Below are 47988 nucleotides of genomic sequence, written 5' to 3'. Positions count from 1 at the left end.
AGATGTGTATAAGAGACAGCCCCTGCCCCGAGGCGCCGGGACGGACGGCTGCACGGACGACGGACGACGTCGCAGGTGGCCTCCAGGACGACGGCCCCGTCGCGGGCGCCCTCAGCGGACCTCCAGGCCCGCCTCCCGCATCTCCTGCTTGACCTGCGGAATGGTCAGCGTGCCGAAGTGGAAGACGCTGGCCGCCAGGACGGCGTCCGCACCCGCCTCGGCCGCCGTGACGAAGTCCTCGGGCCTGCCCGCGCCGCCCGAGGCGATCAGGGGCACCGTGACGCGTGCGCGCACGTCCGCGAGCATCTCCAGGTCGAAGCCGTTCGCCGTCCCGTCCGCGTCCATCGAGTTCAGCAGGATCTCCCCCGCTCCCAGGGCCGCGGCCTTCTCGGCCCACTCGACCGCGTCGATGCCGGTGCCCGTCCGCCCGCCGTGGGTCGTGACCTCGTACCCGGACGGCGTCGTCGTCCCGCCCGACACCCGGCGCGCGTCCACGCTCAGCACGAGCACCTGGGAGCCGAACCGCTGGGCGATCTCGGCGATCAGCTCCGGCCGGGCGATCGCCGCCGTGTTCACCCCGACCTTGTCCGCGCCGGCCCGCAGGAGGCGGTCGACATCGTCGGCGGAGCGCACCCCTCCGCCCACAGTGAGAGGCACGAACACCTGCTCCGCGGTGCGCCGCACGACCTCCACGGTGGTGTCGCGGCCCGCCGAGGAGGCCGAGACGTCGAGGAACGTCAGCTCGTCCGCGCCCTCGGCGTCGTACCGGGCGGCAAGCTCCACCGGGTCGCCCGCGTCGCGCAGGTTCTGGAAGTTGACCCCCTTGACGACGCGCCCGGCGTCGACGTCGAGGCAAGGGATCACACGGATCGCGACAGACATCTCAGTCCTTCTTCTTCTCGTTGTCCTGGACCGGCTTGTGCGCGTCCAGGATGTCGATCACGTACACCAGCGTCTCCCCGGCGAGCGGACTTTTGGTACCGGCGTACGCCATGCCGGGTGGCACCACCAGCATGACCTGAGAACCGACCGGCTGCTGCACCAGTCCGGCATCCCACCCCTCGATCAGCGCCCCGATCCCGACCTGGGCGGAACGCGGCGGGACGCCATCCTCCCAGGTGGACTCCACGACCTCACCCTCCCTGAGCCCGCCGTCGCCCCACGCGACGGCCTGCAGCTCGACCGTGATGACCTCGCCTTTCGCCACCTGCGGCCCCCTGCCCCGGACCAGCGGCACGACCTCGAGCGTCCCGGGCGGCTTCGCACCACGCGGGATCCGCACCGTCGGCGCGCCGAGCTCGTCCCGGCTGACCTGCGGCAGCTCGGCGGGCGGATCCGGGAGCTCGGTGCCGGACGCGCGGGTCGGCAGGACATCGACCACGAGAACCACCGGGACGCTCTCGCCCTCGCTCTCGCTCTCGCTCTCGCTCTCGTCAGGCTCTGCGCCGGCAGGCCCGCTCTCGCCGGGCTCCTGCTCGGCAGAACCACTCTCGCCGGGCTCCTCCCCGCCGGCCCCGTCCTGGGCGTCACCGCCCTCGGCGGGCTCACCGGTACCCGGCTCACCACCGGCAGGCCCGCCGTCGGCCGTATCCGCCTCCACGAGCATCACGCGCGCGCCCGCCCGCTTGCCGCTCAGCGCCGCGAACAGGTGGTTGCCCAGGGAAGCCTCGGACATCGTGTACGACGCCGGCGAGGTGCGGAACGTGTTCTGCAGCTCACCGCCGTCACGGCCGTCCTCCGCGTAGAGGTTGAGGAGGACCGGCCCGTCCCGTTCGAGCAGGTCACCCGTGCCCGGCCAGATCGTCCGGGATCCGGGACGCACCACCTCGAACGGCTTGTCGTACGTCAGCTGGGGCACCTGACCGGGCTCACCGTCCACGTCGAGCGGCGCCTGCGACGCCGTGGCCGTCGTCGCCGGGCCGATCTCAAGCGGGAGCGAGGCCGGGGCGCAGGCCGTGGCCGTGGCCAGCACCCCGGCGGAGATCAGGACGGCGAGCAGGCGGCGGATCACCCGCAGATCCTGTCACATGGACTCAATGAGACGCTCGACCCTCTCGTCGACGTTCCGGAACGGGTCCTTGCACAGCACCGTCCGCTGCGCCTGGTCGTTGAGCTTCAGATGCACCCAGTCGACCGTGTAGTCCCGGCGCGCGTCCTGGGCCGCGCGCACGAAGTCGCCGCGCAGCTTCGCCCGCGTGGTCTGCGGCGGGATCGCCGTCGACTCGAAGATCTCCAGGTCCGTGGTCACGCGCTCCACCATCCCACGCGCCGCGAGGAGGTTGTACAGGCCCTCGGTCCGGGAGATGTCGTGGTAGGCGAGGTCGAGGCGGGCGATCCGCGGGTCGTCCAGCGAGAGGTTGTGCTTGGCCTGGTAACGCTGGATGAGCCGAAGCTTGATCACCCAGTCCAGCTCACGGTCCACCAGCGTCAGGTCGCCGCTGTCCAGCGCCCGCAGGCCACGCTCCCACAGGTCGAGCACCTGCTTGACCACCGGCGTCGGGTCGGCCTGCCCCTCCACGAAGTCCCGCGCCCGCTCGTAGTACTCGGTCTGGATCTCCACCGCGGTCATGGACCGCCCGTTGGCGAGCGTGACGGGGTGCTTGCCCGAACGGTCGTGGCTGATCTCCCGGATCGCCCGGATGGGGTTCTCCAGGCTGAGGTCCCGCATCGGCATCCCGGCCTCCACGAGCCGCAGCACCAGGTCCGTGGCGCCGATCTTGAGCATCGTGGTGGGCTCGGCCATGGACGAGTCACCGACGATGACGTGCAGGCGACGGTAGTGCTCGGCGTCGGCGTGCGGCTCGTCGCGCGTGTTGATGATGGGCCGCGAGCGCGTGGTGGCCGAGGAGACGGCCTCCCAGATGTGGTCTGCTCGCTGCGACAGGCAGTACACGGCGCCCCGGGGCGTGGCCAGCACCTTGCCGGCCCCCACGAGGACCTGCCGGGTGATGAGGAACGGCACCAGCACGTCGCTCAGCCGCGCGAAGTCCCCGCCCCGGCGCACCAGGTAGTTCTCGTGGCAGCCGTAGGAGTTGCCCGCCGAGTCCGTGTTGTTCTTGAACAGGTGGATGCGGCCGGGCAGGTCCTCGTGCTCGAGCCGTTGCTGCGCGTCCTCGACGAGGCCCTCCAGGATGCGTTCGCCACCGCGGTCGTACGCGACCAGCTGCCGCACGTCGTCGCACTCCGCGGTGGCGTACTCGGGATGGGACCCGACGTCGAGGTAGAGCCGCGAGCCGTTGCGCAGGAACACGTTGGAGCTGCGTCCCCACGCCACGACCTTGCGGAACAGATAGCGGGCGACCTCGTCGGCCGAGAGTCCGCGCCCGTCCTCAGCGGCGCAGGTGACGCCGTACTCGGTCTCCAGTCCGAAGATCCTGCGATCCATGGCGGTCCCTCCCTTATCTGTGCGTGCGGTGGTCAGAGGTGGTTCTCGTCGGTGATGGTCTCGTCGGCGACGGTCGACGCCGCCCGTGTGCTGCGACGGCGGCGCTCCCCGACGGCGTCCGGTTCTACGGCGCCCCCTCCTTCGGACCGGCCGGCGGCTCCGCGTCCGGGCCCCCGTTCTCACCAGTCTCCGGCGATCCGGTGGACCCCGCCTGCTCGGCCGGCCCCGGCGCTGCCTGAGGCGCCGCCGTCCCGCCCGAGCTCTCGCCGTCGCCCGTCCCGGAGTCCTCCTCGGGCTCCTGGGCCAGCAGTTCGGTCAGCGCCTGCTTGGGCAGCCGACGGAACGCGCGCCGCGACCGTGCGCGCTCCAGCACCGCCACCTCGAGCTGGCCCGGCTCGATCGTGCGCGGTGTCCCGCCGTCGGACGACCCGAGCGCGCTCACCGCCAGCCGCAGCACCTCGCCGAGCGACATGTTCGGGCGCCAGCCGTCCCCGACCTTGCGGCCGAGCTGCTCGGCCTGTCCGCCCATGACCACGTGGCCGTGCTCGTCCGCGACCGTGCCGTCGTAGGTGAGCCGGTAGATCTGGTCGTCCTCCGCCGTGGCACCGACCTCCGCCACGACGAGCTCCACCTCCAGCGGCTTGGACTCGGTGATGAACACGGTGCCGAGGATCTGCGCGTACGCGTTGGCCAGGCCGCGGACGGTGACGTCCGAGCGGTCGTAGGTGTAGCCGCGCAGGTCCGCGTACCGCACGCCGGCGACGCGCAGGTTCTCGAACTCGTTGTACTTGCCCACGGCCGCGAACCCGATGCGGTCGTAGATCTCGGAGATCTTGTGCAGCGCACGCGACGGGTTCTCCGTGGCGAACGCGATGCCGCCGTCGTAGGCGAGGACCACCACGGACCGGCCGCGGGCGATGCCCTTGCGAGCGAAGTCCGCCCGGTCCTTCATCAGCTGCTCGGGCGAGACGTAGAAGGGCATGTTCATGCGATCGACCCCCGTTCCCGCCGCTCGGCGACGATCTGCTCGGCGACGGCGGCGACGTCGTCGTCGGGCATCCGGGAGTAGCCGTCGGCGGTGACCGTGGACACGACGGGGAAGATCCGCCGCACCGTGTCGGGACCGCCGGTGGCGGAGTCGTCGTCGGCGGCGTCGTACAGCGCCTCGACGGCGACCGCGACGGCGCCCGCCGCGTCCTGGCCGGGGCGCCACAGCTTCTTCATCGCACCGCGCGCGAACAGCGAGCCCGAGCCCACGCCGTGGTGCTCGTACTCCTCGTAGCAGCCCCCGGTCGCGTCGTAGGAGAAGATCCGGCCGACGCCGCGGTCCAGGTCGTAACCCGCGAACAGCGGCACCACCGCGAGGCCCTGCATCGCCATCGGAAGGTTGCCACGCAGCATCGTGGCCAGGCGGTTCGCCTTGCCCTCCAGGGAGAGCAGGGAACCCTCGATCTTCTCGTAGTGTTCGAGCTCGAGCTGGTAGAGCTTGATCAGCTCGATGCCGATCCCGGCCGCACCGGCCATCCCGACAGCCGAGTAGTCGTCGGCGGGAAAGACCTTCTCGATGGACCGGCTGGCGATCATCGGGCCCGACGTGGCGCGCCGGTCACCCGCCATGACGACGCCGCCCGTCCCGGCCGTCCCGTCGCCGCCGAACGTCACCGCGACGATCGTGGTGGCGTGCGGCGTCAGGTCGTTGCGGTATCCGCCGTGGCCGGCCGCGACGCCGGGAGCACCCGGCAGCGCGCCCTGCCCCGCACCGTTCGCGCCGGGCAGGCGGTCGGGCGCGTACTCGGCGAGGAACTCGACGAACGACGACGATCCCGGGCGCAGGAACGCGTCCGGGAGCCGGGTGTGACCGCGGCCGGCCTGGCCGCCTCCGAAGCCGTCCAACTACTGGCCGCCCTTCTGCACGAAGCCACGGACGAACGACTCGGCGTTCGACTCCAGGACGTCGTCGATCTCGTCCAGCAGCTCGTCGACGTCGTCGTCACGCTGCTGCGCCTGCCCTGCGGGGGCCGGGGCGTCCGCGGCGTCGTCGTCGGGCGTGCGGTCCTCGTGTGACGGGTTGATACGTTCCTGACCGGCCATGGTCGCCTCCTGGTATTGCTCGCGGCTGCCGCTGGTCACGCCAGCCTAGAACCTTAACTGCGCTTTGCGAATCACCTGTCGCCAGAAAGTCTTCGCAAAAGGGTGATGGCATCGGGGCTTGCATCGAGCAACGGCCCGACGATCGCCTCGGTTCCCCGCGCCGGGTCGAGCATCGGGACGCGCTGCAAGGTCTGGCGCCCGCCGACGTCGAAGATCACCGAGTCCCAGCTCGCCGCCGAGACCTGGTCGCCGTACCGGGCCATCACCTCACCGCGGAAGAACGCCCGCGTGTCGGCCGGCGGGTGGCCCACGGCACGCGCCACCGACGCCTCGTCGACGATCCGTTCGACGGCGCCCTTGGCCAGCAGCCGGTGGTAGATCCCGCGCTCGGGCCGCACGTCCGACCACTGCAGGTCCATGGCGTGCAGGCGCGGATGCTCCCATCCCAGGCCGTCACGCCGGCGCAGACCCTCCAGCAGCCGCAGCTTGGCCAGCCACTCCACCTCGCGGGCACAGGACGCCGGGTCCACCGCCAGGCGCTCCAGCAGTGACGTCCAGCGCTCCAGCACCGCGTCCGAGTCCGGGTCGCTGCCCAGCGCCTTGAGCGAGCGGGTGACGACGTCGGCGCAGACGCCCTGGATCTCGAGCGCCGTCATCGTCCGGCCGTCCGCGAGGTCCAGCGGCACGGACAGGTCCAGGTCCCGCGAGACGTGCTGGACCGCGGCCACCGGGTCGGCGAGCTTCACGGCCCCGAGCTCCTTGCGGGCGTCCACGCCCGCGTCGGCGAGCTCGGTCAGATGCTCCAGGACCCACAGGAACAGCGACGTGGTGCCCGTCTTGAGGTAGGTGGGCACCTCCATGCAGTTCGCGTCCCCGAGGATGAGGTGCAGGCGCCGCCAGCGCTGCCGGTCCGCGTGCGGCTCGTCGCGCGTGTTCACGATGGGGCGGCGCAGCGTGGTCTCCAGGCCGATCTCGGCCTCGATGTAGTCGGCGCGCTGCGAGAGCTGGTAGCCGGCCTGCCCGCCCGCGGCACCGAGGCCCACCCGACCCGAGCCCGTGAACACCTGCCGCGTCACCAGGAACGGGGTGATGAGCTCGGCGAGCGTCGCGAACGAGAGCGACCGGTCCACCAGGTAGTTCTCGTGCGTACCGTAGCTGGCACCCTTGCCGTCCACGTTGTTCTTGTACAGGACCGTCTCGCTGCCCGGAACGGCCGCCAGGGCACGCACGGCCGCGAGCATGACCCGCTCGCCCGCGACGTCCCAGCGAACCAGGTCGACCGGGTTGGTGACCTCGGGCGACGAGTACTCCGGGTGGGCGTGGTCGACGTACAGGCGCGCCCCGTTGGTCAGGATGACGTTGGCGGCGCTCGGGTCGTCGTACTCCTCGGTGGCCGGGCGCTCCACGTCCTGCGGCGGGGAACCCTGCCCGCCGCGCACGACGGGGATCTGGCCCGTTCCGGGCCGGGCCCCGACCATGGGCACCTGCCCCGTCGAGGGACCCGACGGCGCGGGACGCGCCGGATCGTTCGTGATCATCGACGGGTGGGCCGACGCCTGCTCCAGGCGAAAACCACGCGCGTCCTGCAGCGGGTCCTCGTCGTCGTAGTCCCACCGCGCCTTGCTCCTGGCGGAGGCGTCGCGTTCCGCGATGGCGCGGTACGTCGTCACCACCTGGCTCGACAGCAGCATCGGGTTCGCCAGCGGGCGCCCCGGTTGCAGCACGCCGTACTCGGTCTCGATTCCCATCACGCGACGCACGCTCACATCACCAACCCTATGACAGTGACTCCGGATACCCGGGGTCGCCCGGCCCGGCGCCGCGCACGATCGCGCCTCGCGGCCTCGGGTTTCACCATGCTTGGGCCGTCACCACGGTTCGGCGTTCGCAACAGCGGCTCGGGCTGCCGGGGGCCGGCCGGGCCGATGAACGGCCCGGCCGGCCCCCGGAGAACTGATCAGAGGTACTGGCCCGTGTTCTGCACGGTGTCGATGGTCCGCGGCGCGGAGCCCTCGCCCTTCTTCTGGACGATGGTGCGGATGAAGACGATGCGCTCACCCTTCTTGCCGCTGATCCGCGCCCAGTCGTCGGGGTTCGTGGTGTTGGGCAGGTCCTCGTTCTCCTGGAACTCGTCGACACAGGCCGACAACAGGTGATCGACGCGGATGCCCTTCTGACCGGTGGCGAGGAAGTCCTTGATCGCGTTCTTCTTCGCCCGGTCCACGACGTTCTCGATCATGGCGCCGGAGTTGAAGTCCTTGAAGAACAGGGTCTCCTTGTCCCCCGACGCGTACGTGACCTCCAGGAACTGGTTCTCCTCGTCCTCGGAGTACATGCGCTCCACGACCGAGGTGATCATCCCCTCCAGCGCCGCGGTGGTGTTGCCGCCGTACTCGGCGACGTCCTCGGCGTGGATGGGCAGATCCTCCGTGAGGTACTTCGCGAAGATCTCCTTGGCCCCCTCGGCGTCCGGACGCTCGATCTTGATCTTCACGTCGAGGCGGCCCGGCCGCAGGATGGCCGGGTCGATCATGTCCTCACGGTTGGAGGCACCGATGACGATCACGTTGTCGAGCCGCTCCACGCCGTCGATCTCCGCCAGGAGCTGCGGCACGATCGTGGTCTCGACGTCGGAGGACAGACCCGTGCCGCGGGTGCGGAACAACGACTCCATCTCGTCGAAGAACACGACCACGGGCATGCCCTGGGAGGCCTTCTCCCGCGCGCGGGCGAAGATCAGGCGGATGTGCCGCTCCGTCTCGCCCACGTACTTGTTGAGCAGCTCCGGGCCCTTGACGTTGAGGAAGTAGCTCTTGGCCGCCGGGTCACCACCGCTGGCCTTGGCGACCATCCCCGCCAGGGAGTGGGCCACCGCCTTGGCGATGAGCGTCTTGCCGCAGCCGGGAGGGCCGTACAGCAGAACGCCCTTGGGCGGGCGCAGGCCGTGCTCGCGGAAGAGGTCCGGGTGCGCGAAAGGCAGCTCGACGGCGTCACGGATCGCCTCGATCTGCGGGCCCAGGCCGCCGATGTCCGCGTAGTCGATCTCCGGGACCTCCTCGAGGACGAGCTCCTCGACCTCGGACTTGGGCACCACCTCGAAGACGAACCCGCTGCGGGTGTCCACGGTGAGCGAGTCACCGACCCGCAGCACCTCCTCGGCCACCGAGCCGGCGAGCCGCACCACCCGCTCCTCGTCCGCACGGCCGACGACCAGGACCCGGTCGCTGCCGATCAGTTCCTTGACGGTCACCAGCTCGCCGGTTCGCTCGTAGTCCCCGGCGGCCACCACCGTCATGGCCTCGTTGAGCTTGACCTCCTGACCCGGGCTCAGCCGGGACACGTCGAGATTCGGGCTGGCCGCCACGTGCATCTTGCGGCCCGTGGAAGAGATGTCCACCGAACCGTCGGGGTGCGCCCCGAGGAAGGTGGCGTAGGTGCCCGGCGGCTTGGCCAGGTCGTCCAGCTGCTTCTTCAGCTCGACGATCTGGTCGCGAGCGGCACGGAGCGCCTCGGCAAGACGCTCGTTCTTTGCTGAGAGGAGGGCGATCTGACGCTCGTAGTCGCGGTTAGGCATTGATCCGTTATCGGGAAGGTTGTATCCACCTGTGTTGTCGGTCATGGCTTCCCCTCTCCTAGGGCCCGGAAGGCGACCCTACGACGCGAACCGCCTCCGAGAACAGCACTGTAGGCGCAGTGTCTGACAGTCCGGGAGGTAGAACGCCCGTCCGAGACAGCGCGGGTACCCGATCGTTACGCGCCGTTCACGTACGACGTGCGCGCACGCGCGTGTTCGCTCTTGGCGGATCCCGCGCCGTCTCAGCTCGTGGGAATCCTCGCCTCCGGAGGATCCCGCACCCCGGGCGCTACTTGTCCGAGATCGCCATGCCGGACATGAACGGCTTCTGCAGCGCGAGGAAGACGAGCAGCGGCGGGACGCTCGCGAGCAGCGCGCCCAGCATCAGCGGGCCGTAGCTGATCGCCTGGTCGGTGGCCCGCAGCGCGGACAGCGACTGCTGCACCACCTGCCCGGACGCGTCCTTGATCACCAGCACGGGCCACAGGTACATGTTCCACGCGTAGGTGAACGACACGACGGCGAGCGCCCCGATCGTGTTCCAGCTCAGCGGCAGCAGGATGCGGAAGCAGAACTGGAAGGGACCCGCGCCGTCGAGCTGCGCCGCCTCCGGGAGCTCGGCAGGCAGGGACATGAAGTGCTGCCGGAACAGGAACACGCTCGTGGCCGACGCCGCGAACGGCACCACGAGGGCCCACAGCGAGTCCGTCATCCCGAGGTCGGAGGTGACCCGGAACAGCGCGAGGATCATCACCTCGGTCGGCATCATGAGCGTGACCAGCACGCCCAGGAAGACCAGCGACCTCCCGCGGAACCGGAAGTACACGAACGCCAGCCCGGCGGCCATGGACAGCACCGTCTTGGCTACCGTCACCAGCGTGGACATCACCAGGGAGTTCCACATCGCCCGGCCGATGCCGCGCTCGACCCACACCTTGTGGAAGTGTTCGCCGAACGACGATCCGGGCGTCAGCCGGAACGCGAACACCTCCGCGTTGGTCTGCGTGGCCACGAGTGCCGCGTACAGCAGCGGGAACCCGATGAGCAGCACGCACACGACCGACAGCACGTGCAGGTGCCAGGTGCGCCCGGTGAACGGCCCGCGCCTGCCCACCGAGATCGTCAGGTTGTCCGTCATGCGCCGCCTCCATAGGTGATCCGCCCCTCGGAGCGACGGAACTGCCACACCGTGAGCCCGATGACGGCGATGAACAGGATCACCGACTGCGCGGCGCCCCGGCCGAGGTCACCGGTGCCGACACCGACGCGGATGATCTCGTAGATCGCCACGGTCGTGCGGCCGCTGGGCCCGCCGCGGGTGAGGTAGTCGATGGTCCCGTACACGTCGAAGAACGCGTAGGTCAGGTTGGTGACCAGCAGGAAGAAGGTCACGGGCGCGATCGTCGGCACGACGATCCGCACGAACCGGCGCCAGGCCCCGGCGCCGTCGATGGCAGCCGCCTCGACGATCTCGCGCGGCACGGTCTGCAGGGCCGCCACGTAGAACAGGATGTTGTGGCCCACCCATTTCCAGGATGCCGCCAGCACGATCGCCGCCTGTGCCAGCACGCCGTCGGTCCGGTAGGACGGGAAGTCCAGCCCGACGACGCCGGCCAGGTGGGCCATGACGCCCGCCGTCGGGTCGAACATCATGAAGAAGAGGATGCCCGCCACGGGCGGCGAGACCGCGTACGGCCAGATGAGGAGCGTGCGGTACACCGAGGCGCCGCGGAAACGGCGTGCGACCAGATAGGCCAGCCCCAGCCCGGCGGTCATGCTCAGGGCCACGATGCCGAACGAGATGCCCAGGGTCGCCACGTAGACCCCGCGATAGCCCGTGCGGCCCGGGGCGAAGACGAAGTAGAGCGCGACGACCGTGGCGATCGGTCCCAGTGGCGACAGCGCGGCGGCAGCCGTGTGCGACGCCGTCCCCGGCGTCGTCCGCGAGCGCCACAGCGCCAGGCCTGCCACGACGGCCACGGCTGCCGGCGGCAGCCCGGCGACCAGGTACGGGGAGGGGACGAGGAGCTCGGCGAAGTTGCCCAGGCAGACGTCGGCGGAGCGTGGCGCGCCCATCCGTGCGAGCTTCGTGGACAGTGCGAACGTCTGGAACGAGGGGTAGTACAGGAAGACTGCGAGGATCGCGAGGGTGGGTGCGAGCAGCAGCCAGGGCAACCAGGCGCCGGTGCGGAACCTGCCGGACCGAAGTTCGGTCAGCATGGCCTCGCCCGCGGGGCCGCCGCCCGCGCGGAGGGCGGCAACGGTCCGCGCGACGCCTGCCGCGACGGTGACGACGGCCGCGACGGCCAGCACCCGCTGGACGCCGGTGTTGTCGCCGGTGACGTCCCCGCCGAGCGCACAGCCGGCGAAGGTCCAGGTGGTGGCCGACGCGGCGGCGAGGCCGACGGCACCCCCGGCGAGGGGGTGCAGCCGGCCCCGTGACGCGACCACGGCGGCGAGGGCCGCGGCCAGCACGGTGAGGATCAGCAGCATGTGCGGGCTGTCACTCGCCGGAGTAGAGCAGCTCGTAGTCGTCGAGGAGCTGCTGGGCCTCGTCGTCGGCGGCGTGCAGGCGCTCCTCGACGTCGTCCCCCTGGACCAGGATGTCCTCGGCGGCTGCCGTGATGACGTCGCGGATCGCGACGAAGTTGCCCATGAGGACACCGGTCGAGGCGGGGGTGTCGGCGGCGAGGGCGAGCTGGTCGGAGGCGACCTTGAAGTTCGGGTTCTCGTCGAACCAGCCCTCTTCGGTCAGGAGGTCGACGGCGGAGTTGGTGATCGGGACGTAGCCGCTGACCTTGTGCCACTCGGCCGCGTTCTCGGGGTTGTTGAAGAAGTTGAGGAACGCGAGGGAGGCGTCGGTGGTGTCCTCGTCGAGACCGCTGCGGAGCCAGAGCGTCGCTCCGCCGATGAGGTTGCCGCCGTAGGGGGTGTCGGCGTCGTACGGCATACGGCCTGCGACGACGTCGTACCCGCCGTCGGCGCTCTCCTCGTCGATGCCCGCCGCGTCGCCGGAGCTGGACATGAGGAAGGCGACCTGCTGGGCGGAGAAGGCGGCGCGGGTGCCGTCCCAGTCGCGCTGGACCCCCGTGTACAGGTAGTCGCCGTTCTTCTCCAGGTTCTGCCACCAGGTCAGGTAGTCGACCATGGCGTCGCTGTCGAGATCGATCTCGGTGGCGCGGCCGGAGCGCCCGTTGTCGTTGTTGCCGAGGTTCGTGTCGGCCTGGCCCATGGCCTGCTCCATCCACCAGGAGTGGTTGGGCCAGGTGATGCAGGCCTCGGGGCCGTCGGCGAGCTTCGCGATCTTGTCGCAGGCCGCCTCGAGGTCCTGCCAGGTCTCGGGCATCGCGTCGATGCCGGCCTCGTCCATCATGGTCTGGTTGCCGTACATGATGGTGGACGACGTGTTCCACGGCATGGAGTAGAACTCTCCGTCGACGGAGTAGTAGTTCTTCGCCGGGGCGACGACGTCGTCCAGCACGACGGGCTCGCCGAGGATCTCGTCGCGGTCGCCCGTGGCCGCGGACACGGACTGGAAGACGGGCTCGCCGTCGGGTCCGACGGCGTCGAGGGCCTCGCGGGTGGCGGCCTCGAAGTAGTGGACGATCTCGGGGGCGTCGCCGCCGTCGAGGGCGAGCTGCATCTGCTGGAAAAGGGTCTCGTAGTTGTCGAAGCCCTGGACCTTGACGGTCACGCCCTCGTGCTTCTGCTCGAACTCGGCGGCCTTCTCCTGCACGAAGCCGAGGCGGGCGTCGTCGGTGAACGCGACCCAGACGTCGACGACGCCGTCGCCTGCCGTGTCCGCCTCGGAGCTGCCGGTGCAGCCCGTGAGCACCAGTGCCGCGGCAGCGGTTCCTGCCGCTGTGGCCCACAGCGCGCGATTCTTCATGACTCCTCCTGGACGTCGATCCGATGTCGCACGGAACGTATCGACGCCAGGCATCCAGATCGCCAGGAATCAGAAATTCCGGGTGAACACCGGATGACGATCAGCTCGCTCCCGGCCCGGAGCGGGGAAGCCGTGGGTCACTCCTGCGGCGGTTTGCCCACCTCGCGCCGCACCCGCCGGATCTTCTTGGCGGAGACCTCGCGCTCTCCGAGGGCTTCCTCGGACCACTCCTCGGACCAGGACGCGTCGACGGCCTGGTCCGCCGCCGCGCCGTGCTGCGTGGCGCGCTCGGTCTTGGCGCCCTTGGCCGGGCGCCGCTTGCGCTCGGGCGGGGCGACGCCGTCCGCCAGGCGCCGGGCGGTGATGAGGAAGCCGGTGTGCCCCACCATCCGGTGCTGCGGGCGCACCGCCAGTCCCTCCAGGTGCCAGCCACGCACCATGGTCTCGAAGGCGGCAGGCTCGGCGAACCGTCCGCTGGAGCGCAGGTCCTCGGCCGTGCGGGAGAGCTGCGTGGCGGTCGCCACGTAGCAGATCAGCACGCCGCCGGGCACGAGTGCGTCCGCGACGACGTCGATGTTCTCCCAGGGCGCGAGCATGTCGAGCACGACGCGGTCCACGGTGCCGGGCTCGGCAACGCCGGGCAGCCGCTCGGCGAGATCGCCGATGTGCAGGTGCCAGGCGGGGTGCGGTCCGCCGAAGAAGGTCTCCACGTTGCCGCTGGCGATGGCGGCGAAGTCCTCGCGCCGCTCGATGGAGTGCAGTTCACCGCCGTCGCCGACGGCGCGCAGCAACGAGAGGCTCAGCCCGCCCGAACCGACCCCGGCCTCGACCACGCGCGCACCGGGGAAGATGTCAGCCATGGTGACGATCTGGCCGGCGTCCTTGGGGTAGACCACGGCTGCGCCGCGCGGCATGGACAGGACGTAGTCGTTCAGCAGGGGGCGCAGGGCCAGGTACTGGACGTCCTCGGTGTTCGTGACCACCCAGCCCTCGGGCCTGCCGATGAGCTCCTCGTGCCGGAAGTAGCCCTTGTGGGTGTGGAACGTGGCCCCGGGCTTGAGGGTGATGGTGTGCATGCGCCCCTTGGGGTCGGTCAGCTGCACCTTGTCGCCCTCGCGGAACGGGCCGCGGCGGAGGTCGGCGCCGGTGGCCGTGGGGCCGGGCGCGTCGGTCGGAGAAGTCACGACCGACCATCCTACGTGCGGCTCGCCGGGCGCGTGTCCTGGGCCCCGCGGAGTCAGGCCCCGCGGAGTCAGGCCCCGCGGAGTCAGGCCCCGCGGAGTCAGGCCCCGCGGAGTCAGGTCCCGCGGACCGCCCTGGCGACCCTGGCCAGGTCGAGGATGCCGGTGACCCGGCCGGCGTCGACCACGGGGACCAGGCGTGCACCGCCCGACGACGCCGCGAGGTGGCGCAGCAGGTCCTGGCCGCCCACCTCGGGACCGACGGCCGACTCGGCCACCAGCGGCACCGCGACGGCGTCGACCCCGGTGAGCTCCCGTGCCTCGGGCGGGACCGCGGAGACCGCGCCGTCGTCCAGCACGGCCAGCGGAAGGCCACCGTGCCCGACCACGACGACGCGGGACATCGCCTCGCCCGGGCCCGCCACCCCACGCGCCGCGAGTGCCGCGGCCACGGTGGCGCCGAGCGGAACGGTGACCACCGGGTCGGCGAGCTCGCCGGCACGGAGGGTGGAGATGGCCTCGCGGCGCCGCCCGGCGGCGATGGCGCTGCTCGCGCCTGCCCATACGAAGGCGGCCACGAGGGCTGCGATGAGCGCCCTGCTGACGTCCGGTGCCATCCCGTTGGCCAGTGGCAGGGCAAGAAGCCACACCAGCGCCCAGACGACGATTCCGGCCGCGACGAGCCGGCCGACCCAGCCGGCGACGACGGTGCCGGTGTTGCGGGACCCGGTGATTCCCCAGACGACCGCCTCCAGGATCTGGCCGCCGTCCAGGGGCAGGCCGGGCAGGAGGTTGAACACGCCGACGAACGCGTTGGAGAAGGCGCCGGCGGCCAGGAGGAGGGCGGGCACGTCGAACCCGGCGCCGCGGCCCTGCAGGGCGAACCAGAAGCCCGCGGCGAGGGCGATGTTCGTCAGCGGCCCGACGACGGCCACCAGGAAGCCGTCGAGCGGGCGGGCGAGCCCGCCGGAGTAGGCGGTGTGACCGCCCCAGATGGTGATCGCGAGCTCGTGGACCTCCTGCCCGCGGGCACGGGCCACGAGCGCGTGGGCGACCTCGTGCAGGAAGACGGAGGCGAACAGCATGATGACGAAGGTGGCGGACACGAGGTAGGCGGCCGTGCCGAGAGCGGGCATCTGCCGCAGCACCCAGGGACCGAAGACGAGGGTGAGCACCACGGCGGCGAGGAACCACGAGGGCGTCACGATGACCGGCGCACCGGCGACGTGTCCGAGTACCCAGCCACGCGAGCGCGGTGGTGCGGAACGTGCCGAAGGCTTGGTGTTCACCGGCAAAGCCTATCGGCCCCGGCCGCGGCCTCGCGGCGCGCGCTGTGGATGACGCCGCGGGTTTGTCGGTGTCTCCCCCTAGGGTTGTCGCCATGACCGTGATCGCGCCTCCGTCCCGTCCACCGGCCCTGTCACCGTCGCGCGCGAGCGACTTCATGCAGTGCCCGCTGCTGTTCCGGCTTCGGACCGTGGACCGGATTCCGGAGCCGGCCTCGTCGGCGGCGACGCGCGGGACACTGGTGCACTCGGTGCTGGAGCGCCTGTACGACGCACCGGCGGGTGAACGCACGCCCGCTGCCGCCCAGGAGCTGCTTCCCGTGGAGTGGGAGCGGCTGCAGGAGTCCGATCCTCGGGTGAAGGAGCTGTTCGCGCCGGGCGGTGACGCCGAGTCCGAGGGCGTGGACAACTGGCTGGACGGCGCGGGGCGGCTGGTCAGCACCTACTTCACGCTGGAGGACCCGAACCGGCTGGAGCCCGCGGAGCGCGAGCTGCGGGTCGAGACGCAGCTGGAGGACGGCCCCCTGCTGCGCGGCATCGTGGACCGGCTCGACGTGAAGCAGGACGACGGCGCGCTGCGGGTCGTGGACTACAAGACGGGCCGCTCCCCCAGCCCGCGCTTCGAGGGGAAGGTGCTGTTCCAGCTGCGGTTCTACGGGCTGGTGCTGTGGCGTGAACGCGGCGTGGTGCCCAAGATGCTCCAGCTCGTCTACCTCGGGGACGGACAGGTCCTGCGCGCTCAGCCCAGTGCCGAGCAGCTGGAGGGCGCCGAACGGAAGGTGCGCTGGATCTGGTCGGAGATCGAGAAGGCGGCGCGCGGCGAGACCTGGGAACCGCGCCCCAGCAAGCTGTGCGACTGGTGCTCGCACCGGTCGCTGTGCCCGGCGTTCGGCGGGACGCCGCCGCCGATCCCCGAGGGGGCCGTCCAGCTGCGTCTGGGGATCGTCTAGCCGCCCTGTCCGGGGAAGGCGGCAACCTGCCTCCCGGACGTCACCCCAGCGCGCCGCGGTTCCCGCCGAACCGGCCCGGGACCTGTCTCAGTACTCGTCGATGAGCTCGCCCGCCGCGAGCCGCGCGATCACGTCGAGGCCGGCTCCGTCGAGCGAACGCAGGCGGCTCAGTCCCGGGCGCTCCTCGACCGGGACGACGGCCTCCACGCCGAGCGTGCGGGCCCCGCTGGCAAGCGCGGACGTGATACCCACGGGCGAGTCCTCGATGGCGACGCAGTCGGTCACGGCGACCCCGAGCCGTTCGGCGGCGGTCAGGTACGGCTCAGGATCGGGCTTGCCCCGGCTCACCTCGTCACCGGCGACGATCGTCGCGAAGGTGTCCTCGGGCGCGCCCGCGGCCACGGCCTCGGCCAGGCTGCGGTACGACATCGTCACGATCGCGCAGGGCACACCGGCCGCGGTCAGGTCGGAGAGCAGCGCGAGCACCCCGGGACGCCACGGCACCTCCTGGGCAAGGCGCTCCTGCACCCGGGCGATCAGCCAGTCGACGATCTCGGCCGGCGCCATGGGCACGCCCGCGGCCTGGAGCACCCCCGCGCTCACGATGAGCTGCTGCCCCACCAGACCCAGCGCGTCCTCGTGGCTCCAGGCGACCGAGTGGGCGCTGGTCAGCTCCTGCTCCGCCGCCATCCAGTACGGCTCGGTGTCCACGAGGGTGCCGTCCATGTCGAGCAGGACGGCCTTGGGCAGCGCCCGGGATCCCGCGACTCCGGGATCTTCCGGGTCACGACGCAGGGCGGGGTTCACTGGTGCCTCCGGGTGGCGTGGGATGCGGGGGTCGCGGTACGGCCCCTACCCCATCACATCCCCGAAGCACCGTGTGACGTCGATGCGACCAGGAGGTTACGAAACCGGCCACGACCTGTCGGTCTGCGACGAAGCTCACAGGCGCACCGGCCGTCAGGCGTCGCGTGTCACCGCGAGGACGTCGATGCCGGCCGCGGCGAGGATCGTCGTGAAGCCGTCGATCGCGGACTCCAGGCGGTTCTCGACGTCGTCCGGGTCGGCGCCGCGGGCCGAGATCGTCGCCTGCAGCCGCAGGTCGCCGCCGAACTGGCGGGCCCGCGACTTGAGGTAGACGCCGAGGCCACCGTGCCGGGCGTCGAACGCGGCGAGCGATCCGGCGATCTCGGACTCGTCGTTGGTGCGGATCACGACCTCGGCCGACCGGACGTGCCCGTCCCCCAGCACCCGGCGCAGGTGCACGTCCGCGCTCCCGGTGAAGATGTCCTTCATCTCCGCCGGGACACCCGGCAGGTTCAGCACCGCGAGCTCTTCGTGGTCGAGCCACACGCCCGGAGCGGACCCGATCTGGTTGTCCAGCGCGTGAGCGCCCTGCGGAAGACGCGCCATCTTCGCACGGGCGTCCCGCACCTCGCTCGTGGTCGCCCTGCCACCGCCCCGGGCCGCGAGCGCGGCGTACTGCCGCTCGACGATCCGGGCCGCCGCCGCGTCCTCGGCCAACGGCACCCCGAGATGTGTCGCCACCGCCGCGACGGTCATGTCGTCGCGCGTGGGTCCCAGCCCGCCGACCGTGATCAGCAGCCGCGGGCCGGCCGCCCGGAGGAAGTCGACCCCCGCGGCGATCTCCGCCTCGTCGTCGGCGACGACGGCCGTCCGGACCACGGCCGCGCCGCGGTCGGAGATCCGTCCGCACACCCAGCCGCTGTTCGTGTCGACGGTCGAGCCGTCCAGGATCTCGTTCCCGACGACCAGCACTGCCACGCTCATGAGGACTCCATCCGGAAGGCGACACCGCGGCGAGCAGATCCGCTCCCGCGGCCGGTCACAGCCTATTTCGCTTCCGCCGCACGCCGGCACCCGGTTGAATGGGACCGACATGACCATCTATCTCACGTCCGACCTGCACCTCGGGCACCAGAACATCATCCGGTTCTGCGACCGCCCGTTCGACGGCGTCGGGCACATGAACGCCCGGCTCGCCGAACTCTGGAACGAGACCGTGGCCGAGCAGGACACCGTCTGGGTGCTCGGCGACGTCGCCCTCGGCGCCCTGGACGACTCACTGGCCTGGATCAACCGGCTCGCCGGGCACAAGATCCTGGTGCCCGGCAATCACGACCGGTGCTGGCAGGGCGACCGCGCCCTGCACAAGGGATCCCCTCAGACGCGCGCCGCGCGCCGGGAGAGGGCCAGGGCCCGATACACCGCCGCCGGGTTCGCCGAGATCCACGACGACCCCGCCCGGTTCCCGGTCGCGGGGGTCGCCGCGACCGTCTCCCACTTCCCGTTCTGGGGCGACTCCCACGGCGAGGACCGGTACGTCGAGTACCGGCCGGAGGACGACGGCGGCTGGGTGCTGCACGGGCACGTGCACGACACGTGGCGGCAGCGAGGCCGCCAGGTCAACGTCGGCGTCGACGCCTGGGGTGGACGCCCCGTTGCCGCCGAGCGGATCGCCGCCCTGGTCGAGAACGGTCCCGGCGATCTGGAACCGCTCCCCTGGGCGGACTGATCGCCGCTCCCGCCATATTTCTGGCAGGGATCGAGATTGTCCGGTTCACTGACGTCGTGGACCACCGCCTTCTGCCGCACCGCGAACGTGGCCCGCGCGCGCCGGCGGAGCCGCCGGATCCACACCTCGAGCCCGGACGTTCCGGCTCCCCGCGCTCCGGGCTCCGGGTGCTGCTCCACTGGGTACGGTCCCGGCCGGCCGTGGCCGCCCACCTGGTGACCGGCCCGCCAGGCACCGGCAAGACACACCTCGCGCACGACCTCACCGTCCGGCTCGCCCGGCGCGGCTGGACCGTGCTGCACGTGCACACCGGCGACGACGCCCGCACGGCCGCCGAACAGACCGCCCGGCGGCTTCTCCTGGTGGTGGACGACGCCGACACCTTCCCCGGGCTGGGCTCGCTCCTGCTGGGCATCGCCGGACGGGAGCACGGCCGCACGCGCCTGCTGCTCCTCGCCCGGCAGACAACCGTGTGGCGCGACCACCTCGAACACGGGACACCCGCCCTGGACGAGCTGCTCTGCGCGGCAGCGGTCCTGGAACTCCCCGTCGGTGAGCCACTGGACGGACCCGAGCAGCTCACCACCCGGGCACCGCTGACCTCCGACGGCGGCGCGGTGTTCACCACCGCGATGCTGCTGGGAGCCGACGACGCGAACGGTGCGGGCCGCTCGTCCTCGCAGGACGAGGGAGTCGTGGCCCTCGCGCTCGCCGACGACCCGAGGTTCGCGACGCGCGTGACGACCGGCCTGTCCCCGCGGCAGGCCGTCCACGCGGCCCGGATGCTGGCGCGGATCATGTCGGCCGGACCGGAGCACGCGACCGCCGACGCGGTGGCCGGCGCCTACGCGCGGGTCACGGCGCAACTGCCCGACGACCCCGACGTGCTCGGGACGTTCGCCTGCCACCCGCAGTACCTGACCGGCGCGTTCATGCAGGCGCGGGTGTCCCTGGCCGAGCGGGCGCTCGCGCTGCTCGACGGCGACCCCTGCCGGCGCGCGGCCCTCCACCTCGCCATGGCCGACGCCCTCAAGTACGACGGCAGGTACGCCCGCGCGCTGGAGGCCGCGGACACGGCACTCGGGCTGCTCACCGCGGTCCCGGACGCCCCCGCCCCCGCCTGCCTTGAGGCCGCCGTCGCCACCGCCCGCGCACTGCGGGGGACGCTCCTGTGGTTCCGGGGGCGCGTGGAGGAGGCGCTCGACGACGAGACCGCCGCCTTCCGGGCCTTCCGTGACCTCGCGGCCGCGAACCCCGCACGATACCGGGCCGCACTCGCCCAGTCGGCCATGAACGTCGGCAGCGCCCTCGCCGAACTCGGCCGAGCGCGGGAGGCGCTGAGGATGTCGGCCGAAGGCGTCGAGCTGGCACGCGCCGTGGGGGTCGACGAGCCGGAGCAGACACGCCCCGTGCTCGCGAAGGGCCTGTGGAACCTGGGCAAGCGCCACGCCGAGCTCGGCTCCGTCGACGAGGCCTACCGGTACACGATCGAGGCCGTCGAGACCTGCCGGGAACTGGTCCGGCGCGACCCCTACCGCTACGGACCCGACCTGTCCAGCTCGCTCTCCTACCTCGGGGCGCGGCTGAGTGAGCTCGGACGCCCCGCGGAGGCCGCCCGCGCGACGGCCGAGGCCCTGGAGCTGCGCCGGCACCTCGCGGAGCAGCATGAGGGATACCTGCCGTTCGTGGCCCAGACCCTGTCGAACCTCGGCATCCTGAACGCCCAGCTCGGCCGGCGACGGCTCGGGCTCGAGCACGAGCGGGAGGCGGTCGCCCTCCGGCGCCGGCTCGTGGCGTCCAACCCGGACCGGCACCTGCCGGATCTCGCCGCCTCCCTGTCGAACCTCGGGGTGACCCACTCGGTGCTCGGAAACGCCACCGAGGCGCTCGCCGCCGAGGACGAGGCCACCGGGATCCTCCGCGAGCTCGCGAGCGAGCATCCTGAACGCCACCTGCCCGGTCTGGTCAAGTCGCTGTCCAACCTCGCCTCGCGGCTCGCCGAGAACGGGCGCACACCGGACGCCGTCGACCCGGCCGAGGAGGCGGTGGCCGCCAGCCGGCGCCTGACCGAACCCGGCGGGGCTCCCTACCTGCCCGTCCTGAGTACGTCGCTGACGAACCTCGCGGGAACGTACGCCGACGTCGGACGGTACGACGACGCCGTGGCCGCCGCGCGTGAGGCCACCGACGTCCTGGACGTCCTCGCCCGGACGCAGCCGGAGAAGTACGAGCCAGAGCTCGCGCTCGCCCTGACGAACCTCGCCGTGGCGCAGGCCGGGGCCGGGGATGCCGAGACGGCGCTGGCCGGTGCCCGGCGCGCGGCCCAGATCCGTTCCCGGCTCGCCGACCAGAACCCGTCCCGGTTCCAGGAGCTCGCCGAACGGTCGCGGGAACTGGTCCACGCGCTCGAGGAGGGGCGCGCGGCCCGGCCAGACGGCCTGCCGGCCCCGTGACCGCGGCAGCTCCGGCGAACGGGCTGGAGCAGCGCCGACGCCCTCAGTGCGCCATGCGCGAGACCACCCTCAGGCAGCGCTCCACCAGGTCGTCGGCGGTGGTGTCCCACTTCTCGGCGGTATGGGCGAGCTGTCCGTCCAGCATCAGCGACGCCAGGCCGTGGCCGATGGCCCAGAGCGCGAGGGCCAGGCCGTGCGGGTCGGGCACCTCGAGGCCGTCGATCACGCTGGTGAGCTGCATGAGGGCCGACTCCCCGCTCTCGTGCACGACAGGGTGCTTCGCCGGCTCGGACAGTTCGGGGCGCCACATGACCTGGAAGTGCCCCGGCCGACGGCGCGCGAAGTCGACGTAGCACCGCACCAGGGCGGCCACCTCGCCGGGGCCGTCGCCGGTCCGCGCGACGGCGGCGAGATCCTCGGCGAGCTCGTGGAAGCCCTGGGCCGAGATGGCCGACAGCAGTGCGGCGCGGTTGGCGAAGTGATGGTACGGCGCGGCCGGGCTCACGCCCGCCTCACGAGCGACCCGGCGCAGGCTGACCGCGCCGACGCCGTCGCTCTCCACGAGCCGCACGGACGCGTCGACGAGCTCCGTGCGCAGTGCGCCGTGGTGATACGTCGTCCTGCTCTTCTCCGGTTCGGCCACAGGTCGATCGTAGGAGCAAACCAGCCGGCGGGGCGTACGGATTGACTGCGGGGCGGCGTCGAACTGTACAGTGCTTACATTCTAATCACTGCTCAGATTGGATTCCCGATGCCCACCACGCTCGTCACCGGCGCCACCGGCTTCATCGCCGGACACGTGATCGAAGAACTGCTCCACCACGACTACCGCGTCCGCGCCACGGTACGGTCCTTGCGCGACCCGGCGCGCACCGCGCATCTGCGCACCCTGGCCGAGCGGACCGGCGGCGACCTGGAGCTGGTCGAGGCGGACCTCACCGACGACGCCGGCTGGCCGGAGGCCGTCGACGGCTGCTCGAACGTGCTGCACATGGCCTCCCCGTTCCCGGCAACCCCGCCGCGCGACGCGTCGTCGCTGGTGCGACCCGCCGTCGACGGCACGCTGCGGGTTCTCGCGGCGAGCGAGGCGGCCGGGGTCGGGCGGGTCGTGGTGACCTCCTCGATCGCGGCGGTGTCGACCAGGAGCGCGAACGACGACGACCGGGTTCGCGACGAGTCCGACTGGACGGACCCGGACCAGGCACCGGCGTACGCGCGGAGCAAGACCCTGGCGGAGCGCGCCGCCTGGCGGTTCGCCCAGGACCATCCCGACCTCGAGGTGGTGGCGATCAATCCCGGGCTGGTTCTCGGGCCGATCCAGCACACTTCGGCGGGCACGTCCGTGACCATCGTGCGCCGGCTCCTGGGACGCGAGGTACCGGCCGTGCCGCTGATGGGGTTCGCGCCGGTGGACGTGCGCGACCTCGCCGTGGCGCACCGGCGCGCCCTGGAGGCGCCCCAGGCCGCCGGCAACCGGTACATCTGCGCCGGACCGAACGTGTGGTTCGGCGAGATGGCCCAGATCCTGCGCGAGGAGTTCGGCCCGCTCGGCTACCGCGTGCCCACCGCGCAGATGCCGTACTGGATGCTGTGGGTCCTGGCGAGGTTCGACGGCGAGGTGCGGCTCGCCCTCGACTTCGTGAACCGCCCGGAGCACCTGCGCGCGGACAAGGCGGCGTCGGAGCTCGGGCTGTCGATGCGACCGGTCCGGGAGACGCTCGTGGACACGGGGCGGAGCCTGATCCGCCACGGCCTGGTCTCGGCCTGAGCGGCGCCGGCGTCGCCACGCGCCGTGGACGACGCCGGCGCCGCGGGCTACCCGCCCCCCGTCCGCAGCGCACCACGCACCATGTCGAGGACCGCCTCGTCGCTCAGACCCGCGGCCCGGGCCGCGCGCACCAGTTCCCGCGTGCGCCCCAGCAGGTCCGCGCCGCCCGCCGGCGCGGGCGACCCCTCCCGCGCGGCTCCCCGCGGTGGGGCGGCGATCACGGTGCCGACGCGGCGCCTGCTCACGACGACACCGCCCGCCTCCAGCTCCCGGTAGGCACGCTGGACCGTGCCGACCGCGATCGCGAGGTCGCGTGCGAGGTCCCGCGAGGCGGGCAGCCGGTCACCCGGCGCGAGCGCGCCCACGGCCACCAGCGCCGCGACCTGCGAGCGGATCTGCTCGTAGACCGGGACCGCGGAGGACAGGTCGACGCGGAGCTCGGCCGCGCCCTGCCCGCTCGACCCCTGCCCGCTCGCCCCCTGCCCGCTCGCCCGGGGCTCCGCCGGCCCTGAAGGCGCCGGCCGCCGGGCCGTCCGGTCGCGCCCGGCCCCGTCGGCGCCGGTCACGCCTGGACACCCTCCGCGAGCCGGGAACGCGGCTCGGGGGCGCCTGCCGGATGCCGCGGCAGCGCCGCGAGAAGCCCGGCGATCCCGGAGACGACGCCGATCGCGGCCCCCAGGACCATCAGCGCGGCGCCGGCGCCAGACAGCCAGGCCACCTCGGCGCCGCCACCCAGAATCCCCGAACCCGGCCGGATCGCCGCCCCCGCGATCCACAGCGTGGCACCCAGCGTGCCGCCCACGAAGAGCTGCACACCCCCCAGAAGGCGCGCGGCGCTCGTCCTCCGGACCGCCGCGTCGTGCCGGGCAGGCACTCCGGCGAGCGGCGAGCGCCGCGTGACGAGCCGCAGGGTCGCGACGGTCACGAGCAGTGACACGACCAGCCCGCCCAGCAGCGGGACGCCGTAGGGCCATCCGGGGAACGGCCCCCGGGACGACGTCGAGAGGCTGCCGTCCGGCCAGGTGACCGGCGGATGGTCGAACTGCCGGCCTCCCTCGCCGGCGACCAGGCCGAACAGGATCAGCGCGAGCACCAGGGCCAGCGCCGTCACCAGGAGCCAGCGCAGCCGGGCTCCGCCCAGCGACCACACCGTGCGCCGTACGAGCGGGGCGGTGCGCACGGCACCCGAGGGCCGCGGCCACGTCAGCTCGCCCACGGCACGCACCACGCACAGGACGACCGCGGCGGCGAAGGGGCCCACAGCCTGGGCGAACCCTGGCACCGTCGGCACGGGAGGATTCCCGCCGGCTCCGGGAGCCGGGAGGCCGAGCACGACCCCGGCGCAGACCAGGGATGCGACCGCCGAGGCCGAGGCGATCAGCAGCTCGTGCCGGCGAGCGCGGACCGCGGCCCTCGGCGCGGCCCAGCTCGCTTCCCCGTCCCCACCGAAGCGCCTGACCAGCACGACGACGAGCAGGGTGACGAGGACGGGCACGACGACGAGCCCCAGGATGACGAACAGTCCGAAGCCAACCGCCACGGAACACCTCCAATGAACCAATGAGTTGACTCATTGAATCAGAAGTCCGCACCGCTTCGCAACGGCACCGACGACACGAGCCCGCGAGGCCTCCACGGAACCGGCCGCCGCCGACGTGAGAGAAGCCGGCGACGCCGACGTGAGAGAATGGGACCGGCCTCGTGCACCCATCGGCGCACGAGGCTTTTGTGTATGACCACACCTCTTGCCAGCTCCCTCACCACACGACCGGCCATGCCCGGGGACGCCACGCTCCTGGAGCACCTGTGGCTGCTGTTCCGGCACGAGCTGTCGGGGCTGACGGGCACGCTGCCGAATCCGGACGGCACCTTCCGCCGCGAGCGCCTCGACGCCGCACTGGCCGACGCCGCACTGGCCGACAGGGCGCCGGCCGACACAGCACCGGCCGACGCCGGACTCGCCGACGCCGGATGGCGCGGCGTCCTGGCTCATGCGACACCACCGCCCGGCGACCCGGCGCAGCAGGGCCTCCTGCCACGACCGGTGGGGTTCGCGCTGGTCCGCGGCCTCGGGGGCCCCACGCGAGTGCTGAACTCGTTCTTCGTCGTGGCCGGCGCGCGACGGGCCGGCGTCGGGCGCCGCTTCGCCGCCGAGGTGATCGCGTGCTTCCCGGGCCCCTGGGAGATCGCGTTCCAGGACGCCAACGCCCCGGCCGTCGCCTTCTGGCGGGCGGTCGCCACGGACGCGGCCGGGCAGGCGTGGACCGAGGAGCACCGGCCCGTCCCCGGCAGGCCGGACGTGCCGCCGGACACCTGGATCTCGTTCACGACCTCACGGTGACACGAGGCGGCCGGGGTGAACCCCCGGCCGCCCGGCGCACTCCCGGTCACCAGGCCTCGGCGGCCGAGCCTGGCCGGGCGAGCCTGGCCGAGCGGGCCCGACCGAGCGAGCCCGACCGGACCGGCGGGACCTTCAGCCCTCCCCGCCCACGCCTCCGCCTCCGGCCGCGCTCGCGGCCAGCTTCCCCAGCAGTTCGCCCAGCCGCCTCCGCTCCTCCGGGGCCAGGCCCACCACCAACTCCTCCTCGTGCGTGAGCAGCCCCCGCACCGTCCGCTCGACCACGTCGTGCCCCCGTTCGGTGAGCGCGACGGCGACGGCCCGTCGAGACGCCGACGACGGCGCACGTGTCACCAGCCCCTCCCGCTCCGCGCGGGCGACGCGCTGGGAGATCGCACCCGCGGTGACCAGGCATCGCTCCGTCAGTTCCCGCGTGGTGAGCGTCCATGGCTCGCCCGCGCGGCGCAGCGTGCTGAGCAGGTCGAGCGTCGCCGGGTCGACCCCGAGGCGGCCCAGGGTCCGACGACGCTCGTCGGCAAGCACCTTCGCCACCCGCCACAGCGGGGTGATCACGCCGATCGACGACGTCGGCACACCTGGCAGCTCACGGTCCCAGGCTGCGGCGATGTCCACGGCGGAGATCGCGCCGGAGCCGTCCAGCGGGTATTCGGTCATCCCGATCCTCCTGTATGTTTAGCTCTAAATCTACAGGAAGGATCGTTCATGCCTCGCCTTGTCCTCGTCACCGGAGGTTCGGGTGGCATCGGCAGCGCCGTCGCCCAGCGGTTCGTCGGCTCCGGGGACGACGTCGTCATCACCGGCCGCGACGCCGACCGGCTCGCACGCGCCGCCGAGGCCACGAATGCCCGGCCCGTGGTCTGCGACGTCGCCCGGCCGCACGACGTCGCGGACCTGGTGGCCGGCCTCGGCCGTCCGGTCGACGTCGTCGTCGGCATGGCCGGCGGGAACACCGGCTTCGACGACGCCGCCCCCGCCCCGTCCGACGCCGACACGCCCGCCGAGGCGGACCGCCTCGCCGCCGCCGCCGACGCCTGGCGCGCCAATCTCGACGCCAACCTCATCAGCACCGTGCTCACGGTCGAGGCCACCCTTCCGCAGATGCGCGAGGGCAGCTCGATCATCACCGTCGGCTCGATCGGCGCGGAGTACGCGGGTTCCTCCTACGGCGTCGCGAAGGCAGCCGTGCAGGCCTGGACGGCAGGCCTGTCCGCCAAGGTCGGGCCTCGCGGGATCACCGCCAACTGCATCGCGCCGGGCTTCATCGACGAGACGGGCTACTTCCGCGGCAAGCTCTCCGTGGAGCGGCGGGAGCGCCTGATCGGCGCCACCCATGACAAGCGCGCCGGCCTGCCCGCCGACGTCGCCGGGCTGACCTGGTTCCTGGCCTCGCCCCAGGCCCGTCATGTCACGGGCCAGACCCTTCACGTCAACGGCGGGGCGCACACGACCCGCTGACCACGGCCGCAGGGCACGGGCCGGGGGCTCCAGAGGCCCGGACAAGGCCTGCGTACGGCGCAGCAGGCGGGCACCCGACCCGGCGGTCGCTGACACGCTCCGCTCCACGCCGGCACCGTCACTCGCGCGCGAGAGCGGCGGACCGGAGCCGGCCGGCCAGCAGCTCGCACCGCCGCGCGAGCTCCGGAGGTTCCAGCACCTCGAACTCGTACCCCAGCAGGGTGACGTGCAGGAGCAGCAGGTCGAGGTCGTGCCCGCCGGCCTGGATCTCGCAGGTCTCCGTGTCCCGCTCCCGGACGACGGCGGCCGAGGCCGGGATGCGGGGCCGCACGACGTCGGCCCCGGCATGCACGAGGAACCGCGCGCGACGGGGGTACACCCTCTCCGCGACGGACCGCTGGACGTAGGCGGCCGCGCCCTCCAGGATCTCCCGCGGCCGGAACCGCCAGGTCCGGGCACGGACCTGGCTCATCCGGTCCACCCGAAAGGTGCGCCACGCCTCGCGGTCCCGGTCGAAGGCCAGCAGGTACCACTGCCGCTCGGAGGCGACGAGCCGAACGGGCTCCACGCGCCGGGGACCGCTCGTGCCGTCCCGGGCCCGGTAGTCGAAGGCCAGCTCGACCCCGTCGCGGCACGCCCGGGCGGTCACCATGAGAACGTCGGGATCCGCGCGGAGCCGGACCTGGCCGAACGACTCCACGGACTCGGCCAGGGCGCGCACGTCGTCGCGCAGCCGGGACGGCAGGACCTGGTCGAGCTTGGTGAGGGTTCGCAGGGCCGCCTCTCCGCCGGGTTCGGCGCCGCCGGCGCCCGCCAGCAGCGCCGCGGCGACGGCGATGACCTCCTCGTCGTCCAGCAGCAGCGGCGGGAGCACCTGCCCCGCACCGAGCTGGTAGCCCCCGCCGGCCCCGTGGCTCGCGTGCACCGGATAGCCGAGGGCGCGCAGGCGGTCGACGTCCCGGCGAACGGTCCTGGTGGTGACCCGCATCCGCGCCGCGAGCTCGGGTCCCGTCCACACCCGGCGCTCCTGGAGCAGGCCCAGCAGGGCCAGGACGCGCTCGGTCGTGCCGCGGGCGTCGCCGCTCTGCTCGTGGTCCACACCGGAAGTCTCGCAGACCGTGCGGACCGATCCTGTCCGCTTCGGGTGTCAGCCTGATGCCATGAACGACGACGACCCGACCACACCCGGGCCGGACCACACGCTGACGCGGATGCTGTCCGACCAGTTCGCATGGCACTGGAAGCATCACCTACGCCCTCGGTTCCACGGCCTGCCCGGCCGCTACGAGCCGCTGTCGGACGACGAGTACCGCTGGGAGCCCGTTCCCGGGGCATGGAACGTGCGGCCCCGTGGCACGTCGACCGCTCCGGTCCAGGCCGGCTCGGGGGACTTCACGATCGACCTCGCCTTCCCCGAACCGGTGCCGTCGCCGCTGACGACGATCGCCTGGCGCCTGGCGCCTGGGGCACGTCGTCGGATGTCTGGCGATGCGTAGCGCGGCCCACTTCGGCGCTCCCGCGGCGTCGTACGAGTCCTGGGAGTACGCCGGCGACGCCCGGACGGCGCTGGATCAGCTCGACGCCCAGATCGCCGTCTGGCTGGCCGGGGTCCGTGCGCTCGACGACGATGGTCTCGCCCGCCCGGTCGGGACCGCCGAGCCGTTCCCCCGGGCGCCGATGACGGAGCTGGTCCTGCACCTCAACCGCGAGCTGATCCATCACCTGTCCGAGGTCTGCCTGCTGCGTGACCTCTACCTGCACGCCCACCAGGCCGCGAGGCCGCCCGCCGGCCCGGTCGGCACCGCACGGTCGAACGGAGTACAGCCATGAGCCGCACAGTCCAGATCACCTTCGACGCCCACGATCCCCGCGCCCTGTCCACGTTCTGGCGGGACCTGCTCGGCTACGTGCACCCGTTCCCTCCCGGGGTCACGCCCGAGCCCGGCGCGGACCCGCTCGCCGCCTGGGACGACTTCCTCGAACGCACCGGCGTCCCCGAGGAGCGGCGCAACAGCGCCTCCGCGGTGGAGGATCCCGACGGAACCGGCCCGCGCCTGTTCTTCCAGCAGGTTCCCGAGGACAAGGTCGCCAAGAACCGCGTCCACCTCGACGTGCGCACGGCGTCCGACCTGCTCGGCGGCGAACGCATGGCCGCGCTGGAGAAGGAGTGCGACCGACTCGTCGCCCTGGGCGCGACCCGCCTGCGGCGCTTCGAGCCGGAGCCGCCGCTGAGCAGCGGTCACATCGTCATGCAGGACCCGGAGGGCAACGAGTTCTGCCTGGACTGAGAACCGGCGGGTGGCGGGCCTGCCGAGCTCCCCGGTGGACGCGCTGCCGACGCGAGGCCCCGGCCGGCACCCGACGAGCCTCAGCCGAAGTGCTTGTCCAGGACTGCCCGATGCGTCTCGGCTGCCGACAGGTAGCGCTCGCTTCCCGCGTCGGTGATCGCGAGGAAGTTCGAGCGACGGTCGAAGCCACAGGCCGCGCGCTCCACGAACCCGGCCTTCTCCAGGCGCGTGACGGTCCGTGAGAAGGCGCTCTGGCTGAGGTACATCTCGGCCTCGAGGTCCTTCATCAGCACGGTGCCCTTGTCCGGCGCGCAGCACCGGCACAGGGCCTTGAGCAGCTCGAAGTCGCTCAGGCCGAGGCCATGACCGGCCTGGAGCTCGTGCTCCAGCTCGTTCGACACGGCGTGGTAGGTGCGGAGCGTCTCGGACCACCGAACATCCACGCCGACCTCGGATGCTGCGTCCATGCCGGGCACATTACCATGCCCGTGCATCTCATGTCCACGCATTTTATGCGTTGACATCTCATGCGCGCGCATTTATGTTGCCACCATGGCGCTCACCGAAACCAGAACTCCGGGTACCCCCGTCCCGGAACTCTCTGACCACACGACACCCGCTCCGAAGCCCTGGGGGCCGCGGCTGTGGGCCGTGCTCTTCGTCGCCGGCCTGGCCATGTTCCTCGACGCGCTCGACGTGTCCATGGTCGGCGTCGCACTTCCGTCGATCGGCGCCGAACTCGGCCTCGAGACCACCTCGCTCCAATGGATCGTCAACGGTTACATCCTCGGCTACGGCGGTCTGCTCCTGCTCGGCGGGCGGATGGCCGATCTTCTGGGCCGACGGCCGGTGTTCCTCACCGCGCTCGTCGTGTTCGGCGCCGCCTCGCTCGTGGGCGGTCTCGTGGACAACGAGGCTCTGCTGATCGCTTCGCGCGTCGTCAAGGGCATCGCCGCCGCGTTCACCGCCCCGGCCGCCCTGTCGATCATCACCACGACCTTCTCCGAGGGTCACGACCGCAACAAGGCCCTGTCGGTCTTCACGGTCTTCGGTGCCACCGGCTACGCCTCGGGCCTCATCGCCTCCGGTGCCCTGACCAGCATCGACTGGCGCCTGACGTTCTTCGCGCCGGTCGCCGTCGTGATCCTGGTGACCATCGCCGCGTTCATCGTGGTCCCCCGGACCTCCCGGCCGGCGGGAGGCCACATCGACTTCGCCGGTGCCATCACCCTCACCGGCGGGATGCTCGCAGCGGTCTACACCATCGTGACCGTCCCCGAGACCGGGTTCACCCCGCTGGCCACCACGGCCGCGGTGGGTGCAGCCGTCCTCCTCGGCGCGTTCCTCGTGCTCGAGAACCGGGTCCGCGAGCCACTGGTGCGGCTGGGTATCTTCCGGGTCAGGTCGATCGTCCGGGCCAACCTGGCCGCGCTCGCGATCTTCGGCTCCTACATCTCGTTCCAGACGATCGTCACCCTGTACCTGCAGAACACGCTCCAGTGGGAGCCGATCCAGATGGCGCTCGCCCTGGCCCCGGCCGGCATCATCGTCGCGATCCTGTCGCCCCTCGCGGGCCGGTTCATCGACCGTTTCGGCACGACGCCGATGATCGTCACCTCGATGGCGGCGTTCGTCCTCGGCTATCTGTGGTTCATCCTGCGCGGCGACTCGGCCGAGCCGTCCTACCTCACCGACTACCTTCCGGCGTTCGCGCTGCTGGGCCTGGGTTTCGCGCTCGGCTTCTCGTCGGTGATGGTCCAGGCCACCGAGGGCATCGCCGACGACGAGCAGGGCCTGGCCTCAGGCCTGGTCCAGACCTCCGGCCAGATCGGCGGAGCGATCGTCCTCGCGGTCGTCACCGCCCTGATCTCCGGCGGTGCCGCCACGTCGATCGCCCAGTACCAGCCGGGGCTGTACATGGTGACCGCGGTGGCGGTGGCCGGGCTGATCGCCAGCGCGACCGCACTGCTGGGCCGCCGCCCCGCCCTCGCCCCCGCCCGGTGAACCACGGGGCGAGGCACGCACCCGCCCGATGAACCGGTGAGGACGTTGCCGAGGTAGTCGGTCGCACGGCCGGCCCACTACCTCGGCAAGCGTTCGCATGCCGCGCCCGGCGGCCGGGGCCGACCCGGGAACGGCGGCAGATCGCTCGCTACGGCAGGTCGTTCGGATCCGGTGGGTTGACGCGCCCGCCGGCCCTGTCCTTGACCTCCTTCTGCCATCGCTCCGCTTGCTCTCGACTGATGGGGCGAGGTGCTGGGCGGTGGACGTCGACCAGCCCCGGACCAGGCTTCAGGCGTGGACCGGTGTCATCGGGCTGGTAGTCGGGGTCGCCCGGATTGACGAGCGTGGGAACGCGCGCCCCGGTCTTCTTGGAGTGGTCGAACCTGCGGGCGAATGCCTGCGCGAGCGCCGAGCCCGATCCGGCTTCGGTGCCGGGCAGTGTCGCGATGTCCTTCTTGACGTCCTCGCCGGTGGTCTTCTCGGTCCGGCCTTCGGCAGGCTGGTCCTCCGCGGGCTTGTCCCAGATGTAGATGGTGTATGTCCCGCCGTTGCGCACTCTCGTGCTTCCGCTGGACGAGCCGTCCTGGCGCGCGCGAAAGGTGGTGCGAATCACGAGGCCGTCCTGGTCGTACAGCGACGTCTCACCGGACCGTTCGCCGGACGCCGCTTCATAGGAAAAAATCGTCGTGGCGCGTACGCCGCCCTCTTTGGTGGTCAGTTCCTCGATGAAGCCGCCGTCGTCGAAGTACCAGAGACGCTGCGTCGTGTTGTCGTCCACCTGGTTGACGACGTCCGGTTCGTTGCCGCGATCCTGGCTCGCCGCGCCGCCGACCCAGTCGCGCGGATCGCTGCTCGGACGGGCCGCAGCGCCCAGTTCACGGGCACCGCTCCCCTCGGACGGTCCGGCGTTGCCGTACGGCGCCGTATCGGTCGTCCGTGGAAGGGAGCCGAGCAGGTCGTCGTGTGGTGTGTCGAATCCAGGCGTCGCGACCGGGTATCCGGGCGGCGAGAGGCGGTCTCCTTGCGAGGGGCGCCGGGGATCTATCTCGGTCCCATAGTCCTTGGCCAGGTCAAGCGCATCTCTGAGCTGCGCCAGATCGCGGCCGAAGGCCGCCTCGTGCTCCCGGGCGAGCTGCTCCATGCGGTCCGCCACCGCCGGTGCCAGCGGGGTGGCGAGGCGCACGAGGGCTCGGTGCGCCGTGTGCATCGCCTGTGTGACATCACCACTCAGTGCCGAGAGTTGCGTGTGGGTGAGTTGCGGTTCAGCCATGCGTCGCGCTCTCCTCCGCTGTTCCGTGCATGGTGGAAAGGACGTGTTCGATCGTGGTGAGCAAGCCACCGACGCCTCTCCACAATGACAGTGACGCGGGTAGCCGGCCGACGAACGGAATGAGGATCCTGGGAAACAAGCGGTCCGAAACCGGTGGCAACAGCGCCGGTACGGGGGGTGCCGCAGAATACGCGCGGCGATTGTCATGTCGACAACGCCGGCGACGATTCAGACCTCCACGAGCGTAGCGATCGCCCCTGCTCCCGGTCAACCGATCATTGGCCGGAGGACTGCGAAGAATGGCGCTCTGCTGTCAGAGACTCACCCCGCAGAAATTCACCCGGTGGAGATTCACCCCATTGATATTCACCCGGCCGGGATTCACCCCGGCCGAGATGTAGACCAGATGTAGGGGGCGCATAGCCGCCCCGGGCACGCTCGCTCGTGACCGCCCCACCACGAGCGAGGAGTCAGCCATGGAACTGGTGAGAAGTCGCGTCAGCAGGGCATTCGTGATCGCCCTGGCCCTGGTCGGCAGCATGCTGGTCGGCGTCGCCGGCGCGGCCCCGGCCAGTGCCGCCACGGCGCGCAACGGCGTCTGCGAGAGCGGCGAGATCTGCTTCTACTACAACAGCAACAATGCCGGGTCCATCTCCGACCACGCGGCCACCGACCTCGGCAACTACGGCACCGACCCCGCCACCTGCTACGTGTTCCGCACCTCCGGCCGCAGCGGCTACAACCAGTGCATCAAGAACAACGTGGCCTCCGTGTGGAACCGCACCGGCAAGACGGTGCGCGTGCACTACAACTCCTACTACGGCGGGACGTACGACGCCGTCGGAGCCGGCGCCAAGCGCAACCTCAAGTCCTCCGTCAAGAACAACAACGCGTCGCACGACGTGTCGCCGTTCCGCAGTTCCGGAAGCTGCAAGAACAGCTTCAACAACCCGCGCACCTGCGCCGGGGCGGTCACCTGGGCCAAGAACCACATCGGGTCGACGGGCTGGGGCGGCTACTGCGACCGGTTCGTGGCCAACGCCTACGGCTGGTCCAACAGCGGCTCGTCGACGGCGTACGTCCACTGGACCCAGATCCCGTCCACGCACAAGCACGGGGGCGACCGGACGGTTCCGGCCGGCGGCCTGGCCTTCTTCAGCGGGGGCAGCACCGGAGCCGGGCACGTGATGATCTCGATCGGCGGCGGATACTTCGTCTCCAACGACATCAACGGCTACAACACGATCTCGAGGACGACGATCTCCCAGGTCGAGAGCAAGTGGGGCGAGCACTACCTCGGCTGGGCCCAGCCGTGGTTCAAGGTGAACCACTGACCCGTCACCAGCGGGATCCTCACCGGACCCCGTGACCGCAGGGCGCGTCCCGGACGGGCGCGCCCTGCGCCTGTCGAGGAGCCCCGCCGGCCCGCGCGGCTCCACCTCGCCGCGCCGGGAGCACCGGCCCCGCGCCGGCAGGCCCGAGCGCACCGGCCTCCCGGAGCAGTGACCGGCACCGCGCCTCGCCGTCCCACAGGCCGATCCTGCGGAAGACGGCGGCCGCCTCGGTCAGCACGGCGGCGGCGCGTGCGGCGTCTTTCTCGTCCAGCAGGATCGCCCCCCAGCGCAGGAGGGTCGTCGCGGTGCACCGTTCGTCGTCAAGACCGCGGAACACGGCGAGCGCTCGCCCGAGGTCCGCCGCCGCCTGACGGGGGTTGCCCAGGTCGTGCTCGAGCAGCCCCAGGTCCCGCAGGGTGACCGCCTCGCGATGCCTGTCGCCGCTCCCCCGGGCGAGCCGGAGCGCCGCGGCGAACCAGGGCCGCGCCTCGGCCGGATGGCCCTGGGCGACGAGCACCCGCCCGATCGAGCCGCGCAGCAGTGCTTCCCGGGGCGGATCGCCCGCCTCGACCACCGGGCCGAGCGCGTCGCGCAGGCACTCGGCCGCCTCGGGGAGCCGGCCGCAGAACCGGTGCACCGTACCGAGCCCGGCCAGGGACATCGCCACGCCGAGCCGGTGGCCCCGCGCGGCATAGGCGCGCTCGGCGCCGTGCAGCTGCTCGGTCGCGGCCTCGAACTCGTTGGCGTAGATCATCACCTGTCCGAGTCCGCGCCGCAGCGCGCCCTCGGCCATCGGGTCCAGGCCCGGAACGGTCAGCATCGACTGCGCTCCGGCACGCCAGTCGTCGTAGAGCGCCTGCTGGTCGTACAGGGGCGCCAGCTCCTCGACCAGCCGGGCACCCGGACCGGCCAGCTCCCAGGCGCGCGCGAGCTGCACCGCGCCGAGCAGGGCGTGCCGTTCGGCGGCGAGCCACGCGGGCGCGTCGCGGACCACCGTCTCGACGGGTCGGACGACGGCACGGACGGCGTCGTCCGCCGCTGCCGCCGATCCGCCGCCGAGCGGATCGAACAGGCTGGGCGGCCGTCCTTCCCGTGCCCGGTTCGCGAGAATCCCCCAGCCGCGCACCACCCGGTCCGCCGCCGGGCGGCAGACCTCTGCCCCACGTCTCGTCGCCCGCTCCCGTGCGTACACCCGGATCAGGTCGTGCATGCGGTAGCGCGCCTGACCGGCGCCGTCGTGCCGGACCGCCTGCACGAGACCGCCGTCGAGAAGCACCTCCATGACCGGTTCGTGGTCCGCGTGGTCCGTCAGGGCGCCGAGCACCCATCCTGGCTGGTCGTCGGGGCCCAGGAGGCCGAGCAGGTCGAAGGCCAGGGCGGCCTGGGGCGGCAGCGACCTGATCGAGAGGTCCACGCTGGCCCGTACGTCGAGGCTGCCCAGGCTCAGCTCGGCCAGGCGTCGTGACTCGTCCGTGAGCCGGGCCAGGAACTGTCGCAGCGGCCAGGAGGGCCGGCTGAGCAGCTTCCCTCCGGCGATCCGGATGGACAGGGGCAGGTAGCCGCAAAGGCGCACGATCTCCCGGGCCTCCGCGGGTTCGCGCTCGACCCGGGAGGGGCCGACGATCCTGGCGAGCAGTTCCTCGGCGTCCTCCGGCAGGAGCGCGCCGAGCTGCAGATGCCTGGCGCCGGGCAGCTCGGTCAGACCGTTCCGGCTCGTGACGAGGACGGCCGACAGCCCGTTGGACGGCAGGAGCGCGCGCACCTGACCGGCGTGTGCCGCGTCGTCGAGCACGAGCAGCGTGCGCCGGTCGGACATGAGCGACCGGAACAGCGCCGCGCGGGCCTCGACGGAGTCGGGCAGAGGGTGTCCGAACCGGCCGAGGCCGTGCAGCAGGGTGGCGAGCAGTTCGCCCGGCTCCCTGGGCGCGGCCGAGGTCCCGCCGAGATCGAGGTGGAGCTGCATGTCCGGGTACCGGTCCCCGAGCGCCCGCGCGAGACGGAGCACGATCGTGGACTTCCCGGTCCCGGGGGCTCCGCTCACGACGACGACCGCCGGGGCGTCGGCGCAGTCGTGCTCGCGGACGTAGGCCTCCAGGGTGCGGAGCTCTGCGGAGCGTCCGGCGAAGTCCGCGACCCCCGGCGGCAGCTGACGGACGGGACGAGCCGGCGCCGGGGCCGCGGTCACCGCGGTCGCCTGTCGCCGCGCAGGAGGTAGGTCACGGTCGAGGATCTGCTGGTGGACGGCACGGGTCGCCGGGCTCGGGTCGGTGCCGAGCTCGTCGGCGAGCGTCTGCCGGAGCCGGTCGTACTCGAGGAGCGCCTCCGCCTCACGGCCGCTGCGATACAGCGCGACCAGCAGCTGCCGGCGCAGCTGCTCCCGGAAGGGATGCCGGCGAGCCCGCTCCTGGAGCTCGCCGACCACCACCTCGTGCTCGCCACGCTCGATCCGCGCCTCCAGCACGTGCTCGACGGCGGTCATCCGCAGGTCTTCGAGACGAACCGCCAGCGCCTGAGCCGCGGCCCCTGGCGACGCGCCGTCGAACGGGTCGCCCCGCCACAGCGAGAGCGCCGCGGACAGCATGTCGCGCGCGTCGCTGATCCGGCCCGTGCGGAACGTGTCCAGGCCCTGGTGAACCTCCCGCTCGAACCGCTGCGCGTCGACGCCGACCTCACCTGCGGACAGGAGATACCCGGCGCCACGCCGCCGGATGATGTCGGAACCGAGACCGCCGAGCAGCCGGCGCAGTTTGCTGACGTAGCCGTAGACCTGGGTCGGCGCGGACTCCGGCGCGTTCTGGCACCAGACGTCGTCGATGATCCCGGCCACGGTCACCGGGTGTGGCGCACGCGCGACGAGGCTTCCCAGCACGGAGCGGCACTTGCCCGTCACGGGATGCCAGGCTCCGCCGTCGCTGATCTCGGGTGAGCCCAGGATCCTGACCCGCATCGTGAGCACTCGGCACGCCCCCTGGCCCGGAGCCCGGCCCCGGACATGACTCGATGGCGAAACTCTCGACCCCGGTCAGGGCCGAGACACACAGTGACCACCGCCTGCGGTGGAAGTCAAGGGGAGATCTCCCCACTCAATACTTTTGACACCCTTTCAGCGATCTGTTGACTATTCCATGCACTTGCCGCAAGCATGGCCCCGACATTCAGGTCAAGTTATGGGGATTCACCCGGATTATTCCTCCAGTGCCCCGCCTTGACTCCTCATGGACGGCCATGAGCCGCACGCGCACCGAGGTGAGAAGTGCGCGGACCACGGCATCGAACCCGCAAGGAGAGGTACTGACATGAAGATCGCAGTGTGGATCGTCTCAGCGGTGCTGGCGCTGGCGTTCCTGTTCTTCGGCGGCATGAAGGTCGTGGGCGCCCCGGCCGACCTGGAGGCGATGTCACCGGGAGTCCCGGTCGTGCTGCTGAAGATCGCGGGCTGGGCGGAGGTGCTGGGAGCGCTGGGCCTCGTCCTGCCCGCCGCGACCAGGATCCTGCCCGTCCTGACACCGGTCGCGGCGCTCGGGCTCACCACGACCATGGTCGCTGCGGCCGTCACGGACGTCATCGTGGCGGGCGGGGCCGGGCTGCCGGCGATCCTCACGCTCGGCGTGCTCGCCGCGTTCGTCGCGTGGGGACGGCTCGGGCGGGCCAGGGTCCGGCCCCGGGGCGCCGCCCGGGTGTCCGCGGGGGTGTGAGGCCCCCGGGCCGGGCGTCGTCGGGCATGGCGCCCGGCCCGTGTCCTGCCAGTGTCCGGGCCGGCGGCCCCCTTGCGGCCGCCGACCCGGACACGGGCCTGGACACGGGCCTGGACACCTCACGGAGCGCCGGGCTCCGGGAGACGGGTCAGTCCACCGGCTCCAGGAGGAACAACGGGATCAGGCGGTCCGTCCTCTTCTGGTACTCGCCGTAGGTCGACCAGGTCTCCACCGCGAAGTCCCACCACCGGGCGCGCTCGTCCCCCGACAGCTCGCGCGCCACGTACGCCCTGCGCACCGCCCCGTCCTGGAGCTCGACCTCGGGGTTGGCCCGGAAGTTGTACACCCAGACCGGGTTCTTCGGCGCGCCCCCCAGCGACCCGACCGCCAGGTAGCTGCCGTCCTTCTCGACCCGCATCAGCGGGGTCTTGCGGATCTTCCCGGTCCTCGCACCACGGTTGGTGATCACCACGATCGGGTCACCGCCGCCCCGCAGCGTGTTGGCCTCGGTTCCGCCCGATGCCTCGAACGCCTCGACCTGGTCGCGCACCCATCCGGCAGCGCTCGGAACGTATTCACCCTGCAGCTTGGTCATGCTGGTTCCAACGGCCGAGCAGCGGCGATATTCCGAACGGGCTGCGCCACGCCACGGGCGAACTCGCTCGGGTAGCGGGAGGCCTACCCCATAGGGTGGGAGGATGACCGACGCCCAGTCCGAGCCGAACGAGCAGGCCCCGACGTCCCGAACGGTCCGCAGGACCGTGCTCCTGGCTGCCTTCGAAGGCTGGAACGACGCCGGGGGCGCGGCGACCAGTGCGCTCACACACCTCTGCGAGGTGTGGGGGGCGGAGAAGGTCGCCGACCTGGACCCGGACGAGTACCACGACTTCCAGGTGAATCGCCCCACCGTCGCCTTCGACGACGACGGCAAGCAGTTCATCACGTGGCCGACGACGTCGGTCTGGGTGGCCCATCTGCCCACGCGCACGGTCGTCCTGGTGCACGGCATCGAACCGTCGATGCGCTGGCGCAAGTACTGCGCCGAGGTGCTGGGCATCGCGGGAGACCTCGGTGTCGAGTCGTTCGTGACGCTCGGCGCGCTGCTGGCGGACGTCCCGCACACGCGCCCGATCCCGATGACGGCGACGTCGGACAGTGCGGGCGTCCAGGCGGTGCTGGACATCGAACCCAACACCTACACCGGGCCCACCGGGATCGTCGGGGTGATGCAGCACGAGGCCGCCGAACGCGGCCTGCAGTCCGTCTCGCTGTGGGCCGCGGTGCCGCACTACGTGGCCAACCCGCCCTCGCCCAAGGCGACGCTGGCGATCCTGACCCGCATCGAGGAGCTGCTCGGCGAGTCCGTCGACATGCGCGACCTGCCCGACGACGCCGCGGCCTGGCAGCAGGGCGTGGACGAGCTGGCCAGCGAGGACTCCGAGATCTCCGAGTACGTCGCCCAGCTCGAGGAGGCCAAGGACACCGCGGAACTGCCCGAGGCGTCCGGCGACGCGATCGCCCGGGAGTTCGAGCGATACCTGCGTCGCCGCGACATCGGCGGCAAGGACGGCAAGGACCCGGGCGGCCCGGGCTCCATCTGAGGCGCGGGACCGCGGGCGCCGCCGCTACGGCTGCCGGGCCTGGGAGGCCGGCTCGAACAGCCAGGGCGCGGCCTCCCGGACCGCGATGTCCAGGTCGGGGCCGAGCGTGGTCACGTACGTGCCGGTCAGGTGGTCGGTGTCCCGGTAGACCAGCACGTTGCCCACCACGACGTCGCAGGTGCGCGGCCCGCAGATCGCGTCCGTGAGGTCCACGCGCGTGATCCTGGTGACCGGGGACCCGTCCCTTCCGGCGGCCGGGAACGGATCCCCGAACAGTTCGTCGCGGGGTGCGGAGCACGCCGCCGTCGCCGCCGTGCGGGTCAGGTCCTGATGGCGCGCGAGGCAGACGGGGACCCGCTCCTCGAAGCGGGGAGTGTCCCGCACGCCGAGCACCGGGATGCCGGCATCGGTGATCGCTTCCCAGGCGGCCTCCTGTTCCGGGAGGACGACGTCGGTACCGTCGGCGGACGTCTTCGTGCTCTCCACGACCACGGCGTCGGGCCGGGCGGCGATCACGGCCTGCAGGGCACCGGCCGACCAGTCGGCGCAGGCCCGGCGGGAGACCACCGGGCCCACCGTCAGCCGGCAGCCGTGCTTGATCATCGCGGTGACCTCCCAGCCGGCGTCGTCGGCGACCTGGACCCAGGCGTCCTCCCAGTGCTGGGTGTGGGAGCCACCCACCAGAAAGACGCGCCGCGTGGGTTCGCCCGCGTCGGGCTCCGCGATGACGCAGGTCACCACCTCCGGGCTCGCCCCGTCACTGTTCATGCAGTCGGACAGGTGCCGTCCGTCCCGCCCCGCGATCGCCGTCGACGGCCGGAACGGCACGCCCGCGGGACCGGCGTCCCCGGACCGGCCGGGGCGGAGCGCCGCCGCGCCGGGATGCGCGGCAGAGGGTTCGGTGAGCGCGGCCAGCTCGGCGAGATCCTCCCGTTCGACGACGTCGGCGCTCGCCCAGGCGCCACCCGCCAGGACGAGTGATGCCGCGCCGAGCATCGCGCCGGACCTGACGGGGAGCCGGCGGCGCGGCGCGGGTGCGGTCTCGCCCGTCGCGGGACGGGCGGACCACCGTTCGACCGGTCGCGCGACCCAGGTCACCGTCGCCCAGGCGAGCAGGACGGAGACGGCGACCACGGTCGCCCCGTCGAGCACGCCCGCGTGCGGCCGGCCCGTGACGACGAGCCACGCCACCAGCAGGGGCCAGTGCCACAGGTAGAGCGCGTACGAGATCGTGGCGAGCCACCGTGGGAGCGGGTTGTCCAGCAGGCGGGTGAACAGCCCGAGGGGGGCGGTGCCGGCGTCGTCCTCGCCCGCCCGCGACTGCCCGGCGTCCGCGGCGAGGAGGACGAGCAGCGCGCCCGTCACCGGGAAGAGGGTGGCGGGCCCCGGGAACAGGCGTCCGCCGTCGAACAGGAAGCCGCAGGAGACGACGGCGGCCAGTCCGGTCCAGCCCGCGGCGCGGCGCCATGCCGGCGGCAGCCACATCCGGCCCACGGCCAGGGCCAGGAGCCCGCCCGCGCCGATCTCCCAGACCCGCGCGAACGTGTGGAAGTAGGCGACCGGCTGGTCGACGGACGTGAGCCGGACCGCGTACGCGAGGGAGGCCACCGTCACGACGGCGAGCAGCTGGCCGAAGAGGCGCTCGGCGGTGATCCTGCGGCCGCGTACCCGTCGCACGCGCCCCGCGAGCATCACGCACCCGAGCGCGACGGCCGGGAGCACCGCCAGGTACTGCACCTGGACGGCGAGCGACCAGAAGTGCTGGAGCGGGCTCGCGCCCGGCCCGGCGGCCCCGTAGGCGAGCTCGGCGTCGACGAGGCGCCAGTTCTCCCAGCCCGTGGCCGACGCCGCCGCCTCGCGCAGCACGCTCTGCCACCGCTGGGCCGGGAGCAGCGCGAGGGTGCCGCCGATGACGGCCAGCAGGACGAGGAGCGCGGTCGGGGCGAGACGGTCCAGGTCGCGCGACCAGGCGCGGGTGACCGTGAGCCGGCCGGCGGTGGCCCGGCGCAGGACCGCGCGTGTGGTCAGGAACCCGGAGATGACCAGGAACACGTCGACACCGCCGGACACGCGGCCGGCCCCGAACACGTGGAAGAACACCACCAGCGTCAGCGCGATCCCGCGGAGCCCGTCGATCTCCCCGATCCGCCGGGACGGTGTGGTCCTCGGGCGCGTGCCGGTAGGTTCCGGCACGAGGGCAGTGCTCAGAGCCGGATGCCCAGGAGCGCGTTGACCGCGCGGGAGAGCACCCCCGGAGCTCCCTCCTCGTCGGCCGCCGTGTCGCGCGCCGGGTCCAGGGCCTCCGCCGCCCAGGCGTCCACCGCGGCCAGCGCCGCCGGGGCGTCGAGGTCGCGTCCGAGCGCGGCGCGGACGGCGGCAAGGGCGCCGTCGGCGGACGGGCCGCCGTTGCCGGACACCGCGGCGCGCCACCGCTCCAGGCGCTCGGTGCCCGCCGTCAGGTCGGCGTCGGTCCACTCCCAGGCGGGGCGGTAGTGGTGGGCGAGCAGGGCGAGGCGGATCGCCATCGGGTCGGCCCCGTCGGCACGGAGCCGGGAGACCAGGACCAGGTTGCCGAGCGACTTGCTCATCTTCTCGCCCTGGTAGGCGATGAGGGCGGCGTGCACGTGCGCGCCGGCCGGCCGGCCGCCGAGGGCTCGCAGGTGGGAGATCGACATCTCGTGGTGCGGGAAGGCGAGGTCGGCCCCGCCGCCCTCGACGTCGAACGTGCCTCCGCCGGCCAGGCCGAGTCCCGCGCGGGCGATCACCGCACACTCGACGTGCCAGCCCGGCCGGCCCGGGCCGAGCGTCCCGCCGTCCCAGGCGGGCTCGCCGGGGCGTTCGGCGCGCCAGAGCAGCGGGTCCAGCGGGTCGCGCTTGCCGGGACGGTCGGGGTCGCCCCCGCGCTCGGCGAACAGGGTGCTCATCGTGGCGCCGTCGTAGCGGGACACGGTGCCGAAGTCGGGATCGGCCGAGAGGTCGGCGTAGATGTCGTCGCCGGTGGCGCCGTCGCCGGCGGGCGGGACCCGGTACGCGGCGCCGGACTCCAGCATGGTGGCCACGCCGGCCGCGATGTCCGGCACGGACTCGACCACCCCGGCGTACACGTCCGGCGGGACGACCCCCAGTGCCGTCATGTCCTCGGCGAACAGGGCTGTCTGGTCCCGCGCGAGGTCGCGCCAGTCCACGCCGGTCGCGGCTGCGCGTTCCAGCAGCGGGTCGTCGACATCGGTGACGTTGGAGACGTACGTGACCCGCTTGCCGGCGTCGCGCCAGGCGCGGACCAGCAGGTCGAACGTCACATAGGTGTTCGCGTGGCCGATGTGGGTCGCGTCGTACGGGGTGATTCCGCAGACGTACAGGCCCGCCGTCGCTCCGGGTGCGGCCTCGGTCAGGCCACCGGTCGAGGTGTCGTGCACCTGGATCTTGTCGGAGCTACCGGGAATCGCGGGGATCTGCGGGAAGGGCCAGGAATGCACCCGCACAGCCTAGACGGTCCGTACGACACGACGGGACGCCCCGAACCGTTCGAGGCGGAGGTCACACGCAAGGTCACCACGGATCCCGCCGGGGGGACGGCCGCCCCCCGGCCGCCCCGCCCGGGCCGCTCACCACGGCTGGTCACCACGGCTGGTCGCCACGGCTGGTCACCAAGGCTGGTCGCGCGGGGGTCCCGCGTCGTGGGGGCTACAGCGTCGGCTGCACGCGGATGATCTTGCGCCGGAGCCACACCCGGCGTTCACCGCCCAGGTACAGGCGGGTGCGCGCCAGTTCCCAGCGGCCGTACTCGGCCTCCTCGGTCAGGAGCTTGCGAGCGTCGGGCACGCTCGTGGATCTGTCGATGGTCACGACCCGGTACTCGTACTGGCCGTGCTTACGCCACGCGGAGCCGTCACTCGCCATGTGTCACCGTCCCCGTCCCAGACGACAATTCGTCCGACCATTGTTGCGCATGCGCTGCCGGGATCAAGGGGTGAGCGAGGATTGGCCGTGCGGGCCGGGAGCTTGCCGCAGGCGGATCCCGGCAGGTGAGCGGCACGATCGACACGGTCTCGGACGGCCTCGGCAGCCGGGTGATTGTAGCGGCAGGACCCCCGTTCACGCATGTGATGTCCGCCGGATAGCGCTGACCGATACCGCAGGCCAGCGCGCGGCAGTAGAGTTCGATGCATGACCGCTGACCCGCGCGCCGCACTTGACCGCCTCGTGGCCGCACTCGAGGCCCACTACAACGCGGTCGCCACGAGAAGGAGCGACGACGACCCCGCCGTCGACGACGCCTACGACGTCCTCGCCGACGCCTACGAGGTGTACGAGGACGCCCTGGCCACGCGCTTCGGCGAGGTCACCCCGTTCTACCTGGCCGAGGACGTCGAGGACGAGGACGAGGACGACGACGCCGGCGATGAGGACGAGGACGACGACCTCGACTTCGACTTCGAGGACGAGGTCGTGGACGTCGAGGAGGCGGAACCCGCGGCGCCGGCGGGTGAGCCCGCGCGCTGAGAGGCCCCTACCAGCGTTCCGGGTAGCCGATGGGCGGCGCCGAGACGTCGTCCAGAGCGGCCAGCACCTCCGCGGGAAGGCTCAGCTCCGTCGCCCCGAGGCTGCTGCGCAGCTGCGCCGGGGTGCGCGCACCCACGATCGCGGAGGCGAGCTGGTCCCGTTCCAGCAGCCAGGACAGCGCGACCTCCGCGGGCGCCCGGCCGAGCCCGTCCGCGGCGATGCCCACGGCGTCCACCACCGATGTCGCCTCCCCCTCGAGGTACGGGGCCACGAACCCGGCGAGCTGGTTCGACGCCGCCCGCGAGTCGGCGGGGATGCCGTGACGGTACTTGCCGGTGAGCACCCCGCGGCCCAACGGCGACCAGGCCAGCAGGCCCATGCCCAGCGCGTCCGCGGCCGGGAGCGCCTCGCGTTCCGCGCCACGCTGCACCAGGGAGTACTCGAGGGACAGGGCGGGCAGGCCGATGTCCTCGCCCAGGAGCGACGCCGCCCGGGCGGTGGCCCAGCCGGGATGGTTGCACAACCCCACGTAGCGGGCACGGCCCGAGGTGACGGCCAGCCGCAGCGCCGAGCACGTCTCGGCCAGAGGGGTGGCCCCGTCCGGACAGGCGACGAGGAACAGGTCCACGTGGTCGGTGCCCATCCGCCGCAGGGAGGCGTCGAGGGAGTCCAGGAGCGCGCCACGCGACGCGTCTCGGCGCGTGCCGGCCTTGGTCGCCAGGACGACGTCGTCGCGCGCCACCTTTCCGGCCAGGAGGGTACCGATGACGTTCTCGGCCTCCCCCTCGCCGTACGCGGCCGCGGTGTCGATCAGGGTGCCTCCGGCGTCGAGGAAGTCGCGTGCCTGCTCGGCGGCGTCGAGCTCGTCGGTGTCCCGGCCCCAGGTCATCGTGCCCAGCCCCAGCTCGGAGACTCGCAGCCCCGAGGCCCCCACCCTGCGGTGTTCCATGCTCGCAGGCTACCCGTCAGCGGGTAGGGTTACCGCCCGTGACGTCGTGGCAAGCCATCTTCCTGGGGCTGATCCAGGGTTTGACCGAGTTCCTCCCGATCTCCTCCAGTGCGCACCTGCGCATCACGAGCGAGCTGATCGGCGCCGGTGACGCGGGTGCAGCGTTCACCGCGATCACCCAGCTCGGCACGGAGACGGCGGTCGTCATCTACTACCGCAAGAAGATCGGCCAGATCCTCGTGGCGTGGTCCCGTGCACTGACCGGGGCGAATGGTTCCGACTGGCGGTCCCGCCTGGGTCTGGGCCCGGCGTCCGGCTCGGTCGACGTGCGGCATGCCCGGCCCGGGATCAGCATCGGCGACCCGGACGCGGCGATGGGCTGGTACATCATCCTGGGCTCGATCCCCATCGTGGTGCTCGGCCTGCTGTTCCAGGACTACATCGAGACCAGCCTGCGCAACCTGTGGCTGACGGTGGCGATGCTCGCCGGGTTCGGTGCCGTCATCCTGTGGGCCGACCGCACGGCCCGCCAGCAGCGGGAGCTGGAGACGCTCACGCCCCGCAGCGCGATCACGTACGGGATCGCGCAGTCCCTCGCGCTCGTCCCCGGCGTGTCCCGCTCCGGCGGAACCATCGCCGCGGGGCTGTTCATGGGTTTCAAGCGAGGAGCCGCCGCGGACTACTCGTTCCTGCTGGCGCTGCCGGCCGTGTTCGGGTCGGGCTTCTACCAGCTGGTGAAGACCATCGGCGAGCCGGTCCCCGAGGGCGCGCCCGGCTGGAACGCGACCATCATCGCGACGATCGTCGCAGGCGTCGTCGGCTACTTCGTGATCGTCGCGTTCCTCAAGATCGTCAAGCGCTACTCGTTCGCGCCGTTCGTCTACTACCGCTTCGCGCTGGCGGCCGTGGTGGCGGTCCTGCTGGCCACCGGCAGGATCGAGGCGGCGGGCGGCCTGGCCACCTGACCCTCCCCGCCTCCCGCTGACGGCGGCCTCCGGCCCGCCGCAGCGGCCGTGGCCAGCAGGTGGGGTCAGCAGATGGGGTCAGCAGGTGGCCAGGAGCCGGTCCAGCACGCGGGTACCGAACTTCAGGGCGTCGGTCGGGACACGCTCGTCCACGCCGTGGAACATGCCGGCGAAGTCGAGGTCGGCGGGCAGGCGCAGCGGCGCGAACCCGTAGCCGGTGATGCCCAGGCGCGACATCCACTTGTTGTCCGTGCCGCCCGACAGCGTGTACGGGAGCACGGTGGCGCCCGGGTCCTCCGCGGCGATCGAGTCGACCATCGCGTCCACGAGGGAACCGGTGAACGGCACCTCCAGCGACACGTCCTGGTGGATCGGCTCGACCCGCACGCCGGGCCCGGCCAGCTCCTTCAGCGTCTCGATGCCCTCGGCCTCGTGGCCTGGAAGGAGCCGCACGTCGATCGCCGCCGACGCCGCACCCGGGATGACGTTCGCCTTGTACCCGGCCTCCAGCTGCGTGGGGTTGGACGTGTTGCGCACGGTGGCGCCCACGAACTTGGCGGCCGGGCCGAGCGCGGCGACCAGGTCGTCCACCATCGTCGGGTCCTCGGCGAACCGGGCGGCGTCGTAGGGCAGCCCGGTCAGCTCGGCGACACCGCTCAGGAGCGCGTCCACGGTGGGTGTGGGCGTGTACGGCCAGGCGTACCGCCCGATCCGGGCGACGGCCTCGGCGAGCGCCGTGACGGCGTTGTCGTGGTTGACCTGGGAACCGTGGCCGGCGCGGCCGTCGGCGAGGAGCCGCATCCAGGACAAGCTCTTCTCCGCGGTCTGCAGCAGGTAGGCGCGGTGACCGCCGACGTCGACGGAGAATCCGCCGACCTCGCTCACGGCCTCGGTCGCGCCCTCGAAGAGGTCGGCGTGCTCGGCGGTCATGTAGCCGGCGCCGAGGCGGCCGCCGTTCTCCTCGTCGGCGAAGAAGGCGACGACGACGTCGCGGGCGGGCCTGCGGCCCTCACGCACCATCTGCCGCACGACGGACAGGATCATGGCGTCCATGTCCTTCATGTCCACGGCACCGCGGCCCCAGATCAGGCCGTCGGTCTCCTCGGCGGCGAACGGGTCCACGGTCCAGTCCCCGGCCGCGGCGGGCACGACGTCGAGGTGTCCGTGCAGCACCAGCGCGGGCCGCGACCTGTCGGTCCCCTCCAGCCGCACGACGACGGACGCACGACCCGGCTCGGACTCGAAGAGCTGCGGCTCCAGCCCGACCTCGGTCAGCAGCTCCATCACGTACTCCGCGGCGGCCCGCTCCCCCGGCCCCTCACCGGTGCCGTAGTTCGAGGTGTCGAACCGGATGAGGTCGCGGCAGATGCCGACCACCTCGTCCTGGGCGGCGGGGACGGGCGGGGCGTCGGGGGAAGCGGGTCGCGCAGTCTCGGTCACGTCGGACACGGTACCCGCTCGGTCCAGGGACCGGGCGAGCCAGAGGGCCGGTGGGGGCCCCGCGTCAGAAGCCCGCCGTGATCCTGGTGAACTCCAGGTCGGACTGGCTGATGCTGCTGCAGTCCGAGCGGGCGGCGCCACCGTCGCCACCGGGGCAGGACCGGTCGCGGTTGACCGACCAGAACGCGAACCGGCCCAGGCCGTGGGAGACGGCCCAGTCGCGGATCTGGGTCCACTGGGACGGTGTGGTGATCTCGCCGACGTCGGACACCCCGTTCATGCCGGAGATCCCCATGTGGGCGTACGCCTCGGCGTCGGACCAGCCGCGCGCCGCCTTGAGGGCGTCCCGCAGCCCCTGAGAGGCGCTGATCGTGGAGGCCACCATGTCGGTCGCCCCGAAGTCGAACGGCATGATCGTGTAGTTGTCGATCGGCGTGCCGAGCTCGGCGGCACGGTCGATCAGGCGGGTCCCCCACCAGTTGGGGCCGTTCAGGCCGGTGCCGAAGGTGACCGCGATCGTGATGCCGGGGTTGTTCTGCTTGACGATCGCGAGGCCGCGCAGGATGCGGTCCTGGACGTCGGCGTTCTCGAACTCGTCGGAGTTCTCGATGTCGAAGTCGACCACCTCGGGGTGGTGCACGTCGATGACCTGCTGCACGGCGCCGGCGAACGCCTCGGGCGTGGAGCAGTTGGGGCCGAGCTTGTTGCCGGACCACCCGCCGAAGGAGATCTGCACCTGCCCGCCCGCGGCGTGGATCGCGTCGATCGTCTGCTCGTCGGTGCCACCGGTGAGCGGCCTGCTGCCGTCCCACGCGGGGTTGCAGCCGCCGGAGGACAGCATGAACGCCATGGTGAACGCTCGCACACCGGTCTGGTTCATGACGTCGACGGCGTTCTGCGGGCTGCCCCAGCCCAGGTACAGGTAGGGCGCACCCGGCATGCCGTCCCCGCCGCCCGGCGGCGGCTCCGTCGGGGTGGGCGTCGGGGTGGGCCCTGTCTCTTATACACATCT

General features: G+C 72.2%; 45 protein-coding genes. 15 read left to right on the top strand and 30 right to left on the bottom strand.

The genetic code is table 11. From position 1 onward, the window contains the following. Nucleotides 1-111: 111 nt before the first annotated feature. The 13 genes from hisF to HGK34_RS16470 form a co-directional block, all read right to left on the bottom strand. On the bottom strand, nucleotides 112-882 hold the full coding sequence (gene hisF / locus HGK34_RS16530; protein WP_201849397.1) for an imidazole glycerol phosphate synthase subunit HisF: 771 nt from the start codon (nucleotides 880-882) through the stop codon (nucleotides 112-114). A gap of 1 nt (nucleotide 883) precedes the next feature. Next, nucleotides 884-2011, bottom strand: coding sequence for an FKBP-type peptidyl-prolyl cis-trans isomerase (locus HGK34_RS16525; protein ID WP_307816022.1), 1128 nt, complete (start codon nucleotides 2009-2011; stop codon nucleotides 884-886). Nucleotides 2012-2023: 12 nt separating this feature from the next. Beyond that, the gene (gene pafA / locus HGK34_RS16520) at nucleotides 2024-3385 is read right to left on the bottom strand and encodes a Pup--protein ligase (RefSeq protein WP_201849395.1); all 1362 of its coding nucleotides are present in this window, start codon (nucleotides 3383-3385) and stop codon (nucleotides 2024-2026) included. A gap of 124 nt (nucleotides 3386-3509) precedes the next feature. After that, complete coding sequence (gene prcA, locus HGK34_RS16515; RefSeq protein ID WP_201849393.1) at nucleotides 3510-4373, bottom strand: proteasome subunit alpha; 864 nt, start codon at nucleotides 4371-4373, stop codon at nucleotides 3510-3512. Continuing rightward, complete coding sequence (gene prcB / locus HGK34_RS16510) at nucleotides 4370-5278, bottom strand: proteasome subunit beta (protein WP_201849391.1); 909 nt, start codon at nucleotides 5276-5278, stop codon at nucleotides 4370-4372. The genes prcA and prcB overlap by 4 nt, the downstream gene beginning before the upstream one ends. Beyond that, nucleotides 5279-5476 carry a ubiquitin-like protein Pup gene (locus HGK34_RS16505; RefSeq protein ID WP_201849404.1) on the bottom strand — a complete coding sequence of 66 codons (198 nt, stop codon included), beginning with the start codon at nucleotides 5474-5476 and terminating at the stop codon, nucleotides 5279-5281. A 71-nt stretch (nucleotides 5477-5547) separates the two neighbouring features. Next, nucleotides 5548-7224 carry a depupylase/deamidase Dop gene (gene dop, locus HGK34_RS16500; RefSeq protein WP_201849402.1) on the bottom strand — a complete coding sequence of 559 codons (1677 nt, stop codon included), beginning with the start codon at nucleotides 7222-7224 and terminating at the stop codon, nucleotides 5548-5550. 209 nt (nucleotides 7225-7433) lie between these two features. Beyond that, nucleotides 7434-9050 (bottom strand): proteasome ATPase, encoded by a 1617-nt coding sequence (gene arc / locus HGK34_RS16495; RefSeq protein ID WP_211200323.1) that lies wholly within the window; start codon nucleotides 9048-9050, stop codon nucleotides 7434-7436. Nucleotides 9051-9339: 289 nt separating this feature from the next. Beyond that, nucleotides 9340-10188 carry a carbohydrate ABC transporter permease gene (locus HGK34_RS16490; RefSeq protein ID WP_201849387.1) on the bottom strand — a complete coding sequence of 283 codons (849 nt, stop codon included), beginning with the start codon at nucleotides 10186-10188 and terminating at the stop codon, nucleotides 9340-9342. Then, on the bottom strand, nucleotides 10185-11543 hold the full coding sequence (locus HGK34_RS16485) for a carbohydrate ABC transporter permease (RefSeq protein WP_201849385.1): 1359 nt from the start codon (nucleotides 11541-11543) through the stop codon (nucleotides 10185-10187). The genes HGK34_RS16490 and HGK34_RS16485 overlap by 4 nt, the downstream gene beginning before the upstream one ends. Nucleotides 11544-11553: 10 nt before the next feature. Continuing rightward, nucleotides 11554-12939 carry an extracellular solute-binding protein gene (locus tag HGK34_RS16480; RefSeq protein WP_201849382.1) on the bottom strand — a complete coding sequence of 462 codons (1386 nt, stop codon included), beginning with the start codon at nucleotides 12937-12939 and terminating at the stop codon, nucleotides 11554-11556. A 137-nt stretch (nucleotides 12940-13076) separates the two neighbouring features. Beyond that, on the bottom strand, nucleotides 13077-14123 hold the full coding sequence (locus HGK34_RS16475) for a tRNA (adenine-N1)-methyltransferase (protein ID WP_201849380.1): 1047 nt from the start codon (nucleotides 14121-14123) through the stop codon (nucleotides 13077-13079). A gap of 113 nt (nucleotides 14124-14236) precedes the next feature. After that, nucleotides 14237-15409, bottom strand: coding sequence for a site-2 protease family protein (locus HGK34_RS16470; RefSeq protein WP_201849378.1), 1173 nt, complete (start codon nucleotides 15407-15409; stop codon nucleotides 14237-14239). A 92-nt stretch (nucleotides 15410-15501) separates the two neighbouring features. Between HGK34_RS16470 and HGK34_RS16465 the strand changes: the two genes are divergently transcribed. After that, nucleotides 15502-16356, top strand: coding sequence for a RecB family exonuclease (locus HGK34_RS16465; RefSeq protein ID WP_201849376.1), 855 nt, complete (start codon nucleotides 15502-15504; stop codon nucleotides 16354-16356). An 87-nt stretch (nucleotides 16357-16443) separates the two neighbouring features. On the opposite strand, the gene HGK34_RS16460 is transcribed toward HGK34_RS16465, so the two are convergent. Both HGK34_RS16460 and HGK34_RS16455 read right to left on the bottom strand, forming a co-directional pair. Then, entirely contained in the window at nucleotides 16444-17163 is a 720-nt protein-coding gene (locus HGK34_RS16460; RefSeq protein ID WP_307816021.1) for an HAD family hydrolase, read from the bottom strand. Nucleotides 17164-17316: 153 nt separating this feature from the next. Next, nucleotides 17317-18147, bottom strand: coding sequence for a competence/damage-inducible protein A (locus tag HGK34_RS16455; protein ID WP_201849374.1), 831 nt, complete (start codon nucleotides 18145-18147; stop codon nucleotides 17317-17319). A 109-nt stretch (nucleotides 18148-18256) separates the two neighbouring features. Between HGK34_RS16455 and HGK34_RS16450 the strand changes: the two genes are divergently transcribed. Both HGK34_RS16450 and HGK34_RS23610 read left to right on the top strand, forming a co-directional pair. Beyond that, nucleotides 18257-18892 (top strand): metallophosphoesterase, encoded by a 636-nt coding sequence (locus HGK34_RS16450; protein WP_201849372.1) that lies wholly within the window; start codon nucleotides 18257-18259, stop codon nucleotides 18890-18892. A gap of 56 nt (nucleotides 18893-18948) precedes the next feature. Then, nucleotides 18949-21345, top strand: coding sequence for a tetratricopeptide repeat protein (locus HGK34_RS23610; RefSeq protein WP_201849370.1), 2397 nt, complete (start codon nucleotides 18949-18951; stop codon nucleotides 21343-21345). 43 nt (nucleotides 21346-21388) lie between these two features. On the opposite strand, the gene HGK34_RS16440 is transcribed toward HGK34_RS23610, so the two are convergent. Continuing rightward, nucleotides 21389-21988, bottom strand: a complete 600-nt coding sequence (locus HGK34_RS16440) for a TetR/AcrR family transcriptional regulator (RefSeq protein WP_201849369.1) — start codon at nucleotides 21986-21988, stop codon at nucleotides 21389-21391. Between the two features lie 108 nt (nucleotides 21989-22096). Here HGK34_RS16440 and HGK34_RS16435 point away from each other — a divergent pair, with 108 nt between their 5' ends. Further along, the gene (locus HGK34_RS16435) at nucleotides 22097-23113 is read left to right on the top strand and encodes an SDR family oxidoreductase (RefSeq protein WP_201849368.1); all 1017 of its coding nucleotides are present in this window, start codon (nucleotides 22097-22099) and stop codon (nucleotides 23111-23113) included. 47 nt (nucleotides 23114-23160) lie between these two features. Here HGK34_RS16435 and HGK34_RS22895 read toward each other — a convergent pair whose 3' ends face one another. Further along, on the bottom strand, nucleotides 23161-23679 hold the full coding sequence (locus HGK34_RS22895) for a GntR family transcriptional regulator (RefSeq protein WP_307816020.1): 519 nt from the start codon (nucleotides 23677-23679) through the stop codon (nucleotides 23161-23163). Then, complete coding sequence (locus HGK34_RS22890; protein WP_244666851.1) at nucleotides 23676-24653, bottom strand: hypothetical protein; 978 nt, start codon at nucleotides 24651-24653, stop codon at nucleotides 23676-23678. The genes HGK34_RS22895 and HGK34_RS22890 overlap by 4 nt, the downstream gene beginning before the upstream one ends. 192 nt (nucleotides 24654-24845) lie before the next feature. On the opposite strand from HGK34_RS22890, the gene HGK34_RS16425 reads away from it, so the two are divergent. Next, nucleotides 24846-25454 (top strand): GNAT family N-acetyltransferase, encoded by a 609-nt coding sequence (locus HGK34_RS16425; RefSeq protein ID WP_201849366.1) that lies wholly within the window; start codon nucleotides 24846-24848, stop codon nucleotides 25452-25454. Nucleotides 25455-25586: 132 nt separating this feature from the next. On the opposite strand, the gene HGK34_RS16420 is transcribed toward HGK34_RS16425, so the two are convergent. Then, the gene (locus tag HGK34_RS16420) at nucleotides 25587-26126 is read right to left on the bottom strand and encodes a MarR family winged helix-turn-helix transcriptional regulator (protein ID WP_201849365.1); all 540 of its coding nucleotides are present in this window, start codon (nucleotides 26124-26126) and stop codon (nucleotides 25587-25589) included. A 48-nt stretch (nucleotides 26127-26174) separates the two neighbouring features. On the opposite strand from HGK34_RS16420, the gene HGK34_RS16415 reads away from it, so the two are divergent. Continuing rightward, entirely contained in the window at nucleotides 26175-26927 is a 753-nt protein-coding gene (locus HGK34_RS16415) for an SDR family NAD(P)-dependent oxidoreductase (protein WP_201849363.1), read from the top strand. Nucleotides 26928-27045: 118 nt separating this feature from the next. On the opposite strand, the gene HGK34_RS16410 is transcribed toward HGK34_RS16415, so the two are convergent. Then, nucleotides 27046-28026: a helix-turn-helix transcriptional regulator gene (locus HGK34_RS16410; protein WP_307816019.1), complete on the bottom strand. Its 981-nt coding sequence runs from the start codon at nucleotides 28024-28026 to the stop codon at nucleotides 27046-27048. Nucleotides 28027-28087: 61 nt separating this feature from the next. Here HGK34_RS16410 and HGK34_RS22885 point away from each other — a divergent pair, with 61 nt between their 5' ends. From HGK34_RS22885 to HGK34_RS16400, 3 genes are read left to right on the top strand one after another with little or no spacing between them, the layout of a single operon-like run. Beyond that, nucleotides 28088-28423 (top strand): hypothetical protein, encoded by a 336-nt coding sequence (locus HGK34_RS22885; RefSeq protein ID WP_244666850.1) that lies wholly within the window; start codon nucleotides 28088-28090, stop codon nucleotides 28421-28423. After that, the gene (locus HGK34_RS22880) at nucleotides 28416-28757 is read left to right on the top strand and encodes a DinB family protein (protein WP_244666849.1); all 342 of its coding nucleotides are present in this window, start codon (nucleotides 28416-28418) and stop codon (nucleotides 28755-28757) included. The genes HGK34_RS22885 and HGK34_RS22880 overlap by 8 nt, the downstream gene beginning before the upstream one ends. Further along, complete coding sequence (locus tag HGK34_RS16400) at nucleotides 28754-29215, top strand: VOC family protein (RefSeq protein ID WP_201849361.1); 462 nt, start codon at nucleotides 28754-28756, stop codon at nucleotides 29213-29215. The genes HGK34_RS22880 and HGK34_RS16400 overlap by 4 nt, the downstream gene beginning before the upstream one ends. Before the next feature lie 80 nt (nucleotides 29216-29295). On the opposite strand, the gene HGK34_RS16395 is transcribed toward HGK34_RS16400, so the two are convergent. Then, a complete protein-coding gene (locus HGK34_RS16395; RefSeq protein WP_201849360.1) occupies nucleotides 29296-29682 on the bottom strand; it encodes a MarR family winged helix-turn-helix transcriptional regulator in 387 nt (128 codons plus the stop codon). Nucleotides 29683-29767: 85 nt separating this feature from the next. Between HGK34_RS16395 and HGK34_RS16390 the strand changes: the two genes are divergently transcribed. Continuing rightward, nucleotides 29768-31219 carry an MFS transporter gene (locus HGK34_RS16390; RefSeq protein WP_201849359.1) on the top strand — a complete coding sequence of 484 codons (1452 nt, stop codon included), beginning with the start codon at nucleotides 29768-29770 and terminating at the stop codon, nucleotides 31217-31219. A 148-nt stretch (nucleotides 31220-31367) separates the two neighbouring features. Here the strand turns inward: HGK34_RS16390 and HGK34_RS16385 are convergent, their stop codons facing one another. Then, on the bottom strand, nucleotides 31368-32360 hold the full coding sequence (locus tag HGK34_RS16385; RefSeq protein WP_201849358.1) for a hypothetical protein: 993 nt from the start codon (nucleotides 32358-32360) through the stop codon (nucleotides 31368-31370). A 605-nt stretch (nucleotides 32361-32965) separates the two neighbouring features. Here HGK34_RS16385 and HGK34_RS16380 point away from each other — a divergent pair. Next, nucleotides 32966-33823 carry a peptidase inhibitor family I36 protein gene (locus HGK34_RS16380; protein WP_201849357.1) on the top strand — a complete coding sequence of 286 codons (858 nt, stop codon included), beginning with the start codon at nucleotides 32966-32968 and terminating at the stop codon, nucleotides 33821-33823. 19 nt (nucleotides 33824-33842) lie between these two features. Here HGK34_RS16380 and HGK34_RS16375 read toward each other — a convergent pair whose 3' ends face one another. Further along, complete coding sequence (locus HGK34_RS16375) at nucleotides 33843-36770, bottom strand: AfsR/SARP family transcriptional regulator (protein WP_201849356.1); 2928 nt, start codon at nucleotides 36768-36770, stop codon at nucleotides 33843-33845. Between the two features lie 349 nt (nucleotides 36771-37119). Between HGK34_RS16375 and HGK34_RS16370 the strand changes: the two genes are divergently transcribed. Continuing rightward, nucleotides 37120-37518 (top strand): DoxX family protein, encoded by a 399-nt coding sequence (locus tag HGK34_RS16370; protein ID WP_201849355.1) that lies wholly within the window; start codon nucleotides 37120-37122, stop codon nucleotides 37516-37518. Nucleotides 37519-37666: 148 nt separating this feature from the next. Here HGK34_RS16370 and HGK34_RS16365 read toward each other — a convergent pair whose 3' ends face one another. After that, nucleotides 37667-38113, bottom strand: coding sequence for a nitroreductase family deazaflavin-dependent oxidoreductase (locus tag HGK34_RS16365; RefSeq protein ID WP_201849354.1), 447 nt, complete (start codon nucleotides 38111-38113; stop codon nucleotides 37667-37669). 103 nt (nucleotides 38114-38216) lie between these two features. Here HGK34_RS16365 and HGK34_RS16360 point away from each other — a divergent pair, with 103 nt between their 5' ends. After that, complete coding sequence (locus HGK34_RS16360; RefSeq protein ID WP_201849352.1) at nucleotides 38217-39119, top strand: PAC2 family protein; 903 nt, start codon at nucleotides 38217-38219, stop codon at nucleotides 39117-39119. A 24-nt stretch (nucleotides 39120-39143) separates the two neighbouring features. Here the strand turns inward: HGK34_RS16360 and HGK34_RS16355 are convergent, their stop codons facing one another. The 3 genes from HGK34_RS16355 to HGK34_RS16345 all read right to left on the bottom strand — a co-directional run bounded on the left by HGK34_RS16355 (nucleotide 39144) and on the right by HGK34_RS16345 (nucleotide 43019). Beyond that, nucleotides 39144-41312 (bottom strand): acyltransferase family protein, encoded by a 2169-nt coding sequence (locus HGK34_RS16355; protein ID WP_201849351.1) that lies wholly within the window; start codon nucleotides 41310-41312, stop codon nucleotides 39144-39146. Nucleotides 41313-41323: 11 nt separating this feature from the next. Beyond that, on the bottom strand, nucleotides 41324-42595 hold the full coding sequence (gene mshC, locus HGK34_RS16350; protein WP_201849350.1) for a cysteine--1-D-myo-inosityl 2-amino-2-deoxy-alpha-D-glucopyranoside ligase: 1272 nt from the start codon (nucleotides 42593-42595) through the stop codon (nucleotides 41324-41326). A 208-nt stretch (nucleotides 42596-42803) separates the two neighbouring features. Then, nucleotides 42804-43019: a DUF5703 family protein gene (locus HGK34_RS16345; protein WP_201849349.1), complete on the bottom strand. Its 216-nt coding sequence runs from the start codon at nucleotides 43017-43019 to the stop codon at nucleotides 42804-42806. Between the two features lie 267 nt (nucleotides 43020-43286). Between HGK34_RS16345 and HGK34_RS16340 the strand changes: the two genes are divergently transcribed. Continuing rightward, the gene (locus HGK34_RS16340; RefSeq protein ID WP_201849348.1) at nucleotides 43287-43622 is read left to right on the top strand and encodes a primosomal protein; all 336 of its coding nucleotides are present in this window, start codon (nucleotides 43287-43289) and stop codon (nucleotides 43620-43622) included. A 7-nt stretch (nucleotides 43623-43629) separates the two neighbouring features. Here the strand turns inward: HGK34_RS16340 and HGK34_RS16335 are convergent, their stop codons facing one another. After that, the gene (locus HGK34_RS16335) at nucleotides 43630-44571 is read right to left on the bottom strand and encodes an aldo/keto reductase (protein ID WP_201849347.1); all 942 of its coding nucleotides are present in this window, start codon (nucleotides 44569-44571) and stop codon (nucleotides 43630-43632) included. 38 nt (nucleotides 44572-44609) lie between these two features. Here HGK34_RS16335 and HGK34_RS16330 point away from each other — a divergent pair, with 38 nt between their 5' ends. Continuing rightward, a complete protein-coding gene (locus HGK34_RS16330) occupies nucleotides 44610-45536 on the top strand; it encodes an undecaprenyl-diphosphate phosphatase (RefSeq protein ID WP_201849346.1) in 927 nt (308 codons plus the stop codon). Nucleotides 45537-45614: 78 nt separating this feature from the next. Here the strand turns inward: HGK34_RS16330 and HGK34_RS16325 are convergent, their stop codons facing one another. Together HGK34_RS16325 and HGK34_RS16320 are read right to left on the bottom strand one after the other, a co-directional pair. Then, entirely contained in the window at nucleotides 45615-46976 is a 1362-nt protein-coding gene (locus HGK34_RS16325; RefSeq protein ID WP_201849345.1) for a M20/M25/M40 family metallo-hydrolase, read from the bottom strand. A gap of 64 nt (nucleotides 46977-47040) precedes the next feature. After that, nucleotides 47041-47916: a chitinase gene (locus HGK34_RS16320; RefSeq protein WP_244666848.1), complete on the bottom strand. Its 876-nt coding sequence runs from the start codon at nucleotides 47914-47916 to the stop codon at nucleotides 47041-47043. Nucleotides 47917-47988: the final 72 nt, after the last annotated feature.

Origin of the sequence: Myceligenerans indicum (assembly GCF_016742955.1) — a bacterium.
Lineage (GTDB): Bacteria > Actinomycetota > Actinomycetes > Actinomycetales > Cellulomonadaceae > Myceligenerans > Myceligenerans indicum.
This window is presented reverse-complemented; position numbering and strand designations above follow the sequence as displayed.

Excerpts from the sequence above, each read along its gene's own strand:
- hisF (WP_201849397.1), bottom strand. The coding sequence starts at position 882 with ATGTCTGTCGCGATCCGTGTGATCCCTTGCCTCGACGTCGACGCCGGG.
- pafA (WP_201849395.1), bottom strand. The coding sequence starts at position 3,385 with ATGGATCGCAGGATCTTCGGACTGGAGACCGAGTACGGCGTCACCTGC.
- prcA (WP_201849393.1), bottom strand. The coding sequence starts at position 4,373 with ATGAACATGCCCTTCTACGTCTCGCCCGAGCAGCTGATGAAGGACCGG.
- HGK34_RS16505 (WP_201849404.1), bottom strand. The coding sequence starts at position 5,476 with ATGGCCGGTCAGGAACGTATCAACCCGTCACACGAGGACCGCACGCCC.
- dop (WP_201849402.1), bottom strand. The coding sequence starts at position 7,224 with ATGGGAATCGAGACCGAGTACGGCGTGCTGCAACCGGGGCGCCCGCTG.
- arc (WP_211200323.1), bottom strand. The coding sequence starts at position 9,050 with ATGCCTAACCGCGACTACGAGCGTCAGATCGCCCTCCTCTCAGCAAAG.
- HGK34_RS16490 (WP_201849387.1), bottom strand. The coding sequence starts at position 10,188 with ATGACGGACAACCTGACGATCTCGGTGGGCAGGCGCGGGCCGTTCACC.
- HGK34_RS16485 (WP_201849385.1), bottom strand. The coding sequence starts at position 11,543 with ATGCTGCTGATCCTCACCGTGCTGGCCGCGGCCCTCGCCGCCGTGGTC.
- HGK34_RS16480 (WP_201849382.1), bottom strand. The coding sequence starts at position 12,939 with ATGAAGAATCGCGCGCTGTGGGCCACAGCGGCAGGAACCGCTGCCGCG.
- HGK34_RS16465 (WP_201849376.1), top strand. The coding sequence starts at position 15,502 with ATGACCGTGATCGCGCCTCCGTCCCGTCCACCGGCCCTGTCACCGTCG.
- HGK34_RS16455 (WP_201849374.1), bottom strand. The coding sequence starts at position 18,147 with ATGAGCGTGGCAGTGCTGGTCGTCGGGAACGAGATCCTGGACGGCTCG.
- HGK34_RS16450 (WP_201849372.1), top strand. The coding sequence starts at position 18,257 with ATGACCATCTATCTCACGTCCGACCTGCACCTCGGGCACCAGAACATC.
- HGK34_RS16435 (WP_201849368.1), top strand. The coding sequence starts at position 22,097 with ATGCCCACCACGCTCGTCACCGGCGCCACCGGCTTCATCGCCGGACAC.
- HGK34_RS16425 (WP_201849366.1), top strand. The coding sequence starts at position 24,846 with ATGACCACACCTCTTGCCAGCTCCCTCACCACACGACCGGCCATGCCC.
- HGK34_RS16420 (WP_201849365.1), bottom strand. The coding sequence starts at position 26,126 with ATGACCGAATACCCGCTGGACGGCTCCGGCGCGATCTCCGCCGTGGAC.
- HGK34_RS16415 (WP_201849363.1), top strand. The coding sequence starts at position 26,175 with ATGCCTCGCCTTGTCCTCGTCACCGGAGGTTCGGGTGGCATCGGCAGC.
- HGK34_RS22885 (WP_244666850.1), top strand. The coding sequence starts at position 28,088 with ATGAACGACGACGACCCGACCACACCCGGGCCGGACCACACGCTGACG.
- HGK34_RS22880 (WP_244666849.1), top strand. The coding sequence starts at position 28,416 with ATGCGTAGCGCGGCCCACTTCGGCGCTCCCGCGGCGTCGTACGAGTCC.
- HGK34_RS16400 (WP_201849361.1), top strand. The coding sequence starts at position 28,754 with ATGAGCCGCACAGTCCAGATCACCTTCGACGCCCACGATCCCCGCGCC.
- HGK34_RS16395 (WP_201849360.1), bottom strand. The coding sequence starts at position 29,682 with ATGGACGCAGCATCCGAGGTCGGCGTGGATGTTCGGTGGTCCGAGACG.
- HGK34_RS16390 (WP_201849359.1), top strand. The coding sequence starts at position 29,768 with ATGGCGCTCACCGAAACCAGAACTCCGGGTACCCCCGTCCCGGAACTC.
- HGK34_RS16385 (WP_201849358.1), bottom strand. The coding sequence starts at position 32,360 with ATGGAGCAGCTCGCCCGGGAGCACGAGGCGGCCTTCGGCCGCGATCTG.
- HGK34_RS16380 (WP_201849357.1), top strand. The coding sequence starts at position 32,966 with ATGGAACTGGTGAGAAGTCGCGTCAGCAGGGCATTCGTGATCGCCCTG.
- HGK34_RS16375 (WP_201849356.1), bottom strand. The coding sequence starts at position 36,770 with ATGCGGGTCAGGATCCTGGGCTCACCCGAGATCAGCGACGGCGGAGCC.
- HGK34_RS16370 (WP_201849355.1), top strand. The coding sequence starts at position 37,120 with ATGAAGATCGCAGTGTGGATCGTCTCAGCGGTGCTGGCGCTGGCGTTC.
- HGK34_RS16365 (WP_201849354.1), bottom strand. The coding sequence starts at position 38,113 with ATGACCAAGCTGCAGGGTGAATACGTTCCGAGCGCTGCCGGATGGGTG.
- HGK34_RS16360 (WP_201849352.1), top strand. The coding sequence starts at position 38,217 with ATGACCGACGCCCAGTCCGAGCCGAACGAGCAGGCCCCGACGTCCCGA.
- HGK34_RS16345 (WP_201849349.1), bottom strand. The coding sequence starts at position 43,019 with ATGGCGAGTGACGGCTCCGCGTGGCGTAAGCACGGCCAGTACGAGTAC.
- HGK34_RS16340 (WP_201849348.1), top strand. The coding sequence starts at position 43,287 with ATGACCGCTGACCCGCGCGCCGCACTTGACCGCCTCGTGGCCGCACTC.
- HGK34_RS16335 (WP_201849347.1), bottom strand. The coding sequence starts at position 44,571 with ATGGAACACCGCAGGGTGGGGGCCTCGGGGCTGCGAGTCTCCGAGCTG.
- HGK34_RS16320 (WP_244666848.1), bottom strand. The coding sequence starts at position 47,916 with ATGCCGGGTGCGCCCTACCTGTACCTGGGCTGGGGCAGCCCGCAGAAC.